Here is a 56,554-nt window from a genome sequence, read left to right as displayed (position 1 = left end):
CGAGGAGGCGCACCGCGAGTACACCGGCGTGCTCGCCGCCCGGGTGCGCGCGTCCGGGCCCGACGATCCCGACACCCTCCAGTGCCGGCACAACCTGGCCTACAACCTGGGGTGCCTCGGCCGCACCGAGGAGGCGCACGCGCTGGCCGCCGAGGTGGCCGAGGCGCGCACCCGGGTGCTCGGCGCGGACCACCCGCAGACGCTGACGACGCTCTTCGAGGTCGGCCACATGCTCGGCAGGGCCCGCCGCTGGCCCGAGGCGCTCGACGTCTACCGCGACGTCGCCGCCGCGCGCGCCCGCGTCCTCGGCCCCGACCACCCCGACACGCTCGCCGCCCGGTACGAGACCGGCATCTGCCTGGGCCGGCTCGGCCGCAGCGCGGAGGCCCTGGCCCTCTACGAATCCCTCGTCGAGGCCAGGGCCAGGACGGCCGGCACCACCGACCCCGAGACGCTGCGCGCCCGGCACGCGCTCGGCGTCAACCTCGGCCGGCTCGGCGACTGGGAGCGCGCGCTCGCCGAGGCGCGCGACGTGGCCGCCGTCCGCGCCCGCGTCCTCGGGCCCTTCCACCCCGACACGCTGGTCAGCAAGCGGGAGATCGCCGTCGCCCTCGGCTGGCTCGGCCGCTGGTCCAGTGCGCTCGCCGTCTACCACGAGGTGGCCGACGCCCGCGAGCACGTCCTCGGCGCCGGCCACCCCGACACCCTCGCCAGCCGCAGCGACGAGGCGCAGTGCCTGCGCCGCCTCGGCCGCACCGCGGAGGCGCAGGCCCTCTACGTACGCGTCGCCGCCCACCGCAACGTCCCACCGCCCGCCGGGAGCTGAGCCGCGCGGCGTGCCGAGCCCCCCGGCACCGGGCGGGAATTCGGCCGCCCGCCCGCCCGCTCCGCCGTCCGGCGCACGGGGCTCCCCGGGCCCGCGGGCGGTTGTGCCCGCGGCGAACGAGGCCGTCCCCGGCGCCGGGCCGGTACTAGGGTCCGGGCATGAACGCCATGCGCACCTTCCGCTCCGGCGGCGTCCGGCTGGCCTACGAGCAGGCGGGCCCCGCCGGCGGGTCCCCGCTGCTGCTCCTGCACGCCCTCGGCGAGAACCGGGGCTCCTGGGACGCGGTCGCCGACGCGCTCGCCGCGGACGGGTGGCGCACCACCGCGCTCGACCTGCGCGGGCACGGCGACAGCGACCACGCCGACGACTACACCTTCGAGACGATGCGGGACGACGTGTTCGCGCTGCTCGGCGAGCTGGGGCTCGACGAGGTCACCGTCGTCGCGCACTCCCTCGGCACGGTGGTGGCCTCGCTCGTCGCCATGGACCGGCCGTCCGCCGTCCGGCGGATGGTCCTGGAGGACGGGCCGCTGCCCTTCCCCGCCGACCCGCCCCGCCCTGTCCCGGCGGACCCGGGCCCCGGCCCCGGGCCCGCCGGTTACGACTGGCGGGTCGTCGCCGCGGTCGCCCGCCAGCGCAACGCACCGCCGGCGCGGCATCTGGAGGGGCTCGCGGAGATCACCGCGCCGACGCTCGTCATCGGGGGCGGCCCGCGCAGCCACATCCCGCAGGACCAGCTCGCGGAGGTCGCCGCCCGCATTCCCGGCGCCCGCCTCACCACGATCCCCGCGGGCCACATGATCCACGACGACCGCCTGCCGGATTTCCTCACGGCGACCCGGTCCTTCCTCTCCGAGCCCTGACCCGGGCGCCCATCCCGGCGCCTGGGCCGTCCCACGGCCGGCAGGCGAGGCCCGTGCGCGGCGCCGCGGAAGGCCGCCGGGGCGGCGGCCCGGACGCTAGCCGGGCCAGGGGGCGGAGAACGCCCGGGACGGGTTCGTGCGGAAGAGGGCGTCGGCCGCGGCGGGGCCGAGTTCGCGGACCAGCCGGGGGCGCAGGGTGCGGAGGAGGTAGGAGGCGCCGGGGCCCGCGCCGGGAGCGGTGGTGTCGGCTCCGAGGAGGAGCTGGGAGGCGTGGCCCGCCTCGGCGAGGGCGGCGAGGGAGCCGACCAGCCACGGATCGGTCGCGCTGTGCGCCCGGCTCGGCCCGTCGAAGGCCAGGTACGCCCCCGCGGCGGCGAGTTCGCGGTGCACCCCGGGGTCGGGGAAGCGGTTGAGGTGCCCGAGCAGCAGGCTGCCCGGGGGCACCCCGAGCTCCCCGTGGAGCAGCCCGAGGACGTCCACCGCGGCGGTGCCCGACTCGTGGTGGATGCCGATGGGCGCGCCGGTGGCGTGGTGGGCCCGGGCGGCCGCGGTCATGACCCACCGGGTGTGGTCGTCGAGGGCGTGGAACATCCCGGCGACCTTGATCATCCCGGCCCGCGGGCCGGTCCGCGCCCCGTCCGGGTCGTCGCCCGCGACCGTGCCCTCGGTGAGTTCGGCGACGAAGAGCTCGGCGAGAGTGTCGCCGCGGCGCAGCCGCCCCAGCAGCTCGGGGTCGTAGTGGACGGCCTGGTGGAGGCCGGTCGCGGCGATCACGTGCACCCCCGTGGCACGTGAGAGCGCGGTCAGCCGTTCCGGTCGCCGGCCCATCGCGAAGGGCGTCCACTGGGCGAGGGCGCCGCCGCCGAGGTCGCGGAAGGCGCGCAGGGTGTCCAGCGCGGCGTCCTCGTCGTCGAGGGGGGCGGGCAGCACGGGGCTGCGCAGGAAGAGGTGGTCGTGCGCGTCGACGGCGCCGAGCGCCGCGGGCTCGACGTCACCCAGCACCGTACGGACCGTGCGGGGGCCGCTCACCGTGCCTCCGTCCGCTCGGTCCCGCGCAGCACCGCCGCGGCGACGCGCAGGCCCGCGAGGGCCTTGGGCACCCCGACGTAGGGCGCCAGGTGCACCATCACCTCGACGATCTCCCGCGGCTCGACCCCGATCCGCAGGCTGTTGCGGACGTGGTCGTCGAGCTGCGGCTCCACCCCGCCGAGCGCGGTGAGCGCCGCCAGCGTGGCGATCTGCCGGTCGCGCAGCTCCAGGCCCTCGCGCTGGTACGTCCCGCCGAAGAGGCTGGTGACGATCCAGTCGGCGAAGCCCGGGGCGAGCGCCTCCAGGCCGTTCAGGGTGCCCTCGACGGTCCCGGGCCCGGCGAGCTCGCCGAGCAGCCGGTAGCCGGCCTCGCGGTCGAACACGGCCTCGCGCATCACCACGTCCTCCCCTCGGGCAGCTTGCCGAGTTCCGGGCGGGACAGGTGCAGCACCTGGTAGCGCTCCTCACCGGGAGCCTCGGGCGCGGTGTCCTCCCAGAGGGTGAAGTGGAGCAGCTCCCAGCGCCGCGGGTCGACGGCCACCGCGGTGGAGTGCACGCCGGGCCGTTCCGCGGTGCGTGCCATCTCCTCCAGGGCGTGTGCGACGGCGGTGGCCGGGGCCGTGCCGGGGGAGAGCCGCAGGGCGCGGCGGGCGGCGGCGCGCGGCACGGTGTCGCGGGCCGGGCCGCGGGCGAAGCCGAGCCCGGTCCAGTGCTCGACGTCGGGGCGGCCGAAGTCGTCGCACAGGGCCTGGAACCCGGCGCCCCACAGGAAGCTGTGCATGCCCTCGGGGGTGTTCCACAGGTAGAAGGGCGCGTACTCGTTGACGGGCGAGCCGTCGACGCCCCGCTCCCGTATCAGGTACGCCTTCTGGCCGAGGCCGGGGAAGTCGTCGAGCAGACGGCCTTTCGCGGCCACCCGGCGGCGGATGATCCGCATGTCGTAGTCGGCGGGCAGGGTGATCCGGTAGTTCATCGCGTGCACGGGCACGTTCTCCTCGGGTGGCGGTCGCTCCGGTCGGGCGTACGGCTGTGGTTCAGGGGCCGGTGGCGGGTACGGCCTGGGCCGCGAGGAGGGCGACCGCCCCGCGGACGGCGGCGTCGAAGGGCTCCTGCGAGCCGGCGGCGCGGGCCAGCACGTAGCCGCCCTGGACGACGGCGACGATCGCCGCGGCCGTGTCGTGCGGGTCGAGGCCCGGGCGCAGCTCGCCGGCCTCGACGCCCTCGGCGACGACTCCGGCGAGGTGGCCGGTCAGCCACGCGAACGTCTCCTGCACGGGGGCGCGCAGTTCGGCGCTCGCGATCACGTCGGGATCCATCGCCATCCGCCCGACGCGGCAGCCGCGCAGCGCGTCACGCTCCCGGACGAGGTAGGCGGTGGCCCGCTCGAGCGCGGTGCCGCCGCCGGCGATCTGCTCCTCGGCCTGCGCCCGCAGTTGCGCGGCGCTGCGGCGCATCGCCGTGACGGCGAGGTCGGGCTTGCCGCGGAAGTGGTGGTACATGCTGCCCTGTCCGGCGCCCGCGCGTTCCTGGATGGCCTTGGGGCTGGTGCCGACGTACCCCCGTTCCCACAGCAGTGCCTGCGCGCTCTCGATGAGTCGTTCCGACGTCTCCATGACCGCACTGTACATACTAGTAGGTACAGAAAACAAGCCGTCCAAGACCGCGCGGGCCGGAAGGCCGGGGCGCCCCCGCCCCGTTCGGGGGCGCCCCGGCCGCGGTGGTGCGGGTCAGGCCCGCAGTCCGGCCGTCGACAGACCGGCCTCGGCCGCCCCCGGCGCCCCCTGGAGGACGGTGCCGCCCTCACCGGGGTGCACGCTCACACCGCCCGGCGGCGGCGGGCACCCGGCGCCGGTGCCGACGTGCACCGAACCCGCGGGCGCGGGCTTGCCGTTGACGTAGACCGTGACCTTGCCGTGCACGACCTTCACCTCGATCCTCTCCGCCGTGCCCTTGCCGGGCAGCCCGGGCAGCGGCGGCAGCGTGACCGGACCGCCCTTCCCGCCCGCGGGCCCGCCGACCCGGACGACGCAGACGATCCGCTTGCCGCCCCGGGCCTTGCCCTTCCCCGCGCCCTTGGCGGCGGTCTGCGCGTGCGCCGCGTGGTGGGCCGCCGGCGGTGTCGCGGCGCCGCTGACGGGCGCCGCCGCGACGCTCGCCAGGCCCACCCCGGCCACGAGGGCGAAGCCCGCGGCAATCCTCTTGTCGATCATCGTGTGGAGTCTCCCGTTCGAGATCGCCGGACCGGCCGGTCCAGCGATCAGCAGGCTCGCCCGGGACGGCTGAAGCGGGGCTGAAGCCCCGGCAGATGATCTTCATGTTCGCCTTAGGTGGCGGGCCGCACGCTGTGCGGGTGCGCATACTCGTGGTGGAAGACGAACGCAGGCTGGCCGAACTCCTCGGCGACGGGCTGAGCCGGGAGGGCTTCGCCGTCGACCTCGCCCACGACGGGCGCGAGGGGCTCTGGATGGCCACCGAGCACCAGTACGACGCCATCGTGCTCGACGTGATGCTCCCCGAGCTGGACGGCTACGGCGTGTGCCGCGCGCTGCGGGAGGCCGGCGTGTGGACGCCGATCCTCATGCTCACGGCCATGGACGGCGAGTACGACGAGGCGGAAGGCCTCGACACCGGCGCCGACGACTACCTGACCAAGCCCTTCTCCTACGTCGTGCTGCTCGCCCGGCTGCGCGCCCTCGTGCGGCGCGGGCTGCGCGAGCGCCCGGCGGTGCTGGCGGTGGGCGACCTGCGGGTCGACCCGGCCGGACTGCGGGCGAGCCGCGGCGACGTGCTGATCCCGCTGACGCCCAAGGAGTTCGCGATCCTGCACTGCCTGGCCCGGCGCGCCGGCGAGGTGGTGCCCAAGTCCGAACTGCTGGCCCGCGCCTGGGACTTCGCCTACGACGGCGACTCCAACGTGGTCGAGGTCTACATCAGCGCGCTGCGCCGCAAGATCGACAGGCCCTTCGGCCGCAGCACGCTGCGTACCGTCCGCGGCGCCGGCTACCGGCTGGAGGCCTGAGATGAGCGTCCGGCTGCGCACCACCCTCGCCGCGACCGCCGTGGTGGCCGCGGCCCTCGGGCTCGCCGCCGCCGCGCTCTTCCTGTCGCTGCACGCGAGCCTGACCCGCTCCGCGCGGGAGCTGGCCGCCCAGGACGCGGGGCGGAAGGCCGCGGTGGTCCTGGAGCAGCACGGCCAAGGGGGCGGCACCACGGCCGCCCACGGCACCGGCGGCCCGCTCCCGGACCCCGTGCCGCCCCTGCCGCCGGGGGAGGGCGGCGGCACGGTGGTGGTCTCCATGGACGTGGACACCGGCGCGGGCCCGGTCACCGTCGAGGGCACCGCGTCCCTCGCGCCGGTCCGCGCCGCGATGCGCACCCTGGTGCGGGTGCTGGTCCCCGGCGTCCCCGCCCTGCTCGCGCTGGTCGCCCTGCTGTGCTGGCACACCACCGGGCGGGCGCTGCGCCCGGTGTCCGCGATCCGCGCGAAGGTCGCCGAGATCACCGCCCGGGATCTGCACGAGCGCGTCCCCGTGACGGACGCCCGCGACGAGGTCGCGGCCCTGGCCCGTACCGTCAACGCCACCCTCGACCGGCTGCAGACGGCGGTCGGGGCGCACCGGCAGTTCGTCGCCGACGCGGCGCACGAGCTGCGCAGCCCGATGGCCGTGCTGCGCACCCGGCTGGAGCTGGCCGCGCCGGCGGAGCAGGATCTCGCCCGCGAGGCGCTCGCCGACGTGCAGCGCCTCCAGACCCTCACCGCCGACCTGCTGCTGCTCTCCCGGCTCGACGCCCGCGAGCCGATCCGCGCCCGCGAGACGGACCTGGCGCAGATCGTCGCCGAGGAGGCGGCCAGGGCCAGGCCGCGCACCGATGTCGCGGTACGCATGCGGCTCACCCCCGACGTGCTGGTCGACGGCTCGCCGGACCACCTGCGGCGGATGGTCGCCAACCTCGTCGACAACGCGGTACGGCACGCGTCGGGGGCGGTGACCGTCGAGCTGACCCGCGACGGCCCGGCCGGCCGGGCGCGGCTCGACGTCGCCGACGACGGGCCCGGCATCCCGCCCGAGCACCACGCCACCGTCTTCGACCGCTTCACCCGGCTCGACCACGCGCGCGCCCGGGACACCGGCGGATCGGGACTCGGCCTGCCGATCGCCCGCGACATCGCGCTCGCCCACCGCGGCTGGCTGCACGTCGTGCCGGGCGGCGGGCCGGGGGCGACACTGCGCGCGACCTTCCCGCCGCGGGCGCCGGCCGCCCGCTGAGCCGTCCCTGCCCCGGCCGGCGGCTCAGGGCGCGGCGAAGCCGATCTGCGCCGCGCTCACCACGGTGCCGAAGCGCGGGAAGTCCAGCGTGACGGCCGCCTCGTGCTCGGCGGCGGTCAGCGCCGCCATCGCGTCCGCCGCGAAGACCAGCCGGTAGTCCAGGTCGGCTGCGGCGCGGGCGGTGGATTCCACGCCCAGGTTGGTCGCGATCCCGGCGAGCACCAGGGTGTCCACGCCGCGCTCGCGCAGGAGTTCGTGCAGGCCGGTGTCCAGGAAGCCCCCGATGGTGTGCTTGACGACGACGAGGTCGCCGTCCTGCACCACGCCCGCCGCCAGGTCGCTCCCGGGCGGCTGCTCGGCGACACCCGGCCGCTGCGTGCGGACGGCCACCACCGTGGCGCCCGCCGCCCGGAAGGTGCCCGCCAGCCCCAGCGAGGCGGCGAGCACCGCGGGGCCGTTCAGCGGGGCGAGGGGTAAGGCGACGATGCGGTCCATGAGGTCGATCGTGACCAGCGCGCTGCGCGCAGGGTCGAGGCCGGGGTCGAGCGGGGAGCCGCCGCGGCGTCCGTGATCATGTGCGGTCATGTGCGGTCACCCTACCGGCAGCCTCCACCCGGACGCCCGGTGATCGCAAAGGACCGTTCCGCGGTCGCGGAAGGCGCCCGCAGCGGCCTTCCCGTGATCGGAACCCGCCCTGCCGCGGGCGGCTTTCGCCATCTCGTGTCCGTGTGTGCCACGGCCGCTAGGGTGGTGGGCACGCAACGCAGCGGGAGGAGCACGACGTGGCGGAGAGCACCACGGGAGAGCCGTCGGCCGACGGGAAGAAGCCGCAGCTCGACCTGACGGACGCCGAGTGGCTGTCGAGCAAGGAGGGCAACGGCGACGTGCAGATCGCCTTCGTCGAGGGCTACATCGCGATGCGCGACGGCCGCAACCCCGACGGCCCGGCGCTGATCTTCACCCCCGCCGAGTGGCGGGCCTTCGTACTCGGCGCGCGCGACGGCGAGTTCGACCTCACCTGACCGCCGCGCGGCCGGCCGGGGCGCGCGCCCGACGCGAACCCCGGCCCCCGCATGTCAGCGCGCGTCAGGCCCGCGTACCGGCCGTCACGGCCAGGTGCCCAGCTCCGGCAGCGGGTCGCCCGCGAGTTCCCCTTCCGGGGTGCGCCCGGCGAACCACGCCGCGAGGTCGGTGAGCCGGCCCTCGACCGCGACCCGCGCCCCGCGGCCGAACGTCCACACCCCGCCGGTGTCCACCGCGGTCACCGTCAGCCCGATTCCGCCCGGCACCCGCACCGACAGGAAGTCGAGCAGGTGGGTACACAGCTCCGGCGACCAGCCGGACGGGCTCGCGCCCAGCCGCGCGTCCACCGTGTGGATCTCCAGCTCGCGCCACCACGCCAGCCCCACCGTGCGCAGGGTGCCGTCTCGGTACGCCACCGGGCGCCCCCAGTCGTCCGGGCCGACCGCCGCCCAGGACGCCTCCGCCTCGTCCAGCGCGTCGGCCAGCGCCGCGGCCAGCTGGGCGGCGGGGCGCCCGTGCCCGGCCTCGATCGCGGCGTCCCGCGCGGGCCTGCCGCCGTCGTAGACCTCGATCGTCCTGCCCCGCAGCGCGTAGCGCGCCTGCCGTGCGAGGGCCAGCCCGACGCCCTCGATGTGCGTGAGCACATGGCCGCGGGTCCAGCCGGGCAGCGCGCTCGGGGCGCGCAGCGCCTCGTCGGTCAGCCCTCCGGTGAGCCCGCGCAGTCTGGCCACGCCCGCCGTGAAGGCCGCCTGGAGACCGGTGTGCGGCTCCTCCGCCGTGCCCTCGCCGTCCGTTCCGCCCGGCGTCCGCTCCGTCACGGCCACAGCAGTCCCCTTTCCCAGCCCTCGGCGGTCCGTGTGTAGACGACCCTGGTGTGCCGCCGCTCCCGGTCGCCCTGCCAGAACTCGACGGTGTCGGCGTGCAGCGCGTACCTGGTCCATCCCGGTGCGACCAGTCCGGGCTCGGCCTCGATACGGGCGGCGGCCTCGCGTACCGCGGCGTCCCGGACGGCGAGGTCGTCCAGCGGGGTGGACTGCCGGCCGAGCAGCGCCTCGGCGCGCGCGCCGGGCGAGCGGGCCAGGAAGTCGGCGGCGCCCTCGTCCGGTCCGCCGGGCCGGACCCGGCCGCGGATCCTGACCTGCCGGGCGAGCGGCGACCAGTAGAAGGTGAGCGCGGCCGCCGGCCGCGCCGCCAGTTCCCGGCCCTTGCGGCCGCCCGCGTCGGCGGCGAAGTGCCAGCCGTCGGGGGAGACGTCCTTGAGGATCAGGACGCGGGCGGCCGGGTCGCCGTCCTCGCCCGTGGTGGACAGGGTCATCGCATGCGGTTCGCGCACCCCGGCCCGTACGGCCGCGAGCAGCCATTCCACGAACAGCTCGCGCGGTTCCGACGGCAGCCCGCCGACGTCGACGTCCGGCAGCTCTCCGGCGAACACGTCGAGTCCGCGCAGCACTTCACGCAGGTCGGACACAGACACACCCCCTCCGTGTTAATGGTTTTCGCTCACGATACCATTAGGCCATGGCCGCTGATCATCTCGCGCTGGACCTCGCCGTCACCATCCGCCACGACGGGCAGGGCGGCGTCGCCGACGACCTCGCCGAGCCGGCCGGGCTGACGCGCTGGGTACGCGCGCACGGCGAGGCGCTGCGTGCCGACCTCGCCGCGGGCGGCGGCGCCACCGCCCCGTTCACCGCCGAGGACTTCACCGCCGACGCCGACACGCTCGCCGCCGCCGTCGAGGTGCGCACCGCACTGCGGGCGCTCTTCGCCCGAGCGGTGCGGCCCGGCCCGCCCAGCTCCGCGGACGCCGGGCGGCTGCCCTCCGCGGACCGGGCGCTGGAGCGGCTCAACGCGGCCGCCGCCCGGGTCCCGTTCGCGCCCCGTCTGGAGTGGCCCGCCGGCGGACCCGCGGCGGCCGTGCGCGCGGCCGCCCGCACCCCCTCGGCCGCCGACCTCCTCGCGGCCGCGCTCGCCCGGCACGCCATCGCCTTCCTCGCCGGCCCCGACCGCGAGCGGCTGCGGGCCTGCCCGGCGCCGCGCTGCGTGCGCTACTTCGTCAAGGAGCACGCCCGCCAGCAGTGGTGCAAGCCGTCCTGCGGCAACCGCGCCCGCGTCGCCCGGCACGCGGCCCGCCGGCGCACCGCGGACGGCGCCTGACGCGGACGCGACGCGCTCGTACACCCCTGACACGGCGTCACTCGTCCGGGTGATGATGCTCCGGAAGGGCTACGCGCGGTAACGGGGCGCACCGGGGGCGCACGGAGGAACGGCCCCGGTGCGTGTCCCGCGATCGCCGGCCCGCCCGCGTCCGGCGTGGCAGGCTCCACCGTGGCCGCCGGGGCGGCAGCGCTCCGCGTACGCCCCCGCCGCCCCACGCGCCGTGCCCGGTCGTGCCCCCTGCCAGTGGCCGGCCGGGCACGGCTGTTCCCGCTTACACACCGCACCTGACGGCGTACGCTGTGAGGCCGTACGAGGTCGACAGGCGGGGCGCGAGTGCGGCGCGGCCGCCTGAGCCCCACCGGCCGCGAGGGGGTGCCCCATGCCGCAGCGTCACACCCGGCTCAGGCCTGCGCTGCTCGAACGCGACGCCCATCTCCTCGCCGTGGAAGAGGCCCTGGACGAGCTGACCGGACGGCGCGCCGACGGAGCCGGGTACGAGGACGCGGCGCTCACCGGCGGCCTGCTCGCCTTCTCCGGACCGGCGGGCCTGGGCAAGACCGCACTGCTCGCCGAGGTGCGCCGGCAGGCCGCCGGCCGCGGCTGCACCGTGCTGTCCGCGCGCGGCGGCGAGCACCAGCAGCACGTCGCCTTCCACGTCGCCCGGCAGCTGCTCCAGCCGCAGTTCGCCGCGGCCGGCGAGGCCGAGGCCCGGGCCGCGCTGGGCAGCTGGTACGGCGTCGTCGGTCCCGCGCTCGGCCTGTGCACCGCGGAGGGCGACGCCTCCGACGCCCAGGCGCTGCGCGACGGCCTCGACTGGGTGCTCACCCACCTCGCGGTGAAACGCGCGCCCGTCGTGCTGGTCCTCGACGACGCCCACTGGGCCGACCCGCAGTCGCTCAACTGGCTGGCCGCCTTCGCGCCGCGCACCGACGACCTGGCCCTGCTCGTCGTCATCGGCTACCGGCCCGACGAACTCCCGCCGGACGCCGAGGCGTTCCGCGGGCTGCCCGGCAGGTCCGGGCACCGCCCGATCGGGCTGCCGCCGCTCACCGAGGCCGCCGTCGCCCGTGTCGTGCGCGACGCCGTGGGGGCCCACGCGGACGACGCCTTCTGCCGCGAGTGCTTCGAGGTCACCTCCGGCAACCCCTTCGAGGCCGTCGAGCTGGCCGCCAAGGTCGCCGAGCAGGGCCTCGCCCCGGACGCCACCGCGCTGCACCAGCTGCGCGACCTCGCCGCCGCCGTCAAGGGCCCGGGCCTGGCCCGGCGGCTGGACCGGCTCGGGCCGTCCACCGTGCGGTTCGCCTGGGCCGCGGCCGTCCTCGGCACCGCCGGCACGCCCGAGCTGGCCGCCGACGTCGCGGGGCTCGGCCACGAGGAGGCCGTCGACTGCGCCGAGCGGCTGCGCTCGGCCCGTATCCTCGCGGGCGGCGAGACGCTGGACTTCGCCCACCCGCTCATCGCCACCGCCGTCTACCGCGCCATCCCCGACACCGTCCGGACCGGCCTGCACGCCCAGGCCGCCTGGTCCGTCGTGGACGCCGGGCTCGGGCCCAGCGCCGCCGCCCGCCACCTGCTGGAGACGCGGCCCGCGGGCGACCCGTGGGTCGTCGCCCAGCTGCGGGCCGCCGCCCGCGACACCCTGCGCGCCGGAGCGCGCGAGGCCGCCCGCAGCTACCTGCGCCGGGCGCTGCGCGAACCGCCGCAGGAGGACGACCGGGCCGCGGTGCTCTACGAGCTGGCCTGCGCCTCGCAACTGCTCGAACCGTCCGTCACCGTCGGCCACCTGAAGGCGGCGCTGGAGGAGCCCACGGGCGATCCGGCGCTGCGCGACGGCATCGTCTTCCGGCTCTCGCAGTCGCTCGCGCACAGCGACCAGCTCGGTGAGGCCGCCGAGATCGTGGCCCGTGCCGCGCGCAGCGCCACCACCTCCCGCGGGCGGCTGCGCATGCAGGCCGAGCAGTTCATGTGGGATGCCTTCCGCACCGACGAGCCCGACTCGCAGGGCCGCTCCAAACGGCTGGCCCTGCTCGCCGACCGGCTCACCGGACGCGACGCCACCGAGCGCTACATCATCGGCCTGCGCGCGTGGGACGCGACGCTGCGCGGCGAGCCGGTCGGCGAGGCCCTGCGGCACAGCGAACGCGCCCTGGCCGGCGGTATGCCCTGGGCCGACGAGACCCGCGGCTTCGAGGTGCCGGTGCTCGTCGCCATGACCTACGCCTACGCCGACCGGCCCGAGCGCACCGAGGAACTGTTCGCCACCGGCATCGCCGCATTCGAGCGCTTCGGCTTCCACGGCGCCCATCTCGCCTTCGGGCAGGTGCTGCTGGGCCACGTCCGCTACCGCCAGGGCCTGCTCGCCGACGCCGAACAGGCCGCCCGCGGCGGGCTCCGGCTCGCCGAACGCGTCGGGCGCGGCACCCCCGTGCACTGGTACGCCGTGGCCGGCCTGGTCGCCGTCCTGCTGGCCCGCGGGAAGGTGGCGGACGCCGCCGAGGTCGCGGGCGACCACGACTTCCACGCGCCCTTCCCGTCCGCCGTCACCTTCCCCGACGCCCAGGCGGTCCACGGCGAGCTGCTGCTCGCCCAGGGCCTGCACGCCGAGGCTGCCGCGGCGCTGACCGAGGCGGGCGGCCGGCTGGACCGGCGCGGCTGGCGCAACCCCGCGTGGTGCCCCTGGCAGATCCACCTGGCCCTCGCCCAGCGGCACGTGGCACCGGACAGCGCGCTGACCACCGCGCTGGACGCGGTGAGCCGGGCCCGGCACTACGGCGCCGGCGCCGCGATCGGGCAGGCGCTGCGGGCGGCGGGCCTGGTCTCCACCGGCGCCGAGCGGCTGCGGCTGCTGGAGGAGGCGGTGGCGTGCCTGGACGCGTCGCCCGCGGTGCACGACCTGGCCGGAGCGCTCGTCGACCACGGGAGCGCACTGCGGGCGGCGGGCAGCGACGAGGAGGCAGCCGAGCGGCTGCGCGCGGGCCTGGCCGCCGCGGAGCGGTGCGCCGCGGACGGCACGGCGGAGCGCGCCCGGGCCGAGCTGGCGGCGATCACCGCAGCGCAGGGCGCCGCGGGCTGAGCGCCGCCCAGTACCATGGCGGCATGTCCTTCCTCCGCCGCCGCCCCGCCACGCCCACCGGGCCGGACTTCGACGTTCTCGCGATGGACCCGGGGGACTGGCCCGGTGACCTCGGCGCCGGCCTGCTGCCCGGCCCCGACGGGCGCTGCGAGGGCATCTACCTGCGCTACGACCTCTTCGGGGGGCGCGGTCCCGCGATGCTCATCGGCAACCTCCCGGAGGGCTCGCCCGCGCGCCAGCTGGAGGAGGGGCAGGTGCCCTTCGAAGTGGCGCAGCTGCTGGCCGCGCTCGGCAACGACGAGCCCGCGGTGGTCACCGAGACGGAGGACACCCCGGTCTGGCAGGGCGACGGGCTGCTGATCGTACGCCGCATCAAGATCTCCGAGTCGCGTGTCGCCTGCGCCCAGTTCGACCGCAGCGACGGCGTCCAGGTGACCATCGCCACCTGGGACCGGCCGATCACCGACGACCTCTACCAGCTGCTCAAGCCGCTGCCCGCGGAGATGTTCCAGGCCGGCTGAGCCCCCGCGCTCAGCCCGACCCGCTCAGCGGGTGCCGACCGCCGCACGTACGGCCCTGCGGGCCAGCCCGCAGTCGTCGTGCAGCCGGCGCAGCAGCAGCCGCTGCTCCTCGCCCGTCTCGGCGGCACCCGGCGCCACCGGGGCCGTGGAGCGCATGGTGCGCTGGACGGCCGTCTCGTAGGTGCGGATCTCCCGCGTCAGCACGAGCATCAGGTTCACCAGGAAGGCGTCCCGCGCGGCCGGGCCCGCCGCCTGCGCCTGCTGGCTGATCTGGCGGCGCGCGGCCTCGTCGTCGCCGAGCACCGACCACAGCACCGCCAGGTCGTAGCCCGGCAGGTACCAGCCCGCGTGCTCCCAGTCGACCAGCGACGGGCCGGCGGGCGACAGCAGCACGTTGGACAGCAGCGCGTCGCCGTGGCAGAACTGCCCCTGCGTGTGCGCCAGGCCGTGCAGCAGCTTCTGCAGGTCGCCCATGTCCCGGTCGGTCAGCAGGCCCAGCTCGTGGTAACGGCCCAGGCGCGCCGCGTAGTCGATCGGCGCGTCGAAGGAACCGGGCGGCGGGCGCCATGTGTTGATGCGCGCGTACGCCGACAGGGCCGCCCGCACGTCACCACGGGCCGGGGCGTGCGAGGGGTGGCGCTGCGGCGAGACCACCCGGCCCGGCATCCGCTCCATCACCAGCACGCAGCTCTCCGGGTCGGCGGCGATGAGCCGCGGCACCCGCACCGGAGGACGGTGCCGGACGAAGGTGCGGTAGGCCGCTATCTCGTGGCGGAAACGATCCGCCCACGCGGGGGAGTGGTCCAGCAGGCACTTCGCCACGGCCGGGGCGCGTCCCGAGGTGCCGACCAGCAGCGCCGTACGGCCGCCGCGGCGCAGCAGCTGAACGGGTGTGAACTCGGGGCAGATCCGCTGCACCGCGGCGACCGCGGTACGCAGCTGGGCTCCCTGCGGGCCGGTCAAGTCGAGTCTCCCGCTGAGGGGATGGGTCCCGCCGAGCGCCGCGCGCCGCAGGCCGGCCGCCGGCCGCGGTCTGAGCGCCGGTTCGGGCACCGCGGGAAAGCCCTGGCGGGCGGGAGCCGGCCGGGACTGAACGGGGCGGGGCGGGGCGGACACGGAGGACGATGCCGAATACATGGGAGAAAGCAGATCCCTTCGTGTGCCAGCAGGTGGGGAAACGCCTCCCCGTCCCGGCACCGCACCCTGGGGAATGCGGCGCCTGGACGGGGTGGCGCTTTCCTACCTGACACCCGGCCCGCCGTGGCAGACCATCTGGCGGACCCTGGCGAACCCTGGCGAATAGTCACGGGGCCCATGTCGGGGGGATGTCGGGGGGAATAGTGTCAACAGCGCCGAGGAACCTGGGGGCTTGACGTGGGCAATGTGGCCAACACCCGACTCGCGGACCTGTTCGCACTCACCGGCTGGTCCAAGGGCGAGCTCGCGCGGCTGGTCAACCGGCAGGCGGCGGCCATGGGCCACCCGCAGCTGGCGACCGACACGTCGCGCGTCCGCCGCTGGATCGACACCGGCGAGTCGCCGCGCGATCCCGTGCCGAAGGTGCTGTCCGTACTGTTCACCGAGCGTCTCGGCCGTGTCGTGACCATCGAGGATCTCGGGTTCGACCGGCGTCGGCAGACGAACCGGAAGAAGGCCGGCGACGGCCTTCGGTGGGCGCCGGACAGAACGGCCGCGGTCCTCACCGAATTCACGGGAATGGACCTCATGCTCAACCGACGCGGTCTGGTGGGCGCGGGCGCCGCGCTCGCCTCCAGCACCGTCATCAGCAACGCCCTGTACGACTGGCTGCACTCCGACCCGGCCCTCGCGGCCGACGGCCCGGTCCTCGACAACCCGCTGCACGCCGACCCGGCCGACTACGACCGCTACGAGGCGGCCCCGGTCGGCTCGCAGGAGGTCGACTCGCTGGAGGCCTCGGTGCAGGTCTTCCGCGCCTGGGACGCCTCCCGAGGCGGCGGGCTCCAGCGCAAGGCCGTCGTCGGCCAGCTCAACGAGGTCGGCGGCATGCTCTCCTACCACCACCCGGCGCACCTCCAGCGCAGGCTGTGGGGCGTGGCCGCCAACCTGGCGGTCCTGGCCGGCTGGATGTCCCACGACATCGGCCTCGAACCCACCGCGCAGAAGTACTTCCTGATCGCCGCGCACGCCGCGCGCGAGGGCGGCGACCGCCCGCGCGCCGGCGAGGCGCTCTCCCGCGCCGCCCGGCAGATGGTGCACCTCGGCAAGCCCGAGCAGGCGCTGGACCTGATGAAGCTCGCGCAGTCCGGCGCGGGCGAGCAGGCCCTGCCGCGCACCCGCGCCATGCTGCACACCATCGAGGCCTGGGCGCAGGCGTCGATGGGCCGCGGCCAGGCGATGCGCCGCACGCTCGGCGAGGCCGAGGAGCTCTTCGTGTCGGACCGGGCGGACGGCCCCCCGCCCGACTGGATGCAGAATTTCGACGAGGCCGACCTGCACGGCATGCAGGCCCTCGCCTACCGCACGCTCGCCGAGCACGAGCCCGCGGCCGCCGTGCAGGCCCAGCACCACGCCAAGCAGGCGCTCGGCCTGCGCCCGGAGGGCCACGAGCGGTCGACCATCTTCGACTACCTGTCGCTCGCCTCGGCCTGCTTCATCGCCGACGACCCCGACCAGGCCGACCGCTACGCCCGCATGGCGCTGCTCACCATCGGCCAGACCTCCTCGCACCGCACCTGGGACCGGCTGCGCGAGATGTACCGCCTCACCGGCCGCTACTCCGACTACAGCCGGGTGCAGGAGCTGCGGCGGGAGATCGAGTCGCAACTGCCGCGGCAGAAAAGGGGAGGCGCCGGCGGGGTCCGCTACCGCGAGGCCTGACCGCCTCACCGGGTACCGGTACTGCGCACGTGCGCACCCTCCGCTCCCGGATGTCGTTCCGGCTGTCCGCTGCCGCTGACACGGCACCGTACGGCCGTCTCACGGCGTGCGCCCCGCTGCCGCCGCTCAGCCGATCCTGGCGATCAGCACGCACGCGTCGTCCTCGCGGTCCGGCGTGCCGAACTCCTCCGCCACCAGCCGTACGCAGTCCTGTGCGCTCCTGGCGGCGATGAGCCGCGGCGCCATCGCCAGCAGCCGGTGCCCGCCCCCGTCGGCCTCCGGGGTGCCCCGGCCGTCGGTCGCGGCACGGCGCGGGACGAGCCCGTCCGTGTGCAGCACCAGCAGGTCACCGGGCTGGAGCTGCTCGCTGGCCTGGGCGTACTGCGCACCTGAGGTCGCGCCGAGCAGCACGCCGTCCGGTGCGTCCAGCGGCCGCCCTGCCCCGTCGCGGAAGAGCAGCGGGGCGGGGTGGCCGGCCTGCGCCCAGTGCAGCACGCGGGTCTTCGGGTCGTAGCGGCAGCACAGCGCGCTGCCCAGGGCGGGCTGCGGGGAGGTGTCGAGCAGTTCGTTGAGCCAGCCCATCAGCGGACCGGGCTGGAGGCCCGCGACGGCCATCCCGCGCAGCGCGCCGACCAGCATCGCCATTCCGGAGGTGGCGGCCACGCCGTGGCCGGTGAGATCCCCCACGGTCAGTAACGACGAGCCGTCCGGCAACTGCATCGCGTCGTACCAGTCGCCGCCGATCAGCGCGCTGGTCGCGGACGGCAGGTAGTGCGCCGCCAGATCCATCGTGGCCGGCCCCCCGTCCTGAGGAAAGCGCTGGGCGCCGCGCCACGGGGGCAGCACGGCTTCCTGCAGCTCGACCGCCATCCGCCGCTCGGTCTGTGCGATCTGCCGCTGCCGCTGCAGCGACTCCCTCGTCTCACGCAGCGTGCGCTGGCTGCGGCGCAGGTCGCTGACGTCCCGCAGCACCGCCCACATCGACTCCGTGCCGCCGTCGGCGCCCAGTACCGGCTCGCCCACCATGTGCACGGTGCGGACCGAGCCGTCGCCGCGCACGATGCGGAACTCCCCGTCGATCGGCCGGCCGTCCACCAGGCAGCCGGTCACCATGCCCGTCAGCAGCGCCTGGTCCTCGGCGAACAGCCACGACGGGAGCTCGTCCAGGGTGAGCGGCCCGTCCTCGCTGGAGCGGCCGAAGATCCGGTAGAGCTCGTCGGACCAGTGCGCGGTGTCGGTGAGCAGGTCCCACTGGGCGCTGCCCGCCCGGCCCAGCGCGCCCACGGCGGCCGCGTCGGGCCCGCCGTCGCGCAGCGGCACGTCCGGCAGCAGCGGGCGGCCGTCCGCCGGGCCGGTGTCGCCGAGGCCGTCCCTCAGCTGCCCGAGGTGGGCGCCGAGGTCGTCCAGCTGGTGCACCGCGAGGTCGCACAGCGCGCGCCGCCAGCGCACCTGGGGGTCCCCGGCGCTGTCGCCGCCGTGCAGCATCGCGTCGACCCGGGCCCGCAGCCGGCGCGCCTCGGTGATGAGCGCGTCCACCGCATCGGGGTCGGGCAGCTGTGCGGCGGTGTGATCCGCATGCGTGGGGGACGGCATGACGCACTCCGAACGTGTCTGCTGGCAGGCGCTCTCGGCCGTGGCGGACGGAAGGGGCCGGTAACGACTGTTGCACAGGGAGCGATGGCCCGTAAGGGTTTCCGCGATACCCGATCTGGTGGTGCTTCTGGCATATGCCGGGTGCGTAGGGTGTTTCCGGCCACCCGATGGCCGTCCGGCGGTCTTCCGGCGGACACGCGCCCGTCCCGCCGGGGCCATCCTGCTCCTGGTCGCAGGGGTGCCGGAAGCGACACGGCGGCCCGGAGTCGGTAGGCTGCGGCCGCCCGTCCCCGTCGTGGTCCGCCCCCGCCGCCAGGCACGAAATGCCCGGTGGCAGGGAAGGACGCCGGGCATCAGCAGCGGAAATCCCGTTGCCATGGAACCCTCCGCACCGGATGCTGACCTCATGTTCGACCCAGACATAGCGCCCAGTGGCACTCTTCTCGGCCTCCTCCAGCGGGGGCGCGGAGACGGTCCCCTGCACGCCCTCGCGGCGCCGCGGGCCGAGGCACTCGCCGCCCTGGAGCACTGCGTGCTGCGCGACCCCCGCCTGGACTGGCGGGTCGAGTCGCGCTCCCTCTATTACGCGCGCCTGTACTCCGACCTGGAGGGCCCGCTCGACGGGATCGAACAGCACCTCTTCCACCCCGACGACCTGATCTCCCCCGACGAGCACCGCTGCGGTCTGGCCCTGTCCGTCCTCGGCCACCTCGCCGGCTACGGCCGCAGGGACGCGCTGCGCCTGCTGCGCCGCTACGCCGCGACCGGCGGCTGCTGGGAATGGGCCCTCGACGAGCTGGCCGTCCGCGACGGGGAGGCCGGACTGCGCGCCCTCGGCCCCGCCGTCGTCGCCCGCTTCCCGCGGACCCCGGAGGGCGACGCCGACCTCGCCCGTGCCGTCCGCGAGTCCTACGAACCCAGGCCCTGGCAGCTGTGGGCCGAGGACGCCGCACACCCCGAGACCGCCGAACGCGTCCGCCGGGCCGGTGAGCAGGTCAGCTTCGACCGCTGGCAACGCCAGCTGCGGTCGGCGGGCCCGACCCCCGGCTGGGGCGTCGCCGCCGTCCTCGACTGGGCCCAGCAGGGACTCGACGCCCACCCCGCCGCCGAACGGGACCAGCCCGCCGCCCGCTGCCTCGCCGCCGTCGCCGGACCCGAGGACCGCCCCGCCCTGCTGGCCGCCGCCGAACGCGGCCCGTCCGCCGCCCGCGCCGCCGCCCTGCGGCACCTGTCCGACCGCCGCGACCCGCGCTGCCTCGACCTGATCGGCGCCGCGGCCGAATCCGCCGACGAGCGTGTGCTGCGGGCCGCGGTCGAATCCTTCGAGCGCATGCACGACGCCCCTGCGCTGGAACGCGCCCGCGCCTGGGCGCCCCGCACCGACGCGCTCGGCGCCGCTGCCGCCCGCACCCTCGCCCGGCACGGCGGCCCCGCCGACAGCACGCTCGTCCTCGCCGCGCTGCGCCGCGCCGTCCAGGACGACGGCGCCGACGCCGAGGGCATCGAGCCGCTCGTCGAAGGCGCCGGGCGGCTCGGCATCAGCCACGCCGCGCCGCTGCTGCGGCACATCTACCGCGAGACGTCCTGCTCACAGCTGCGCGGCACCGCCGCCCGCGCCCTGGCGGACGTGGACCCAGGATTCGCCGCGGGCTTCGCGGTGGAGTGCCTGTGGGACTGCGAGGAGGCCACCCGGGAACTGGCCGCGCACCGCGCCGCCTCCGGCGACGTCCGGGTCCTGGCCCAGCTGCGCCGCCTCGCCGCGGATCCGGCCGAGGAGGCTGAGGTGCAGACCGCCGTGCGCGGCCGGCTCAGCTCGGGCGGCACCGCACGCTGAGGGGCGGTACGGGCCCGCAGCGCCGGACCGGCTCGATGTGATGCTGGGGGACACCGCCGCGGGGCGCGCGGGGCGCCCTCTACGGGCCCGCAGGCCGCCGGTACGCGGCCCGGGGCCGGTACGGGGGGCGCCGGGAGGGCGGCGCGCTCCGCCGGGTGCCCGCCGAACGCCCGTCGCCGCATCCCCCGGGCGCCGGAAGGCGGCCTCGGCCCGGGCGTCCCGGCGCGACGGGTGAGGCGCGGGCCAACGCTCACGGGGCGTTCCCCTTCGGGAAAGATCCTCGTGGCCGTGACAACGTCCCGTCCGGCGACAACCTCCGTATGAGAGTCGCCATCGTCACGGAGTCCTTCCCGCCCGACGTCAACGGTGTCGCCCACTGCGCCCTGCGCACCGCCGAACACCTCGCCAGGACCGGCCACGACCCGCTGGTCATCGCCCCCGCGGGACCGGGCGGCCGGCAGGCCGGCGACCCGTACCCGGTCGTCCGCGTCCCCTCCCTCCCGCTGCCCGGATACCCCCAGGTGCGCGTCGCGCTGCCCGGCCGCCGCACCGCCGCCGCCATCGCCGCGCACCGCGCCGACATCGTCCACCTGGCCAGCCCCTTCGTCCTCGGGGTCCGCGGCCAGGCCGCCGCGACCCGGCTGCGCATCCCCGCCGTCGCCGTCTACCAGACCGACCTGGCCGGCTACGCCAGGACGTACCTGAACGCCGGCGAGGCCGCCGCCTGGCGCCGCATCCGCGCCGTCCACTCCGCCGCCGCCCGCACACTCGCGCCCTCCAGCGCCTCCGTCGCCGCGCTCACCGAACACGGCGTCCCGCGCGTGCACCTGTGGCCGCGCGGCGTCGACGCCGTCCGCTTCCACCCCCGCCGCCGCGACGAGGCGCTGCGCCGCGAACTCGCCCCGCGCGGCGAGCTGATCGTCGGATACGTCGGCCGGCTCGCCGCCGAGAAGCACGTCGAACTCCTCGCCGGGACCTGCGAGCTGCCCGGTGTGCGGGTCGTCGTGGTCGGCGACGGACCCAGCGCGCCGGGACTGCGCCAGGCCATGCCGCAGGCGGTCTTCCTCGGCCGCAGGACCGGTGACGACCTCGCCCGGATCTTCGCCTCCCTCGACGTCTTCTGCCACACCGGGCCCTTCGAGACCTTCTGCCAGACCGTCCAGGAGGCCATGGCGAGCGGTGTGCCGGTCGTCGCGCCCGCCGCCGGCGGCCCCCTCGACCTCGTCGGCCACGGCCGCACCGGGCTGCTCGTGCCGCCCGGCGACGAGCTCGCGGTCCGCACCGCCGTCCGCCTGCTGCACGCCGATCCGCGGCTGCGTGTCCGCTTCGGCGCCGCAGGCCGCCGCAGTGTCGCCGCGCGCAGCTGGGAGGCCGTCGGCGACCTGCTCCTCTCCCACTACGCGCAGGTGCTCGGCGAACGCGCGACGGTCGCCGCATGAAGACCGCCGGCCTGCGCATCGTCCGCGTCGCGAACTTCGTCACCCCGGTCTCCGGCGGCCTGCGCACCGCGCTGCGCCACCTCGGCGAGGGCTACGCGGCGGCGGGGCACGAACCCGTCCTGGTCGTCCCCGGCCCCGAGGCCTCCGACGAAACCACCCCGCAGGGACGCGTCATCACCCTGCCCGGCCCCGAGATCCCCGGCAGCGGCGGCTACCGGGTCCTCGCCCGCAGGGCACCCGTCGCCGCCGTCCTGGAGTCCCTCGCCCCCGACCGGCTGGAGGTCTCCGACCGCACCACCCTGCGCTGGACCGGCGCATGGGCCCGGCGGCGCAGGGTGCCCGCCGTCATGGTGTCCCACGAGAGCGCGGACGGCGTCCTCGGCACCTGGGGCGTCCCCGCGGCCGCGGCACGCCGCACCGCCGACGCGCTCAACCGGCGCACCGCCCACTCCTACACCCGCGTCGTGTGCACCACCGCATGGGCCGAGGCGGAATTCCGCCGGATCGGCGCCCGCAACGTCGTCCGCGCCCCGCTCGGCGTGGACCTCGACGGCCTGCACCCGGGCCGCCACGACCCCGCACTGCGCGAGCGGTACGCGTACGGCGCCGCCGTCGTGCTCGTGCTCTGCTCCCGGCTCAGCCCGGAGAAGCGGCCCGACGACGCGCTGCGCGTCCTCGCCGAACTGCGCCGCGGCGGCCTCGACGCAGCCCTCGTCGTCGCGGGCGACGGGCCGCTGCGCAACCGCCTCACCGCCCACGCCAGGGCGGAACGGCTGCCCGTGACCTTCCTCGGCCACGTCCCCCGGCGCGACGACCTCGCGGCGGTCCTCGCGACCGCGGACATCGCGCTAGCTCCCGGCCCGGTCGAGACCTTCGGACTCGCCGCCCTCGAAGCGCTGGCCTGCGGCACGCCCGTGGTGGCCAGCGCGCGCTCCGCCCTCCCCGGCATCATCGGCCCCGCGGGGGGCTCCGGTACGACCCCCGCGGAACTCGCCGCGGCCGTCCGCACCCTCCTCGCCGTCCCCGCCGGCACCCGCCGCCGGCGCGCCCGCGCCCGCGCCGGGCTCTTCACCTGGCCGGCCGCCGTCACCGCCTTCCTCACCGCCCACGCCGCCCTCCCCGCGGACCTCCCCCGATGACCCCCGCCCGGCGGTGCCGCCGCCCGGAAGGCGACCGCCCGGGCACGCCGGGCGTCGAGGAGGCGGCGCCGTCTCACACCGCGGGCCGGGCCGAACGCAGCAGGACGAAACGGACTTTGCTGCCCGGCGCCGACTGGGCCGCGGCGGGCAGCGACGTCTCGGGCACCACACCGATCACCGGATAACCGCCGGTCGTCGGATGGTCGGCGAGGAAGACCACGGGCAGCCCGTCCGGCGGCACCTGGACGGCGCCGGGCACCATGGGCTCGCTCGGCAGCTCCCCGTCCCGCCCGGCCGCCCGCTCCAGCGCGGGACCGGTGGTGCGCAGGCCGATCCGGTTGGAAGCGGGGGAGACCGCGTAGTCGCCCGCGACCAGGCGGGTCAGCGCGCCGGGCGCGAACCAGTCGTCCCGCGGCCCGGGCACGAGCGGCAGGACCAGCTCACCCCCCACGGGCCCGTACGGCAGGGCGTCGGCCGCGGCACGGAGGGCACCCCGCCCGGGGCCGACCGGCACCGCGGCGCCGTCGGTGAGCGGCGCGGGCCCGAGGCCGGAGAGCAGGTCGGCGGAGCGGCTGCCCAGCACCGGCTCGGCCGCGACACCGCCGGCCACGGCCACGTACGAGCGCAGACCGGCCGTCGCCGCGCCCACGTCCAGCACCGCGCCGCCCGGCACCCGCACCGGCGCGCCCCATGCGGCGGGACGGCCGTCGACCCGTACCGGGCAGGGGGCCCCGGTCACCGCGACGAGCAGCGGCCGCTCCGCCCGCAGCGCGCACCCGTTCACGGTCGTCTCCAGCCCGGCGGCCCCCTCGTCGTTGCCGACCAGCCGGTTGGCGAGCCGGTACGCCGGCACGTCCAGCGCTCCGGACCTCGGCACCCCCAGATGCGCGTACCCCGCGCGCCCGAGGTCCTGAACGGTCGTCAGCGCGCCGGCCCGGACCACGACGAAGCCCGCACCGCTCACCGCGCACCTCCGGCCGGTCCCCGCCGCCCGCGGGCGCCGCCGGTCACCGCGACCGCCCCGTCCGCGACCGGCTCCCGGCACGCGGCGGCCGGAAGCACGCACGACGGCTCCGGGCCCGTCCCGCGCAGCCCGCGCGCGGCGGACGGCGAACCCTCGCCCCGGTGCGCGAGCGGCGCGGGAACGCGGCGACCGCCGCCCGCCGCCGCGCGGTACGCGTCCCGCCGTCCGCCCACCGGCGGGGAGGCGCCGCGGTCCCGCCGCCCCCGCCGAGCGGCGCGGCCGGCGCGGGCGTGGGTCGCCGCGGCCGGCCGGTGAGCCCGGCGGAGGGCGGTCACGCCGTCACCTCCACGAAACGGACCTCCGTGCCCGGCGACAGCAGCGCTGCCGGGTCGCGGGACGGCTCCCACAGCGGAGCGTCCGTCGTGCCGATGAGCTGCCAGCCGCCGGGGGAGGAGCGGGGGTAGGCGCCGGCGTAGGGGCCGGCCAGGGCGACGGAGCCCGCGGGGACGGCCGTGCGCGGCGTCGGCCGGCGCGGGACGTGCAACTCGGGCGGCAGGCCGGTCAGATACGCGAAGCCGGGCGCGAAGCCGCAGAAGGCCACGCGGAAGGGCGTCGCCGTGACGATGCCCGGCAGCTCCTCGGGGGCGACCGACCACAGCGCGGCGACCTCCGCCACGTCGGGCCCGTCGAAGCGCACCGCGAGCTCCCGCGGCTCGCCGCTGCCCGGCCCCACGGGTGGCACCTGCCAGCCGCTCACGGCGGCGGCGAAGCCCGCGGGATCGGCGAGCCCCGCGACCAGCACCGTCCGTGCGGCGGGCACGATCTCCCGCACCTCCGCGAACTCCCCGGCGGCGCGCCGCCGCAGCAGCTCGGCGTGCAGCGCCTGCGCGCGCTCGCCGTCCTCCGTCTCGACCAGCACCGCGTCGGGCCCCATCGGCAGCACCCGGCACCTCACCACCGCGTCACCCCGTCACCTGTCCCTCATGCGAACGCCGCCACCCGCAGCCCGGCCCCTTCCAGTGCCTGCCTGACCCGCGCGGCAAGCTGCGCGGCGCCGGGCGTGTCGCCGTGGACGCACAGCGAGCGCGCGGCGACCTGCACCGGCCGGCCGTCGACCGCGACCACGCCCGCCCCGGAGGCGATGCGCACCGCCCGCTCCACCACCGCGTCCGGCTCGCCGACCACCGCACCGGGCTCGCGGCGCGGCACCAGTGTGCCCTGCGGGGTGTACGCGCGGTCGGCGAACGCCTCGGCCACCGCGGGCAGTTCGGCCGCCGCCGCGGCGGCGAGCAGCTGCGAGCCGGGCAGACCCAGGACGGGCAGCCGCCCCGCGAGCAGCACCCCGTCGACGATCGCGGCGGCCTGCCCGGCGTCGTGCACCGCCCGGTTGTAGAGCGCCCCGTGCGGCTTCACGTACGCCACCTCCGCGCCCGCCGCCCGCGCGAAGACCTCCAGCGCCCCGATCTGGTAGGCCACTTCCGCCGCCAGCTCCTCGGGCGGCACCTCCATCGCCCGCCGGCCGAAGCCGGCGAGATCCCGGTAGGACACCTGCGCGCCGATCCGCACCCCGCCGGCGGCGGCCCGCTCGCACACCCTCCGCATCGTCGCCGGATCGCCCGCGTGGAAGCCGCACGCGACGTTGGCGCTCGTGACGACCTCCAGCAGCGCGTCGTCGTCCGTGAGGTGCCAGCGCCCGAAGCCCTCGCCGAGGTCGGCGTTCAGATCGACCACCACCCCGGCCGTACCGCCGCTGCCGGGGCCCGCGGCCGGGCCGCCGCCCGCCGTGTCCGCCATGCCCGTCCCGCCGTCCTCTCCGCCGCTCCCGCCGTTCGGCAGGCCCCCGTTGCCTGCCGTACGATGCCGGTGGACCGATCATGGCATCCCGCACCGACAACGGGCGCCCGCCCCGTGCCGATCCGTGCCGTTTCGTGCGATGTCGGTGGCACCGCCTAGTGTGTGGGGCGTGACCACGACCGTCCCGTATCCGCTGCCGGGTGCCCCCCGGCCGGCGCCGGGCCCCGCCGCGGACGAGGGCCTGGCGCGCCGCCTCAAGGCGCTCGCCTGCACCGCCCCGCTGCACGACCTGGACGCCCGCAAGGCCAATCTGGCGGGCGAGTACTCGGTGTACGCGATGGCGGAGGTCGCGCTCGCCGCGATCGACCTGGTCACCCTCCACATGGACTTCGACACCGGCGCGGACCACGACCAGATAGTGGCCAGGCTGATGCCCCGGGTCGCCGCCCAGACGCCGGCCCGCACCCACGCCGAGCACGAGCGGGTCGCCCGCTGGGTGCTGGAGAGCCTGATCAACGTCGGCAGCGCCGACCGCGGATTCCGCGCCGTCTACGGCACGTTCGGCCCCGACGGGGAGTACGTCCGCAGGGACTACGACTTCAAGCTCATCGAGGAGGTGCCCGGCCCCGGCGGCGGTGTCTACCTGCGGGCCACCGACGAGGCCGTCAACGTCCTGGTGGGCGCCCTGGACACCGACGTCACCAGCGCCCAGATCGCCGCCGAGGTCAAGCTGGAGGTGCTGATCAGCCGCGGCCGGCTGGCCGACGCCCAGCTCGCCGCCGAGCAGGCCCGCTACCGCACGGTGCAGTACGCGGAGACGCTGCGCCGCACCCTGGAGGCGACCCGGCGCAACGTCCGGGCGGTGGACTGGCTGCGGCGCGTCCCCGACCTCATCACCGAGGCCCTCGACCACGTCGCCGACCGCTACCGGCACGAGAACGCGATCCTGACCAACATCCGCAAGGCGCGCGACGAGGCCGAGGACCCCGAGCACAAGCGGCGCGCCGCCGAACTGGTCGACATCGTCAAGGACTGCATCCGGCGGCACACCCAGCTGCAGTCCCGGCTCCTGGAGGCGGGCCCGCTCTTCCGTGCCGAGCAGGACCGGCAGGCCTTCGCCGCGCCCCCCGCCCGCGCGGGTCTCGACCTGTACGGGCAGCTCGTCGCCCCGCTGCTGCCGCTGCCGGTCGAGCAGGCCTCCCGGGTCACCGACGCCTTCTTCGCGCGCGGCACGGGCCTGCGCACCCCCGCCGCCGTCCGTGTCACCGACCTGGTCGAGCTGCTGCTGACGCCGCCGCTGGAACGCGACCACCTCGGCGCCGAGATGCCCGAGCCGGACCTCGTCGCCACCCCGGACGACAGCCGCTTCTCCGACGAGCAGCTCGAAGCCGCCCTGGATCTGCTGGACCTGCCGCACGACGCCCCGCGCCGGCTGTCCGGCCTGCTCGCCGAGGCCCGCGCCCTCGACCCCGAACTGCCCTACCTCGTCGCGCTGCTGGCACTGCACGCGGCGTCGCCGCCGGTGGGCACGGCCGTACGGCAGGGCGAGCCGCGGCTGCTCTTCGCGGTGGACGACGGCACCGAGCTGGACGACCCGGAGTTCGGCGGCGCCGACCTCGTCCTCGGCACCGCCCGCCTCGCCGCGGAGCCCCAGGAGAAGAAGGAGAGGACGCCGTGACCGACGACCGCGAGGAGCGCACCGGACGCGAGAGCGCTGCGGCGCCCGCGCCCGCCGCGTACGACGCCCGGGACGCCTACGACCCGCCCCGCGAGGCCCCGCGCGAGCGGGACACGCTGCGCGGCCGGGAGGGCGGGGCGCTGACCGCCGGTGACGTCGCCGACGCCGCGCGGCTGGTCGGCCTCGGCCTCCAGCCCAAGCTGCTGCCCGCCCGCGACGCCGAATACGCCGAGCTGATCCGCCGCCACCGCGAGGACCCGGGCTTCGCACGCACCGCGGACGCCGTCGCCGCAGGACTCGGCCTGGTGGTCCTGGAGGTCTCGCCGCGCGCCGGGATGGCCGTCGCCGCCGCCGAGGACTCCGTCTTCGCCGTCCGCATGGGGGATTACGCCCGGCGTGCCGCCTCCGACGCCGGTGACCGCTTCCTGCACGGCCTGGCCCATCTCGCCGCCGCCGCGCTCGCCTTCCCCCGCCCCGAGGACCTCGCGGACGACGGCTACATCGGCCGGATCAGCGTCAACGGGGTGGACGCCTTCGTCCGCCAGGCCTGCCGCCGGCTGGAGGAGCGGGCCGGCGAGAGCGGTGAGATCACCGACCCGGCGAGCGACGCCCCCGGGCTCGAAGCCGCCTGGCGGGTCTACAGCAGGCGCAGCGCGACCGGCGCGACCAAGGACGCCCGGCGGCTCGCCGGTTCCACCACCGGCATCATCGCCAAGGCCGTCGCCTTCCTGATCGACTCCGGCTTCCTCCAGCGCACCGGCGACGAGGCGGGCGGCACGTACCGCACCACCGCCCGCTACCAGCTCCAGGTCCGCGACATGGCGGGCAGCGCGGCCATGGCCGAACTGCTGGAACTGGGCGTCGTCCCCGTCACCGACGGCACCGCGAGCCTGCTGCCGGCCGCCTCCGACGACGGCGCGGACCTGGTCGCCGACGCGGGGCTGCCCTTCCACACCCCGGCCTGACCGCCCGCCACCACCCCACCGTCCGCCACCGACCCACCCAGCCACGAGAGTCCGCCGCATGTACGAGCTTTCCCGACTCCGCCTCTACTCCATCGGGCCCGCCGGCGCGCGCTACGCCGACACCGTGCTCGATCTGCGGGGCGTCGGTGAACCCGTGCCGCAGCCCGCCCCGGCCCAGGGCGACTTCTTCGCCGACGAGCCGGCCGGCCCGCCGCGCCGTCCCGCCCCCGCGGGCGTGCTCTTCCTGGAGAACGGCGGCGGCAAGTCCGTCCTGCTCAAGCTGATCTTCTCGGTCATGCTGCCCGGCCACCGCAACACCCTGGGCGGCGCCAGCTCGGGCGTGCTGCGCAAGTTCCTGCTCGCCGACGACTGCGGGCACGTCGCCCTGGAGTGGCAGCACACCCTCACCGGGGAGCTCGTCGTCGTCGGCAAGGTCAGCGAGTGGCGCGGGCGCCAGGTCTCCACCGACCCGCGCAAGTTCGCCGAGGCCTGGTACTCCTTCCGCCCCGGCCCCGGAATGAGCCTGGACTCGCTGCCCGTCGCCGAATCCACCGCCGTGCGCCCGCCCGTCGAGGGCGCCTCAGGGGCCCGCGGCCGGCGACGCACGATGAAGGGCTTCCGGGACGCCCTCACCGAGGCCGGCAAGGCCTATCCGCACCTGGACGTGGTGTGGGAGGAGATCCACGACCGCTGGAACGAGCACCTCGGCCAGCTCGGCCTCGACCCCGAACTCTTCCGCTACCAGCGTGAGATGAACGCCGACGAGGGCGAGGCCGCGGGCCTCTTCGCGGTCAAGAAGGACTCCGACTTCACCGACCTGCTGCTGCGCGCCGTCACCGACACCCGGGACACCGACGGACTCGCCGACCTCGTCCACGGCTTCGCCGGCAAGCTCGGCCGCCGCGCCGAGCTGACTGCCGAACGCGACTTCACCGCCGGCTCCCTCGACCTCCTCCAGCGCATCGCCGACAGCGCCGAGGCCCGCGAGCAGGCCCGCGCCGTCCACGCCCAGTCCGAGCACCGCACCCGGCTGCTGGTCCGCCGGCTCAGCGCCCGCGCCCGCCGGGAACGCGACCGCACGGCCGACATCGCCCAGGACATGGCACAGGCCGCGCACGCCGTCACCGACGCCGGGCAGGCCCGCGCGAGCAGCGCCCTCACCGCGGCGGAGATCGCCTACCGGCACGCGTCGCTCGCGCTGGCCGCCGCCGACAAGGGCGCCGCCGCACTGCGCCGCGAGCTGGGCGACGCCCGCACCCTGCACGCCGCCTGGCAGGCCGCAGAGACCGTGCTGCGGCAGCGCGCCGCCGAGGACCGGCTGCACCGCGTCGGCACGGCGATCCGTGAGGCCGAACGGGACGCCGCCCCCGCACTCGCCGCCCGCACCGCCGCCGCGGCCGACCTGGTGCGCGCCCTGCACGCCGCCGCCGCGCGCGCCGAGGCGCAGGCCGACGCCGAGGAGGAGCGCTCGGCGCAGCTCCAGGCGCAGTCCGAGACCGCGCACCGCGACGCGACCGCCGCCGCCACCGAGGCGCAGCGCGCCCGCAGCGAGGCGGGGCACCTGGCGCAGCGGCTCGCGGAGGTCGAGCAGGAGACCGCGCAGGCCGTACGGTCCGGCTGGCTCGACGACTCCGCGCCGGACGCGGACCCGGCCCGTGCCGCCCTCGCCGCGGCCGACGCCGAGGAGACCGCTGCCGGCCTGGCCCGCGCAGCGGCCGAGACCGCGCGTGCCGCCGCCGCACGGGCCCGGGAGGCCGCCGGCGCCGAATCCCGCGCCGAACTGGCCGCGGCCCGTGCCGCCGACGCGCTGTCCACCGCCGAATCCGCCCTCGCCGCGGCCACCGTCGCCGCCACCGCCCTGACCTCAGAGCCCCGCATGACGGCGCTGCTCAGCCTCCCCGCCCCGCGCGCGGCCGAGGCCGGCACCCCTGCCGGGGACCCGGCCACCGTGCCGGGTGCCCGGGCGGCGGAGGCGTACCCCGGGCCGGACGCCCCGGGTACGGCCGCGGCCCCCGGTCCGCAGCCCGCGGGCGACACCGGTCCCGTGCCGGGGGCTTCGACCCCCGCCGCGGCCGCCGGCGGTACCGGCTCCGCCCCGGGCCAGGGCTCCGGCGTCCCCGGTCCCGGCCGGACCGCGGCGGCCTCCGGCGCGCGGACCCAGGCGCTCCTCGGCGACCTCGCCGGAGGCGACGGCCTCACCCCCGCCGTGCTCGACGCTTTCGCCGAGCCGCTGCGCGAGCTCCTCGACGGCGCCGTCGCGTCCGCCGAACGCCAGCTGTTCGACCTGCGCACCGCCGCCGCCGACGACGCCCGCATCCTCGCCGCGCTCGGCGACGGCGGCCTGCTGCCGCCCGGCCCCGACGTGCTGGCCACCGTGGAGTTCCTCGGGGAGCACGGCATCCCCGCGCTGCCGGGCTGGCGCTATCTCGCCCAGGCCGTCGACCCGGCCGACCACGCCCTGGTCCTCGCGTCCCGCCCCGAGCTGGTCGACGGCGTCGTGGTCACGGACCCCGACTCGTACCGCCGGGCCCGCGAGGTGCTGGAGCAGGCCGCGCTGCTGCCGAGGTCCGCGGTCGCCGTGGGCACCGCCGCCGCACTGCTCGCCCCGCCGCCCGCGACCGGTTCCGCCCCCGACGTCTTCCTCGTACCGCCGAATCCGGCGATGCACGACGAGTTCGCCGCGGACGGTGAGCGGCAGGCGCTGCGCGCCCGGGCCACCGCGCGGGAGGAGGACATCCGGACGCTGGCCGCCCGGCTCGCGTTCGACCGCACGCTCGCCGCCCGGCTCGCCTCCTGGCGCGCGGCCTGCCCGCAGGGGCGGCTGGCCGAGCTGGCCGACGAGGTCGCCGCGGCGCGCGAGACCGTACGCCGTACGCGCGCGGAGCTGGCCGACGCCCGGACCGACCGCGCCGGGGCCGAGGCGGCGGCGGCCGACGCCGCTCAGGAGAGCGACGTGCGCCGGGCCGCCGCCGAGCAGGCCCGGCGCGCCGCCGACGCGCTCTCCGGCCTCGCCCACCGGCTCCGTGAGCGTGCCACCTGGCAGCGCCGGGCGCGCGAGCTGGCCGCGGACGCCGCCGAGGCGGAGGCCCGCGCGGAGGCCTGCCTCGCCCGGGCCCGGGCCGCCGACGAGGACCGCCGGGCCGCCCAGCGCGCCTCCGACGACGCCCGCCGCACCGCCCGTGTGCTGCGCGCCGAGCGCGCCGAGATCGCCGGAGCCCCGGACGACGGGGGTGCCGCGGGGGCCGACGCGGCCCCGCCGGCCGCCTCGCTCCCTGCACTGCGCGAGGCGTACCGCGCGGCCTCGGAGGTCTACGAGAAGGTGGGCGTCGGCGCCGACCTGCGGGCCGAACAGGCCCGCGCGGAGAGCACGGAGGCTGCCGCGCTCGTCGAACTGGACCGGCTCACCAACAAGGTGCGCAGCCGCGCCGCCCAGCTGCTGGAGGGCCCTGACGGCGCGGACGGCCCCTCCCGGCAGGCCGCCGCCGCCCGTGCCGAGGAACTGGTGCAGACACTGGAGTCCCGGGCGTCGGCGGCCAGCGAGCAGCTCGGCCGGCTGCGCGGCGAGGCCGAGCGGCTGGCCCCGGCCGACGGCGAGCCGCACCACACGGAGCTGCCCGAGGCACTGGTCCCGCGCGACGCCGAGCACGCCCAGGAGCTGCTGCGCGCGGCCACCGCCGAGGTCGCGGCCCGTACCGAGGCGCTGGAGCAGGCCACCGACGCGCACACCGGCCTGGTCGCGGCGCACCGCGCGGCAGAGGACGCGGCGAGCGGCTTCGACGAGACGGCCGCGCTGCTGCGCGACCTGCTGCGGGACGGCCCCGGCCCGCAGCAGCCGGAGGAGGACGAGCCCGAGCCGTACCCGGGCAGCCAGGAGGCCGCCCGGCAGGCGGCGGCCGAGGCCCGGCGCAGCCTGCGCGGCTGCGCCGCCGACCTGTCGGCCGCCGAGACACGCCTGCGCGAGGCCGCGGACGTCCTGGTCCGGCACGCCAACGCCGTCCGCTTCGAACAGGTCAGGACACCCGCCCGGCAGCAGATCCGGGAGCTGCCGGCGGCCGCGCTGCCCGAGCACGCGGCCGCGTGGGCGGCGGCGTTCGCCCCCCGGCTGCGGGTCCTCACCGACGAGCTGGAGCAGCTGGAGCGCAACCGGGAGATCATCGTCGACCGGCTGCGCGGGCTGGTCGAGTCGGCGCTCGCGACCCTGCGCTCGGCGCAGCGGCTCTCGCGGCTGCCGGAGGGCCTGGGGGAGTGGTCGGGGCAGGAGTTCCTGCGGATCCGCTTCGAGGACCCCGACCAGGCGGAGCTGACCGAGCGGCTCGGCGAGGTCATCGACGAGGCGACCCGGTCCGCGCTGCGCAAGAACGCCGACCTGCGGCGCGACGGCATGTCGCTGCTGCTGCGCGCGGTCGCCGCCGCGCTCCAGCCGCGCGGTGTCGCGGTGGAGATCCTCAAGCCGGACGCGGTGCTGCGCGCCGAGCGCGTGCCGGTCGGGCAGATGGGCGACGTCTTCTCCGGGGGCCAGCTGCTCACCGCCGCGATCGCGCTTTACTGCACCATGGCCGCGCTGCGCAGCAACGACCGCGGCCGGGACCGGCAGCGGCACGCGGGGACGCTCTTCCTCGACAACCCGATCGGCCGCGCCAACGCCACCTACCTGCTGGAGCTCCAGCGGGCCGTGGCCGACGCGCTGGGCGTGCAGCTGCTCTACACGACGGGGCTGTTCGACACGACCGCGCTCGCCGAGTTCCCGCTCGTCGTGCGGCTGCGCAACGACGCGGACCTGCGCGCGGGCCTGAAGTACATCAGCGTCGAGGAGCACCTGCGGCCGGGTCTGCCCGCCCAGGACGCGCAGGGCCCCCAGGGCGAGCAGATCCACGGCGAGATCACCGCGACCCGGATGTTCCGCCGCCCGCCGGAGGCCGCGCGGGCCCCCGGGCAGGCCGGGCCGCAGGTGCCGGGGCCCGAGCCGGACAGGGAGGCCGGGGGCGACTCCTGACCGGCCTCCCGCGTCACACCCCGAGATGCCGGGGTATGTGCGGGCGCTGCCGCCCTCTCGCGCCCGCCGCCGCGGCCGCGCGCGCCTCCCGGCGGATCCTGCGCCGCTCGGCGCGCGCCGCGCGGGCGGCGCTGCTCGGGCTGGACAGCACGCCGTCCCGCTGGTTCCACACCTGCCGGGTCACCCACACGTCCAGCACCGCCCACGAGGCGACCACCGACGTCAGCACCGTGGTCAGCAGCAACGGCGCGGACAGCCAGGAGCGCCCGAGGGTGAGCAGCACCTCCACGATGCCCTGCACCAGCGCGACGGCACTGATCAGCCCCGCCCGCACCGCCGCGGCCCGCACGGGTTCGGGCATCCGCGGCCGGGCGGCGGGTTCCTCGGTCCAGACGTTCTGCTCTTGCACGTCCATGATGTGCGGCTGCCCCGAAACCTCCCGGTGCATTCCGGGGAACGTTTCACCGCAGATCTGCCCAACTCACATACATACTTTCGAGTTACGTCTGAGGCGGTAGTAGGCTCACGCCGTTTGGACGCGCGAGACGCGTGAACCGCCCCCACACGGGGGAGACCGTTGGGGAGGCCATGAGCTTTCGCGGTACGACGATCCGGCGGAAGATCGTGGCGCTGCTGCTGATCCCGCTGGCGTCGCTGACCGTCATCTGGGCGTTCGCCGCCGTGGTGACGGGCACGGAGCTGCTCGACCGGCCCGACGTCAGGCGGGTCGCCGACGACATCGGCTATCCCGGCATCGCCGCGACCCAGAGCCTCCAGCAGGAGCGCCGGGCGGCGATGATCTACGCGGCCAACCCGCGGGACTCGCAGGCCAGGATCGGCTACACCAAGCAGCAGCAGGTGACCGACGGCTCGATCGCCAAGATGCGCACCCGCATCAGCACCAGCGGGGTGCGCGGCGACCTGACCGCCGAGTCGCGGCACCGGCTGGACGCCTTCCTGACCAACGTCGAGAGCCTCACCTCGCTGCGGCAGCGCGCGGACGACGGCAAGATCAGCCGCAACGACGTCTACACGGCGTACAACGACATGATCACGCCGGCCTTCCAGCTCTTCCAGTCGCTCAACCCCTACAACGACTTCCGGCGTGACGAGCAGCACCACGCGGCCATCCAGCTGAGCACTGCCCGCGACCAGATCAGCCGTGAGGACGCGCTCATGGCCGCGGCCATCAGCGCCGGGCACATGAGCGCCGCCGAGCTGAAGTCCTTCACCTTCGCCGTCGCCGGCCAGCGCGACGACTACGAGTCGAGCCTGTGGCTGCTGGGCGACGACCAGCGCGCCGGATACGACGCCTACTGGCGCGACGGCAACGGCAAGACGCTGCGCGCCGCCGAGGACGCGATCATCGCCGCGGGCGTGGACAACGCCCCGATCGTGGCGGCCCACCAGTCCTGGCCGTCGGTCGCCGCGACCACCATGGACGACCTGAACCGGCTGGACGACGCCGTGCAGAGCCGGTTCGGCGACACCGACCCGCCGGTCGCGACGACCACCATCATCGAGGCCGTCTTCGTCGGCGGCATCGGCCTGATCGCCGTGATCGCCACCCTGTTCGTGTCGGTGCGTATCGGCCGCGGCCTCATCCGCGACCTCACCGGGCTGCGCCGCGACGCCCAGGAGGTCTCCGGCACCCGGCTCCCGCAGGTCATGCGGCGGCTGGCGGCCGGGGAGCAGATCGACGTCGAGACCGAGGTCCCGCGGCTGGAGTACCCGGACGACGAGATCGGGCAGGTCGGCAAGGCGCTCAACACCCTCCAGCGGGCGGTCGTGGAGGCCACCGTGCGCCAGAACAACCTGCGCAACGGGGTCTCCGAGGTCTTCGTCAACCTCGCGCGCCGCAGCCAGGTCCTGCTGCACCGCCAGCTGACGCTGCTGGACGCCATGGAGCGCCGCACCGAGGACAGCGAGGAACTCGCGGACCTCTTCCGGCTGGACCACATGACCACCCGCATGCGCCGGCACGCCGAGGGCCTGGTCATCCTCTCGGGCGCGGCGCCCTCCCGGCAGTGGCGCAAGCCGGTGCAGCTCATGGACGTCGTGCGCGCGGCCATCGCCGAGGTCGAGGACTACGAGCGGATCGAGATGCGCCGGCTGCCCCGGCTGGCCGTCGCGGGCGCCGCCGTCGCCGACCTCACCCACCTGCTCGCCGAACTCATCGAGAACGCCGCCGTCTTCTCGCCGCCGAACACCGTGGTCAAGCTGCACGGGGAGCCCGCCGCCAACGGCTTCGTGCTGGAGATCGACGACCGGGGCCTCGGCCTGACGCCCGACGCGCTGCTGGAGGCGAATCTGCGGCTCGCCGAGACCCCCGAGTTCGAGCTGTCCGACACCGACCGGCTCGGCCTGTTCGTGGTCAGCCGGCTCGCCCAGCGGCACGGCGTGCGCGTCTCGCTGCGGCAGTCCCCGTACGGCGGGACGACGGCCGTGGTGATGATCCCCGACACGCTGCTCAGCGACACCGCCGAGGACACCGGGTCCACCCCCGTGCCCGGTGCGTCCCGGCCCGCCGGACCCGACCCGGCCGGGGACACCGAGCACACCTTCCGCCAGTGGGGCCTGGAAGGCGTCGACGACATCGGCGGCGAGCACCGCAAGGAGCACGGCGACCACCCGGACGAGCCGTTCTCCGCGGCCTTCGCCCGCGGCCTGGACGCCCTCGACGACCCCGCCGCGCTGCCCGCCGGCGGCGCCGGTGAGCCCCCCGCGCCGCTGCCCCTGCCCCGGCGCCGCCCGCGCGGCAGCGGCACCCCGGTGCTGATCTCCGACCGTGCCCGCCGCCCGCTCGGGAAGTCCCCCGACGACCCGGCCGAGGGGGACGGCGCGGAGGACACCGCCGCGGCCGGGTCCGCCGAGCCGCCCGCCGCCGGTCACCCGGACGAGGATCCCGGCACGCCCCAGCCCCGCCCCGTCGCGGCCGTGCCGCCGCCCGCCGCCCCGCCCGCCACGGAGCAGGGGGAGCCGGAAGCGGCCGCCGACGGCGCCGGCAGCGTCCTGCCGCGCAGGGTCCGGCAGGCCAGCCTCGCCCCCCAGCTGCGCGGCGGCGCGCCCCGCCCCGGGGGAGGCGACACCGGGCGCGAGGACACCCCGGAGCGCTCCGCGGAGGAGGTCCGCTCCCGTATGGCGTCCATCCAGGCCGGCTGGCAGCGCGGCCGCAGGGCCGCGGAGGCCGCCCCCGCCGAAGGGCCGGCCCCCGCCCCCGGCACCGCCCCCGAGGCGGGCGCGGCTCCCGGCGACGGCGGCGCGGCCGCGCAGGACGCGGCGGACGCACCGGCTCAAGTGACGAGAACCACCGGAACGACACCTGAGGGGAACGGTCGATGACCGCACCATCGAGCCCGACACGTGAGCTGAGCTGGCTGCTGGACGACCTGGTGACACGGGTCTCCAGCGTCCGCAAGGCGCTGGTCCTCTCCGGCGACGGCCTCGCCACCGGCGCCTCCGACGGCCTGACCCGCGAGGACTCCGAGCACCTCGCGGCCGTCGCGTCCGGCTTCCACAGCCTGGCCAAGGGCGTCGGGCGGCACTTCGCCGCGGGGCAGGTCCGGCAGACCATCGTCGAGCTCGACGAGGCCTTCCTCTTCGTCACCGCCGCCGGCGACGGCAGCTGCCTGGCGGTGCTCGCCGACGCCGACTCCGACGTCGGCCAGGTGGCGTACGAGATGGCGCTGCTGGTCAAGCGGGTCGGCGTGCACCTGGGCTCAGCCCCGCGGCAGCACGGCGGCGCGGCCGGCTGAGCGGCCGCGGCGCGGGGCGCGGGCACGGACGGGCAGGCGGAAGGACCGGGGAGAAGCGACCAGCGGGAAGGGCGGGTGACACGGTGACATGACGGCTGAATCGGACCGCTGGTACGACGACGCGGCAGGGCCGGTGGTGCGGCCCTACGCGATGACCCGCGGGCGCACGAGCCACGCGGCCGAGGCGAAGCTGGACCTGATCGCCCTGGTGGTCGCGGCCCCCGGCGGCGCGGCCGACGGCGGCACCGGTCCGGACGGTCCCGAGGACGACGGCTCGCTGTCGCCCGAGCAGGTGGAGATCGTGCAGCTCTGCCACCGGCAGCCGGCCTCGGTCGCGGAGATCGCCGCCGAGGTCGACCTGCCCGTCGGCGTCGTCCGCGTGCTCGTCGGCGACCTGCTGGACGCCGGCCACGTGACGGTGCGTCCGCCGGTACCTCCCGCCGAGCTGCCGGACGAGAGCATCCTGCGCGACGTCATCAACGGCCTGCGGGCTCTGTAGTCCCCTCCTCCGTCCCCTCTGGTCCCGTCCCTCACAGACCGTCCCAACCCGCCCCGCGGCAGGCGGGTTTCCGCTACCGTTTCCGTCCCCGGTCCCCAGCGGCGACCCCCACCGCCGTGTCCCCGCCGGTCCGCCGTCTCCCCCTCCGCAGAAACCGCCGTTCCCCCCGCAGGAAGAAGCAGACGAGATCCATGGCCATCGTCCACGCCGAGCGCCGCCGGCCGTCCGCCCCGGACCCGGTCGTCCTCAAACTGCTCGTCGCCGGCGGCTTCGGCGCCGGGAAGACCACGCTGATCGGCGCGGTCAGCGAGATCAGGCCGTTGCGGACCGAGGAGCTGCTGACCGAGGCGGGCCGCCCGGTCGACGACCTCACCGGCGTGGAGGCCAAGCGCACCACCACCGTCGCGATGGACTTCGGCCGCATCACGCTGCGCGACGACCTGGTGCTGTACCTCTTCGGCACGCCCGGGCAGGACCGCTTCTGGTTCCTGTGGGACGAGCTGGCGCAGGGCGCGCTGGGGGCGATCGTGCTCGCCGACACCCGCCGGCTGCCGGACTGCTTCGCCGCCGTCGACTACTTCGAGACCCGCGACATCCCCTTCACCGTCGCCGTGAACTGCTTCGACGGCGTGCGGCTGCACACCTCCGAGGACGTGGTCGACGCGCTGGACCTCGGGCCCGGCGTGCCGGTGGTGCTGTGCGACGCCCGCGACCGCGAGTCGGTCAAGCGGGTGCTCGTCAGCGTCGTGGAGCGGGCCGCCGCCCACGCCTCCGCCCGCCGCGCGCCCGCCGCCCCCTGACGCCTCCCGCGACGGGTCCTCAGCCGACCCGCGGGCGGCGCGGCCGCGCCTGCGGCTCGTCGCCGTCCAGCCAGTCCATGCTGCGCCGGACGGCCTTCCGCCAGCGCGCGTACTCCCGCGCCCGCTCCGGCTCGGCCATCGCGGGCTCCCACCGGGCGTCCTCGCGCCAGTGCGCCCGCAGCTCGTCCAGGCCGTTCCACACGCCCGTCGCCAGGCCCGCGGCGTAGGCGGCACCGAGGCTGGTGGTCTCGGCGACCACCGGGCGGATGACCGGTACGCCCAGCACGTCCGCCTGGTGCTGCATCAGCAGGCCGTTGCCGGTCATCCCGCCGTCCGCGCGCAGCGCGGCGATCCGCACCCCGCTGTCGCGCTGCATGGCGTCGACCACCTCGCGGGTCTGCCAGCTGGTGGCCTCCAGCACCGCCCGCGCCAGATGGGCCCGGGTGACGTACGCCGTCAGACCGGTGATGACGCCGCGCGCGTCGGAGCGCCAGTAGGGCGCGAAGAGGCCCGAGAAGGCGGGGACGACGTACGCGCCGCCGTTGTCCGGGACGCTCGCGGCGAGCGGCTCGATCTCGTCGACCGAGCGGATCAGCCCGAGCCGGTCGCGCAGCCACTCCACGAGCGCGCCGGTGATCGCGATGGAGCCCTCCAGGCAGTACACCGGGCGCTCGCCGCCCAGTTGGTGGGCGACGGTGGTGAGCAGCCCGCTCGCCGACGGCACGGGGCGGGCGCCGGTGTTGAGCAGCAGGAAGCTGCCGGGTCCGTACGTGTTCTTGGCCTCGCCGAGGTCGAAGCAGGTCTGCCCGAAGAGCGCGGCCTGCTGGTCGCCGAGCGCGGCGGCCACCGGCACCCCGGCGAGCCGCCCGGTGGCGGTGCCGTAGACCTCGGCGGAGGGGCGGATCCGCGGCAGGACGGCCTCCGGGATGTCCATGGCGGCCAGGATCGCCGGGTCCCAGTCGAGGGTGCGCAGGTCCATCAGCAGGGTGCGGGCGGCGTTGGTGACGTCGGTGACGTGCACCCCGCCGTCGATACCGCCGGTGAGGTTCCAGACGAGCCAGGAGTCGATGGTGCCGAAGGCGATCTCTCCGTTCTCCGCGCGGTGCCGCAGGCCCGGCACCCGTTCCAGCAGCCAGGCGATCTTGGGACCGGAGAAGTAGGGGGCGAGCGGCAGGCCGGTGGTCTCCCGGAAGCGGTCCTGCCCGTGGACTCCGCCGATCTCCTCGCACAGTGCGGCGGTGCGGGTGTCCTGCCAGACCAGCGCGTTGTGCACGGGGCGCCCGGTGCGGCGGTCCCACAGCACGACGGTCTCGCGCTGGTTGGCGATCCCGAGCGCGGTGAGCTGGTCGGGGCGCAGCCCTGCCCTGGCGAGCGCGCCCGTGGCGACGGCCTGCACCTTCGCCCAGATCTCGGTGGCGTCGTGCTCGATCCAGCCGGGCCGCGGCAGGATCTGCCGGTGCTCGCGCCGGTCGGCGGCCACCACCTGGCCCGCGGCGTCGAAGACCAGGCAGCGGGTGGAGGTGGTGCCCTGGTCGACCGCGGCGACGTAGGCCTCTGCACGGTTTCCGCGGCGGTGCGGGCGGCCGGCCGGGAACACGGCCGGCGGGGTGGCTGCCTGGGTGGGGACGGTGCCGCTCATGTCGCTCCCTTGCCCGGTGGGTGCCGGTCCGGCCGTCGGTGGGCGCGCGGATCCGCGGCGTGCGCGCACCTCCCGCACGCCGTCCGGGGTCGCACTGCCGGAAGTGTTGCCCGGCGGTGACGGAGCGTCAAGCGGGTGTACGGCGCGGAAATCCGGGGCGCGGATCCGGTGGACGGTGCCGACAGCGGGTGCTATGTTCTTCTCGAATCGAGAAAGACTCAGTCTGAGAACAACGCCGCGCGCGGCGGAAGGGGGTGGCGGCCATGACGGAACCGGACGGCACGCGGTCCGAGCACGGCTTCCTCGCCGCGTACGACCCGCGCGCCTTCGACCCGATCGCGGTCACGGTGGACGTGGTCGCCCTGACCCTGCGCGAGGGCCGCCTCCAGGTGCTCGCCGTGCAGCGCGGGGAGCCGCCCTTCGCGGGGCGGTGGGCGCTGCCGGGCGGCTTCGTCCGGGCGGGCCGCGAGTCGCTGGACGAGGCGGCGGCCCGCGAACTGGCGGAGGAGACCGGCCTGGACGCCGCCGCGCTCGGCCGGGTCCACCTCGAACAGCTCGGGTCGTACGGCAGCCCGGCGCGCGACCCGCGGATGCACGTCGTCTCGGTCGCCTACCTCGCCTTCGCCCCGGACCTGCCCGACGCGCGGCCCGGCGGCGACGCGGCGGGGGCGGGCTGGCTGCCGGTCGAGGCGATCGCACGGGCAATTGCCGCCCCGGAGCAACCGGAACCGGTGGGGGCGCGTCCCTTCGAGCAGGGTCGGCGGGCCGGAACCTACGGGGGTGGTACCGGCCGCCGGCCCGTCCCGGCCGGAGAGCCGCCCGCCCACGGGGGAGGGCTCGCCTTCGACCACGCGACGATCCTCGCGGACGGTCTGGAGCGCGCCCGGGCGAAGATCGAGTACACCCCGCTGGCGACCGCCTTCCTCGGCGAGACGTTCACCGTCTCCGAACTGCGCGCGGTCTACGAGACGGTGTGGGGCGCCCCGCTGCACGCCGGCAACTTCCACCGCAAGGTCCTGTCCGTGCCCGGCTTCGTCGAGCCCACCGGCGAGACCGCCGCCCGCCCCGGCAGCCGCGGCGGCCCCCGGGCCCGGCTCTACCGCGCCGGGGACGCCCGGCTGCTGCACCCGGCACTGCTGCGCCCCGGCGCCGACAGCGCGGGTGCCCCGTGACGGGCCCGGACGCCGCCTCGGGCGCCGACTTCGAAGCCGCCCCCGCCGCCCCCGGCCCGGCACCCCCGGTGCCCGGCCGCGCCCCGCGGCACGCGTACGTCCCCGGCGCGCTGCTCGCCGAGGGCGACCTCGCCACCGTGCGCACCGCCCGCTACGAGGACGGCGGAGAGCACCGCACCGCCGTCCTGAAGACCGCCCGGCACCCCCGCGACAACGATCTCCTGGAGCACGAGGCCGACGTGCTGACCCGGCTGGGCAGGGTCGGCGAGGAGCGCCACCGGGCCTACGCCCCCGCCCTGGTCGAGAGTTTCGAGCAGCCCGGCGAGGACGGCAGGCCGCGCCGGGTCAACGCCCTCGAACCGCTCGACGGCTTCCGCACCCTCGCCGAGGTCGCGGCCGCGCATCCCGCGGGGCTCGATGCCAGGGACGCCGCGTGGATGTGGCGGCGGCTGCTGGCCGGGCTCGGCTGGGCGCACCGCGCCGGGCTGGTGCACGGCGCCGTCTTCCCCGAACACGTCATGGTCCACCCCGCCCTGCACGGCGTGGTGCTCGTCGACTGGTGCTACGCCACCGCGGCCGGCACCGACCTGCCCGTCCTGGTCTTCCGGCACGCCGCCGGCTACCCGCCCGAAGTCCCGGCCCACCGGCCCGCGACCGCCGCCACCGACCTCCACCTCGCATCCGCCTGCGTCGCCGGCCTCATGGGCGACCGGGCCCCCGCACCGCTGCGCGCCTTCCTGCGCGGCTGCACCCTCCCCGAGCAGCACCGCCGCCCGCAGGACGCCTGGGCGCTGCTCGCCGAGCTCGACGACCTGCTGGAACGCCTCTACGGCCCGCGCACCTTCCGCGCGTTCACGATGCCGGCCGCACCGGCCGGCTGACCGTACGCCGCACCGCGCGGGCACCCCGCCCTCCCGACCACCGGGAGGGCGGCCACCGCACACCACACCACACTCAGGGGGAAACCATGGGCAGCGGACGCTGGTCCACCGATGTCTACGACGCCGCCGAGCGCTACCGTGCCGCCTCCGGCACCGGCGCCTTCGCCTACAGCGACTCCGTGCGGCGCCGTTCGCCGCGCGACACCTGGCGCGCCCACCAGTCGCTCGACCCGCACGGCCTGACCGTCCGGGAGAGCCGTGACTCCGACGAGCACCCCGCCTCGCTCGCCATCGCCGTCCTCTTCGACGTCACCGGCTCGATGGGCGGCGTGCCGCGCACCCTGCAGACCAAGCTCCCCGACCTGTTCGGGCTGCTGCTGCGCAAGGGCTACACCCCCGACCCGCAGATCCTCTTCGGCGCCGTCGGCGACGCCACCTGCGACCGGGTGCCGCTCCAGATCGGCCAGTTCGAGTCCGACAACCGGATGGACGACGACCTCGGCAACATCCTGCTGGAGGGCGGGGGCGGCGGCCAGATGACGGAGTCCTACGAACTGGCCCTCTACGCCATGGCCCGGCACACCTCACTGGACTGCCACGAGAAGCGCGGCCGCCGCGGCTACCTCTTCCTCATCGGCGACGAGATGCCCTACGGCAAGGTCAAGGCCCGCGAGGTCGAGGCGGTGCTCGGCGAGACCCTCCCGCAGGACATCCCCGTCCAGGACGTGCTGGCCGAGCTCAGGCGGAAGTTCCACGTCTTCTACATCCTGCCCGCGGGCGCCGCGCACGCCGGAGACACCGACGTGCTGACGCTGTGGCGCCGCCTGCTGGGCCAGAACGTCATCGAGCTGGACGACCTGGACGCGGTGTGCGAGACCATCGCCCTGACCGTGGGCCTCGGTGAGGAGGCCATCGACCTGGCCACCGGGCTCGCCGACCTCGCCGAGCTGGGCTCGGACGCCGTCGGCCCGGTCGCCCGCGCGCTGGCGGACCGGCGGTGACCGCCGCCCGCGTCCCCGGCGGACGCCCCCACACCCTCGTGGTGGACCTCGGCTTCGGGGACGCGGGCAAGGGCGCCACCGTCGACCGGCTCTGCCGCGGCGGCGGCGTCGCCGCCGTGGTCCGGTTCAACGGCGGGGCGCAGGCGGCCCACAACGTCGTCGCGCCCGACGGCCGCCACCACACCTTCGCCCAGTTCGGCTCGGGCGCCCTGCACGGGGTGCCCACCCACCTGTCCCGCTTCACCGCGGTCGACCCGCTCGCGCTCGCCGCCGAGGCCGACCACCTGCGCGCCCTCGGTCTGCCCGATCCGTACGCGCTGCTCTCCGTCGACCGCGCCGCGCCGCTCGCCACGCCCTACCACGCGGCCGCGAACCGGCTGCGTGAGCAGGCCAGGGGCACGGCCCGGCACGGCTCGTGCGGCATGGGGGTGGGGGAGACCGCGCGCTACGCCCTCGACCACCCCGGCGACGCCCCGACCGCGGGCGACTGCGCCTCCCGCCCCCGGCTGCTGCGCCGGCTGCGGCTGCTGCGCGACCGGCTCGCCGACGAGCTGGGCCCCCTGCCCGCCCCGCCGGTCGAGGCCTGCGCCGAGGCGTACGCGGCCTTCGCACGGGCCGTCACGCTCACCGGCGAGGGCGCGCTGCGGGACCTGGCGCGGCGCGGACCGCTCGTCTTCGAGGGCGCCCAGGGCGTCCTGCTCGACGAGTGGCACGGCTTCCACCCGTACACCACCTGGTCGACGACCACCTTCGGCAACGCCGAGACGCTGCTGGCCGAGGCCGGCGCCGCGGGGGAGGGGCTGCGGCTCGGCGTGGTGCGCAGCTACACCACCCGGCACGGCCCGGGCCCGCTGGTCACCGAGGACCCGGAGCTCGCCGCGCTGCTGCCCGAGCCGCACAACGGCGACGGCCGCTGGCAGGGCCCCTTCCGCACGGGGCACTTCGACGCCGTCGCGCTCCGGTACGCGGTCGAGGTCTGCGGGGGAGCGGACGCGCTCGCCGTGACCCACCTGGACGCCCCGGGCCGCTGCCCCGGCCTGCGGATCTGCCGTGGCTACCGTGTCGACGGCGGGCTGGTCGAGCGCCTGCCCGCCGGGCCTCCCGGCGACCTCGGGCGGCAGGCGGCGCTGACGGCGCGGCTGCTGCGTGCCGCGCCCGCGCTGTGGGACGCCCCGGGCGGCGACCCGCGCCTGTGGAGCGAGGCGATCGGGTCGCTGCTCGGGGCCCCCGTGGTGCTGGAGTCCTTCGGACCCGGGCGTCAGGACGTCAGGGACCTGCGGTCGACGGGGAAGTCGAAATACGTGTCCGGGAAGGGCTCGGAGCTGAGTGTGTAGTGCCACCACTCCTCGGGCAGGTTGGTGAAGCCCTGCGCCTGCATCGCGTCCATCAGCAGCATCCGGTTGGCGTGCTGCACGCCCGTCACCCGCGGGTCCAGGGTGTGGGCGAGGGTGTCGAAGCAGTCGAAGCCGGTGCCCATGTCCAGTGAGTTGTCGGGGAAGCGCTCCGCCTGCGGCCCGTAGCAGGGTGTCAGCTCCTCACCGGGCCGGTAGGGGCGGGTGGGCAGCGCGGGCAGCGGCACCACGGTCAGGTCCATGGTGCTGCCGCGGCTGTGCCCGGATTTCTCGGCGATGTAACCGTCCGCGAACAGCCGGGTCTTGTCGACCCGCGGGTAGAACTCCGCCTTCATCTGCGTCGCGTCCAGGTCCGCGGCCCACGCGACGAAGTCGTCCACCGCGCGCTGCGGGCGGTAGCAGTCGTAGACCTTGAGCGAGTACCCGCGCCGCAGCAGCCCCTGCTGGACGCGGTGCAGGCCCTCGGCGGCGGGCCGGGTGAGGATGCACATCGGCTTGCGGTAGCCGTCGACGGGGGCGCCGGTGAAGTTGTGCGGCGTGATGTACCGCATCTCCTGGATGATCGTCGGGTCCACGTCCCGCAGCGCCACGAACTGCGCGGGCGCCTTGGGCTCCGGGCGCGCCTGGACCGGGCCGGCGGAGGTGACGGTGAGCGTGGCCAGTGCGGCGAGGGGCAGGACGAGAGCCCGCAGTAAAGTCGTGAGTTTCGGCATCCCCCTGGGATATCAGGGATGGCACCCCCCGCGACAGATGATCGGATACAGTCCCGGCGTGTCCGCGACCCCGCCCGCGCCCCCGGTGAAGAACTCCCACTGCTCCGCGTGCGGGTCGCGCTACCCCGCCGGCGCCCCCTGGCCGCGGCACTGCCCGGCGTGCGGCACGGTCGCCTACCGCAACCCGCTGCCGGTCGCCGTCGCCCTGCTGCCCGTACGCGACAGCCTCGGCACCGCCCTCGTCGTCATCCGCCGCACCATCGAGCCGCGCCGCGGCGAACTGGCCCTGCCCGGCGGCTTCGTCGACCACGGCGAGAGCTGGCAGCGCGCCGTCACCCGGGAACTGGCCGAGGAGACCGGCATCGCCGCCGACCCCGCCGACGTCGCCCTCGCCGACGCCCTCACCGACGAGCCGGGCGGCTACCTGCTGCTCTTCGGGCTGCTGCCGGAACGCCCCGCCGCCGACCTGCCGCCGTCCGCGCCCACCGACGAGACCGACGGCCACCAGCTGCTGCGCGCCCCGCAGGAGCTGGGCTTCCCGCTGCACACCCTGGCCGCCCGCCGCTGGTTCGCCGGCGGCTACGACCCGGCGCCGCGCACCCGCACCGGGTAGCCGGGCTCCTGGCCGCCGTCCCGCTCCACCACCACGGCCCCCTCCGCCCAGCGCGACACGAAGCGCTCCACCCGGGGCCTGCGCCAGCCCTCCGGGTCGCCCGTGAAGACCACCCCGCCGCCGGTGCGGTCCCGGCGCGGCGCCCACACCTCCAGCTCCACGGCCCCGCCGTCCCCCGCGACGGGCAGCACCGCCCCGGCGCGGGCCAGCACCGGGATCCGGCCCGGCGGCGCCGCGAGCCGCACCCGGGTCCGCCCGCGGTGCGCCTCGCCGGTCGCGGTGTCGTACCACAGGCCGCGCGGCAGCCGTACCGAACGCATCGTCACCCCCGGTTCCAGCACCGGCGCGACCAGCAGGGAGTCGCCCAGCAGGAAGGCGTCGCCGCAGTCCCGCAGCGCGCGGTCGCCCGGCGAGTTCCACCACAGCGGGCGCACGTACGGGGCACCGGTGCGGTGCGCGACGTGCGCGAGGGTGTCCAGGTACGGCAGCAGCCTCGCCCGCTCCGCCAGTGCGGCCCTGGCGTGCCCCAGCACCTCGGGCCCGAACTCCCACGGCTCGCGGCGCCCCGCGTCGATCGCCGAGTGGGTGCGGAAGAACGGCAGGAAGGCGCCCAGCTGGAACCACCGCAGATACAGCTCCGGCGACGGCGACCCGGTGAAGCCCCCCACGTCGGGACCCGAGTAGGGCACCCCGCACAGTCCCAGCCCCAGCACCAGCGCGAGCGAGGCGCGCAGGCCCTCCCAGCCGGTCGCGACGTCCCCCGACCAGGTGCCGCCGTAGCGCTGCATGCCCGCCCAGCCGGACCGCGAGAAGAGGAAGGGCCGCTGCTCCGGGCGCAGTTCGCACAGGCCGCGGTAGCCGGCCGCGGCCATCGCCAGGCCGTACACGTTGTGCGCCTGGCGGTGGTCGCCGCCCGCGCCCTCCAGCGCGTGCCGGGCCGAGCGCGGCAGCGTGGGGTCGCCGAAGGCGGCGAAGGACACCGGCTCGTTCATGTCGTGCCAGACGCCGGAGAAGCCCTGGGCGAGCCGCTCGGCGTACAGCCCGCCCCACCACGTGCGCACCGCCGGGTCGGTGAAGTCGGGGAAGACCGCCTCGCCCGGCCACACCACGCCGCGCACCTCGCGGCCGCGGCCGTCGCGCACGAACGCGTCCGCCGCGCGCCCGGCGTCGTACACCGCGAGCCCCGGCTCGCGCTTGACCGCCGGGTCGACGATCGACACCAGCCGCACCCCCTGCTCGCCCAGCTCCCGTGCCAGGCCCGGCAGGTCGGGGAAGCGGTCGCGGTCCACGGTGAAGACCCGGTGGCCGTCGAGGTGGTCGATGTCCAGGTGCAGCGCCGACAGCGGCAGCCCGTGCTCGCGGTAGCCCGCCGCGACCCGGCGCACCTCCTGCGCGCTGCCGAAGCCCCACCGGGCGTGCTGGTGGCCCAGCGCCCAGCGCGGCGGCACCGCCGGCCGCCCGGTCAGCGCCGTCCAGCCGGCCAGGACCCGCGACGGCGTACCGGCGACGACCCAGTAGCGCAGCGGGCCGCCGTCCATCCGCAGCTCGCAGCCGCCGTACCGGTCGTGCCCGGAGCCCGCGCCCTCCTCGCCGTCCCGCAGCGTGACCCGGCCGTCCCACGTGTTGTCGTGGAAGACGAGGTGGCAGCCGGAGTCTGAGACCACCAGCTGCACGGGCATGGTGATGTACAGGGGGTCGTCGCCGGGCTCGAAGGAGCCGCCGGGGTCGGTGTTCCACAGCCGGTAGGTGCCCGCCGCGAGCCGCGGGCCCGCGGCCCGGCCGCCCAGCCCGTACACCCGCGCGTCGGCCGGGGTCTCCGAGCGCTGCACCCAGCGCGTCCCGTGGCCGCCGTCCGTGCCCGCCGGGTCCCACCAGCGCGGCGGAAGCTCCCGGCGCAGCAGCCGGCCGCCGGGGGTGCGGAACTCCACCGCACCGTGCGCGGACACCCGCACCGTCATCCGCTCCGACACCACCCGCCAGCCGTCCTGGTCGGGTTCGAGCAGCGCCCGCGCGTCGGCCTCGGGGCAGCCGCCCTCCGCCGGGCCGGGCGCCGGACCCCACTTCGGGCCTGCCGCCAGCGCGTACGACGGCTCGGGCGCCGCGCCGTCCCAGCCGCAGAAGACCGCGCCGCCGGCCGCGACCCGCACCCGCAGCACGGAACGCGCGAAGTGCACGGTGCCGCCGCCCGGCATCGGCTCGGCCCGCACCACCGCCCCGGGCACCCGCGCCCGTCCGGCGCCGTACCGCGGCAGGTCCCTGGCGTCCGCGCGCTCGCGCCGCCACGCCGCCGCCACCGTGCGCCGCCCCTGGGCGGAGCCCGCCATCCGTACCGACCGCAGCAGGGCCCGTGCATCCATGGCCCCAGCCTTTCACTGCTGTCGCACGGCACGCCGCCCGTTCAGCCGGTGTTCACCTTCCGGGGGCGGTGGCGGACGACACACCGGTGACGCGCGCGGCGGCGGGCGCCGCCCTGGCGATCCGGTCGCGGGCATGGCATCGTCCTGACCAGCCGTGCTGTGGACCGTCTGGAGCCGCCCATGACCAGCCCCGCCGAAGCCGACCGCGCCCCCGAGGCCCTCTGGACACCCGGTCCCGAGCGCGTCGCCCGCGCGCAGGTGACCCGTTTCCAGAACTGGGCCCACGAGCGGCACGGCGCCCCCGCCGTACGCCCCGAGGACCCGCAGGGCGGCTACGCGGCCCTGCACGAGTGGTCGGTGCGCGAGAGCCGGACCTTCTGGCAGGCCCTCACGGAGTGGTTCGACGTACGCTTCGCAGCCCCCTACGAGCAGGTGCTCGCCGACGACTCCATGCCCGGCGCCCGCTGGTTCCCCGGCGCGACGGTCAACTACGCCGAGCACGCGCTGCGCCCCGCCCTCGACACCGCGCGCCGCGACCTGCCCGCCGTCCTGCACGTCGACGAGCGCATGGAGACCGGCGTCATCAGCTGGGCCGAGCTGTCCCGGCAGGTCGCCTCGCTCGCCGCGGCCCTGCGCCGGCTCGGCGTCCGCCCCGGCGAACGGGTCAGCGGCTACCTGCCGAACACCCCCCAGGCGGCCGTCGCCCTGCTGGCCACCGCCGCGGTCGGCGGCGTGTGGACCTCGTGCGCCCCCGACTTCGGCGCCCGCAGCGTCCTGGACCGCTTCCAGCAGGTCGAGCCGGTCGTGCTGTTCGCCGTCGACGGCTACCGCTACGGCGGCAAGGAGCACGACCGCACCGCCGTCGTCGCCGAGGCCAGGGCGGGCCTGCCCACGCTGCGCGCGACCGTGCACATCCCGCTGCTCGACACCCCGGCGCCCGAAGGCGCCCTGGAATGGCGGGACCTGGTCGCCGACGATCCCGAACCCGTCTACGAGCAGGTGCCCTTCGAGCACCCGCTGTGGGTGCTCTACAGCTCCGGCACCACCGGGCTGCCCAAGGCGATCGTGCAGTCCCAGGGCGGCATCCTGCTCGAACACCTCAAGCAGACCGGGCTGCACCTCGACCTCGGTCCCGACGACCGCTTCTTCTGGTACACCTCCACCGGCTGGATGATGTGGAACTTCCTGGTGTCGGGCCTGCTGGTCGGCGCCACGGTCGTCCTCTACGACGGCAGCCCCGGCCACCCCTCGATCGAGGCGCAGTGGCGCATCGCCGAGCAGACCGGCACCACCGTCTTCGGCACCTCCGCCGCCTACGTCGTCGCCTGCCGCAAGGCCGACGTGCACCCCGGGCGCGACTTCGACCTGTCCCGGGTGAGCTGCGTGGCCACCACCGGCTCCCCGCTGCCGCCCGACGGCTTCCGCTGGCTGCACGACGAGGTCGGCGAGGACCTGTGGATCGCCTCCGTCAGCGGCGGCACGGACGTCTGCAGCTGCTTCGCCGGCGGCGTGCCGACCCTGCCCGTCCACGCCGGCGAGTTGCAGGCCCCGTGCCTGGCCACCGGCCTGGAGGCGTGGGACGCGAACGGCCGGCCGGTCGTCGACGAGGTCGGCGAGCTCGTCGTCACCCACCCGCTGCCGTCCATGCCGGTCCGCTTCTGGAACGACCCCGACGGCAGCCGCTACCACGACAGCTACTTCGCGGTGTACCCCGGTGTGTGGCGGCACGGCGACTGGATCACCCGTACCTCGCGCGGCACCGTCGTCATCCACGGCCGCTCCGACTCCACGCTCAACCGGCAGGGCGTGCGCATGGGTTCGGCCGACATCTACGAGGTCGTCGAACGGCTCCCGGAGATCCGCGAGTCCCTGGTCATCGGCATCGAGGAGCCGGACGGCGGCTACTGGATGCCGCTGTTCGTCCGGCTCGCCGACGGGGTGCAGCTGGACGACGCGCTGCGCGACAGGATCGCCGGCGCCCTGCGTTCCCAGCTCTCCCCGCGGCACGTGCCGGACGAGATCATCGAGGTGCCCGGTGTGCCGCACACCCTGACCGGCAAGCGCATCGAGGTGCCGGTCAAGCGGCTGCTCCAGGGCACCCCGCTGGACCGCGCCGTCAACCCCGGCTCGGTCGACGACCTGACGGTGCTGCGCTTCTACGAGCGGCTCGGCGCCGAACGCGCCGCCGCGCGGGGGGAGTAGGCGCCCCCTCGCGTGCCGCGGCACCGTCAGTCCCCGTACGTGCCCGGGGCGTCGGTGAGCGCCGCCGCGAAGTCGGCGGCCAGCCGGGGCGCCTCCTCCGCCGCCAGGTCCGCCGTGGTGATCCGCACGCCGGGGCCCGCGTCGATCCGGAAGCGGGCGCCGGCCGCCACCCACCAGCCGCGCGACCGCAGCCCGTTGACCACCGCCGACTCGTCGCGCACGGGCACCCAGACGTTGAGCCCGCTGCGCCCGTGCGCCTCGACGCCCTGCGCGGCCAGCGCCCCGGTCAGCGCCCCGCGGCGCTCGTCGTACGCCGCCGTCGCCGCGGCCACCAGCGCGTCCGTGGCCGGATCCGCCAGCAGCCGCAGCACCGTCTCCTGGAGGACATGGCTGATCCAGCCGGACGTCACCAGCAGCCGTGCGTCGTGCCGCGCGAGGGTGGTGGCGTCGCAGGCCATCGCCGTCCACCGCAGGTCGGGGCCCAGCGCCTTGGAGACGGTCCGCACCTGCGCCCACCGCGCCGGGCCTCCGTCGCGCGCCGTCGTCAGCGACCACAGCGGGCCGCCGTCCACCAGCGACGTCCCGTCGTCCTCGACGACCAGCACCTCGGGGGCGCCGGCGAGCGCCGCCAGCAGCTCCTGGCGGCGCGCCTGCGACACCCGCGATCCGTAGGGGATCTGCGCGCGCGGGAAGATCACCACCGCGCGCGCCCCACGGCGCAGCGCGGCCCGCAGCCCCTCCGGCCGCATCCCCTCGTCGTCGACGGGCACCGCGAGGGTCCGCAGCCCCAGCGTCTGGATCAGGTCCAGCAGGTGGTGGAAGCCCGGGTCCTCCACCGCCACCGCGTCACCCGGCCGCAGCTCCACCGACAGCAGCCGCGCGATGGCGTCGAGGGAGCCGTGCGCGAAGGTCACGTGCTCGTCCGGCACCCCGTCCCGGCGGAACCAGGCGCGGGCCAGTTCCTCCAGCTCCGGCATCCGGGGCGAGCGGCGGTGCGACTGGGCGTAGGGCGTGAGCCGGCTCGGCGGCACCAGCTCCGGCAGGAACGCCGGGTCGGGATGCCCGCCGGCGAGGTTGCGCAGGCCCTCCGGCACCCGCGGCGGGCGCCGCGAGGGCGCGGCCGCCGCGGGCGCGACCACCGTGCCGGCGCGCCCCCTGGTGACCACGACGCCGCGGCCGCGCAGCTCCTTGTACGCCGTCGCCACCGTGCCGGGGCTCACGCCGAGCGCCCCGGCCAGTGCCCGTACCGGAGGCAGCGTCTCGCCGGGGCGCAGCCTGCCCTCGGCGACGGCCCGTTCGGCGGACGCGGCGATCTCCCTGGCCGTACCGCCCTCGATCGCATATTGTGTTGCCACAAGCCAAAGTATGTATCAATACAAAAGAGTTGGCAAGGGCCGTGAACCGGCCGGCGCCGACGACGAGGGACGTGACGCCGTGCAGGGGGCACCGATCGTGCAGCGAGCCGCGAAGATCCTGAAGATCCCGGACATACCCGGCGGCCCGGACGGGCGCCGGATGCTGTGGATCAACCTCGTCGACAAGGTCGGCTCCGGCCTCTGGTACTCCGTCACCGCGCTCTACTTCGTCGTCGTCGCGGGCCTCGACACCTCACGCACCGGCCTGCTGCTCGGCCTCGGCGGCATCGCGGGCCTCGCCGGGGCCCCGCTCGCCGGACGCCTCGCCGACCGGCTGCCGCTCACCCGCGTCCTGCTCGCCGTCCAGCTGCTGCGCGCCGCCTCCGGGCTGCTCATGCTGCTCGCCCACGGCTTCTGGCAGCTGCTGCCGCTCGTCGCGCTCGGCAGCTTCGGCGAACGCTCCGCCTCCGTCCTCACCAAGCTCTTCGCCGCCCGCGTCGCCGGCCGGGACCGCGCCCGCTACCAGGCCGTCCAGCGCACCGTCGTCAACGTCGGCTACACCGTCGGCGGTCTGGCCGCCTCGGCCGCCCTGGCCGCCGGCACCACCAGCGTCTACCGCCTGCTGCTCCTCGGCGACGGCCTCTCCTTCGTCGTCGTCGCCCTGCTCGTCGCCCGCTGCGCCGAACCGCCCTCCGCCACCCGCACGGTCACCTCGCACGCGGACGCCGCCACCGCCGTGCCGCCGGCCGCCCGCAGCCCCTGGCGGGACGCCGGCTACCTCGGCTACGCGGTCCTGGACGCCGCGATGTTCCTGCACGGCGTGGCGCTCACCGTCGGCCTGCCGCTGTGGATCCTCACCCGCACCGACGCCCCGCACGGTCTGGCCGCGAGCGTCTTCGTCCTCAACACCGTCATCGTCGTCCTCCTCCAGGTACGGCTGTCCCGCTTCGGCGCCACCGCCCGCGTCGCCGCGGACGCGCTGCGCCCGGTCGCCGCCTGGCTGCTGCTGTCCGGCCTGGTCACCGCGGCCGCCGTGGTCCACGACCGGTGGGCCGCGACCGCCGCCGTCCTCGTGTCCGCCGTCGCCTTCACCGTCGTGGAGATGGTCCAGTCCGCCGTCGGCTGGGAGCTGTCGGTCTGCCTCGCCCCGGACGACGCCCAGGGCGCCTACCTCGGCGTGTACGGCCTCGCGCAGTCCGCCGCCCGCTGCGTCGGACCGCTGCTGGTCACCTCCGTCGTCATCGCCGGCGGACCAGCGGGCTGGATCGGCTTCGGCGCCGTCCTCGCCGCCGCCGCACTCCTCCAGCGGCGCCTGGTCCTGCGCCGCCTCGCCCACCCGCCGCTGACACCGGAAGCGGAGGCGTTGTCAGTGGCTCCCCTTACCGTCAGTGAGCAGTAGGGAACACACCGATCCACTTCGCAGGGGGAGCCGTGCAGAACACCGGCCGTACGCACCAGAAGACCCGGACCGCCGCCGCCGGCGGCGGCAGGAGCCGCACCCGCGACCGCTCCCGCGCCCGCAAAGCCACCCTGACCAGGGCCCGCCGCCGCGCACCGGGACGCTCCGCGCACCGCAGGGCACTGCGCCGCGAAGCCCCCACCGTGGTCGGGCTGCTTCTCGACGAGCACGACTTCACCACCATGGCGGGCTACCGCACCTTCCCCTTCACCGACTACGGAACGTACCTGCGGCACCTCGACGCCATGCTCCGCTCCCTGCACGCCCAGGGCACCAGCATCGCCGTCACCCTCTTCGACCCCGACCGGTTCGCCACCCACTGCGCCGACAGCCGCCGGCCACCCGACACCCCCGAAGCCCGCGCCCGCTACACCGCCGAGGCGAGCACCACCGGGCCCGCCGTCCCCTATACCCGCCAGCCCCTGCGCCTGCTGCGCGCCGGGCTCGCCCGCGCGGCCGACCTGCGGGTCACCCGCGACCGCGCCGCCGGCCTCCTCGCCACCGCCGGCCGGTGCACCGACTGCGGCGAGCTCTTCACCCACTGCGCCTTCGACCTCGCCGCCCACACCCTGCTGCGCCTCCTGGCCGTGGCCGGCCCCGGCACCCACCACGTCGTGGCCAGCCTGACCACGCAGGACGGCCCGCCCGTGCTCGCCGCCGCCCGGCTCACCACCGCGGCCGACGGCAGTTTCGACCTCGACGACGCCGAGACCACCACGCTGTGCACGGTCATGGCCGCCGCCCGGCTCACCACCCGTCCCGGCGGGCTCGTCCTGCGCACCACCGACGCCCGCGGCACCGACACCGTCCGCGGCTGGTCCCTGCACCACGACGGGCCCCACCCCCTCACCGAGGCCGAGGTCTTCGACGCCTACTGCACCGACCCCGGCACCGGCGACGTCCTCCCGCCCGAGCCCGGAGTCCGCTACCGCGCGGGCTTCGACCTCCCACCACCGCACCCCGGCACCGGACCCTGAAACCGGCACCGGACCGCACGACGCCCGACGGGCCGTCCGCGCACCGCGGCCGCCCACGCGGAAGGGCGCCCCACCCGCGGGTGAAGCGCCCTTCCCGGCGACCGGCGCCGCTCCGGCCCGTCCGGCTACTCGCCGGACAGCACCGCCTGCACCGCCCGGCGCGCCTCGTCGGCACTGTCGGTGGCCCGCGCGGCAGCAGCCGCACGCTCGCACTGCGCCAGCGTGTACTTCGCCAGCGTCGCCCGTACGTACGGAATGGACGCCGCGCCCATCGAGAGGCTGGTGACACCCAGACCCGTCAGCACGCACGCCAGCAGCGGATCCGCCGCCGCCTCACCGCACACACCGCAGCTCTTGCCCTCGGCCTTGGCCGCATCGGCGGCCAGCGCCACCAGGTCCAGCAGCGCGGGCTGCCACGGGTCCTGCAGGCGCGCCACCGCACCGACCTGCCGGTCCGCGGCGAAGGTGTACTGCGCCAGGTCGTTCGTCCCCAGCGACAGGAACTCCACCTCCTGGAGCACCGACCTGGCCCGCAGCGCGGCCGACGGGATCTCCACCATCGCCCCGAACTTCGCCGTGAGACCCGCCTCCCGGCACGCGTCGGCGAAGGCCCTGGCGTCCTGACGGTCCGCGACCATCGGCGCCATGACCTCCAGGTACACCGGCAGCCCGGCCGCGGCCGCGGCCAGCGCCCGCAGCTGCCCGCGCAGCACCTCCGGGTGGTCGAGCAGCGCCCGCAGACCCCGCACGCCCAGCGCCGGGTTCGGCTCGTCCGCCGGCGTCAGGAAGTCCAGCGGCTTGTCGGCGCCCGCGTCCAGCACCCGCACGACGACCCGGCCGCCCGGGAACGCCTCCAGCACCTGCCGGTAGGCCTCGACCTGCTTCTCCTCGGACGGTGCCTGCGCCGAGTCGTCGAGGAAGAGGAACTCGGTACGGAAGAGCCCCACGCCCTCCGCGCCCGCGGCCACCGCCGCCGGCACGTCCGCGGGGCCGCCGACGTTCGCCAGCAGCGGCACCTTGTGCCCGTCCGACGTGGCACCCGGCCCGGACGCCGCCGCGAGCGCCGCCTTGCGCTCCTCCGCAGCGGCGGTCAGGGACGCCACCTTCTCCTCGCCCGGCTCGACGAACACCTCGCCCGTACTGCCGTCCACCGCGATGACCGTGCCCTCGGCCAGCTCGCACGCACCCGGCAGCGCCACGACCGCCGGCACCCCCAGGGCCCGCGCCAGGATCGCGCTGTGGCTCGTCGGCCCGCCCTCCTCGGTCACGAAGCCCAGCACGAGCGCCGGGTCCAGCAGCGCGGTGTCCGCCGGCGCCAGGTCCCGCGCGATGAGCACGTAGGGCTCGTCACTGTCCGGGACACCCGGCATCGGCACGCCCAGCAGCCGCGCCACGATGCGGTTCCGCACGTCGTCCAGGTCCGCGACCCGGCCCGCCAGGTACTCCCCGGCACTCGCCAGCAGCGCACGGTAGGAGGCGAAGGCGTCGTAGACGGCCCGCTCGGCGGTGCTCCCCACCGCGATCCGGCGATCCACGTCCGCGATCAGCTCCGGGTCCAGCGCCATGAGCGCCTGCGCCTCCAGCACCGCCTGTGCCTCACCGCCGGCCAGATTGCCCCGGGCCTTCAGATCCGCGGCCACCGCCTCGACGGCCTGCCGTGCCCGCCCCTGCTCGCGCGCGGTGTCCCCGGACGCGATCTGCTTGGCCGGCGGCTCCAGCACCGCGGTGCCCATGTGCCGCACCTCGCCGATCGCCACGCCGTGACTGACGCCGACACCCTGAAGCGTTGTCTCCATCGGTCGTGCCCCTACTTCCAGCTGAAAAGGGTGTCGCCGGCGGCCACGTCAGCGGCCTCCACCAGCTCGGCCAGCGCATCCGCGGTGGCCTCCAGCGCGACCACGGGGCAGACAGGGGACTTGCCCGCCGCCTCCACACCCGCCGGGTCCCAGCGCACCACCGCGTCCCCGCGCGAAACCGTGTCGCCCTTCGTCACGAGCACTTCAAAACCCTCGCCGTTGAGCTGCACGGTGTCGATACCGAGATGGGTCAGCACCCCGTGACCCTCGTCGTCCACCACGACGAAGGCGTGCGGGTGCAGGGAGACGATCACTCCGTCCACCGGAGCCACCGCCACTCCGGGCTCGCGCACCGGGTCGATCGCCGTACCGGGACCCACCATCGCCCCGGAGAACACGGGGTCCGGCACAGCCGCAAGCCCGATGGCCCGGCCGGCGAGGGGAGACGAAACGGTCGTCATGGGGAAGCCTCCTAGACGCGGAGTATCAAGAGCCGTCACTGCCTGTCACCGGACGGCCAGCCGCCCCAGCAGCCTAAGTCATGGCAAGTGGTGATTCCGCCCGAGGCGTACCGTCCGCACACCCGTCCGGATCCCTACCCCGGATTTGCTCCCCGCAGAGCCGTCCAGTAGGTTGGCACAACCGCTTCGACGAGAACCCGCGGAAACGTGTGTGCTCGGAAAACGGGGTGGAAATTCCGACGAAATTCTTCTGATAGAGTCGGAACACAACGAAGGGAAAGCCCGGAGGGGCCGGTGAAACGGTCTCGAAGGAAGCTTCCGTTCCTTGAGAACTCAACAGCGTGCCAAAAGTCAACGCCAGATATGTTGATAACCCCGTCTCGTACCCGTTGTGGGTGCGTGATGTGGTTCCTTTGAAGAAGAACACAGCGAGGACGCTGTGGACGGCCGGATTATTCCTCCGGTCCGTCCCGCTCTTTGGTGTTGTTTCCGGGATTACCC

General features: G+C 76.2%; 47 protein-coding genes (1 of these 47 cut by a window edge). 27 read left to right on the top strand and 20 right to left on the bottom strand.

The window, feature by feature from the left end; genetic code table 11:
- Positions 1–826 carry the 3' end of a tetratricopeptide repeat protein gene (locus tag ACH4SE_RS06620; RefSeq protein ID WP_398542200.1) on the top strand. The gene continues 1,418 nt to the left of window position 1, outside the view, so only the last 826 of its 2,244 coding nucleotides appear in the window; the start codon falls outside the window, past its left edge; its stop codon occupies positions 824–826.
- 158 nt (positions 827–984) lie between these two features.
- Positions 985–1,689 (top strand): alpha/beta fold hydrolase, encoded by a 705-nt coding sequence (locus tag ACH4SE_RS06615; protein ID WP_398542199.1) that lies wholly within the window; start codon positions 985–987, stop codon positions 1,687–1,689.
- 96 nt (positions 1,690–1,785) lie between these two features.
- Here the strand turns inward: ACH4SE_RS06615 and ACH4SE_RS06610 are convergent, their stop codons facing one another.
- The 5 genes from ACH4SE_RS06610 to ACH4SE_RS06590 form a co-directional block, all read right to left on the bottom strand.
- A complete protein-coding gene (locus tag ACH4SE_RS06610) occupies positions 1,786–2,718 on the bottom strand; it encodes a phosphotriesterase (protein ID WP_398542198.1) in 933 nt (310 codons plus the stop codon).
- Positions 2,715–3,113, bottom strand: a complete 399-nt coding sequence (locus tag ACH4SE_RS06605; RefSeq protein ID WP_398542197.1) for a carboxymuconolactone decarboxylase family protein — start codon at positions 3,111–3,113, stop codon at positions 2,715–2,717. Before ACH4SE_RS06605 ends, ACH4SE_RS06610 begins: the two co-directional genes overlap by 4 nt.
- Entirely contained in the window at positions 3,113–3,700 is a 588-nt protein-coding gene (locus ACH4SE_RS06600) for a DUF4865 family protein (protein ID WP_398542663.1), read from the bottom strand. The genes ACH4SE_RS06605 and ACH4SE_RS06600 overlap by 1 nt, the downstream gene beginning before the upstream one ends.
- A gap of 52 nt (positions 3,701–3,752) precedes the next feature.
- The gene (locus tag ACH4SE_RS06595) at positions 3,753–4,331 is read right to left on the bottom strand and encodes a TetR family transcriptional regulator C-terminal domain-containing protein (RefSeq protein ID WP_398542196.1); all 579 of its coding nucleotides are present in this window, start codon (positions 4,329–4,331) and stop codon (positions 3,753–3,755) included.
- A gap of 114 nt (positions 4,332–4,445) precedes the next feature.
- Positions 4,446–4,928 (bottom strand): hypothetical protein, encoded by a 483-nt coding sequence (locus tag ACH4SE_RS06590; protein WP_398542195.1) that lies wholly within the window; start codon positions 4,926–4,928, stop codon positions 4,446–4,448.
- A gap of 140 nt (positions 4,929–5,068) precedes the next feature.
- Between ACH4SE_RS06590 and ACH4SE_RS06585 the strand changes: the two genes are divergently transcribed.
- Both ACH4SE_RS06585 and ACH4SE_RS06580 read left to right on the top strand, forming a co-directional pair.
- Complete coding sequence (locus ACH4SE_RS06585) at positions 5,069–5,737, top strand: response regulator transcription factor (protein ID WP_398542194.1); 669 nt, start codon at positions 5,069–5,071, stop codon at positions 5,735–5,737.
- A 1-nt stretch (position 5,738) separates the two neighbouring features.
- Positions 5,739–6,986 (top strand): sensor histidine kinase, encoded by a 1,248-nt coding sequence (locus ACH4SE_RS06580; RefSeq protein WP_398542193.1) that lies wholly within the window; start codon positions 5,739–5,741, stop codon positions 6,984–6,986.
- A 24-nt stretch (positions 6,987–7,010) separates the two neighbouring features.
- On the opposite strand, the gene ACH4SE_RS06575 is transcribed toward ACH4SE_RS06580, so the two are convergent.
- Positions 7,011–7,571: an isochorismatase family protein gene (locus tag ACH4SE_RS06575; protein WP_398542192.1), complete on the bottom strand. Its 561-nt coding sequence runs from the start codon at positions 7,569–7,571 to the stop codon at positions 7,011–7,013.
- 197 nt (positions 7,572–7,768) lie between these two features.
- Between ACH4SE_RS06575 and ACH4SE_RS06570 the strand changes: the two genes are divergently transcribed.
- Positions 7,769–8,008 carry a DUF397 domain-containing protein gene (locus ACH4SE_RS06570; protein ID WP_398542191.1) on the top strand — a complete coding sequence of 80 codons (240 nt, stop codon included), beginning with the start codon at positions 7,769–7,771 and terminating at the stop codon, positions 8,006–8,008.
- Positions 8,009–8,092: 84 nt separating this feature from the next.
- Here the strand turns inward: ACH4SE_RS06570 and ACH4SE_RS06565 are convergent, their stop codons facing one another.
- Positions 8,093–8,833 (bottom strand): maleylpyruvate isomerase family mycothiol-dependent enzyme, encoded by a 741-nt coding sequence (locus ACH4SE_RS06565; RefSeq protein WP_398542190.1) that lies wholly within the window; start codon positions 8,831–8,833, stop codon positions 8,093–8,095.
- Positions 8,824–9,477, bottom strand: a complete 654-nt coding sequence (locus ACH4SE_RS06560) for a pyridoxal 5'-phosphate synthase (protein ID WP_398542662.1) — start codon at positions 9,475–9,477, stop codon at positions 8,824–8,826. The genes ACH4SE_RS06565 and ACH4SE_RS06560 overlap by 10 nt, the downstream gene beginning before the upstream one ends.
- A gap of 50 nt (positions 9,478–9,527) precedes the next feature.
- Between ACH4SE_RS06560 and ACH4SE_RS06555 the strand changes: the two genes are divergently transcribed.
- From ACH4SE_RS06555 to ACH4SE_RS06545, 3 genes are all read left to right on the top strand, one after another.
- On the top strand, positions 9,528–10,166 hold the full coding sequence (locus tag ACH4SE_RS06555) for an ABATE domain-containing protein (RefSeq protein ID WP_398542189.1): 639 nt from the start codon (positions 9,528–9,530) through the stop codon (positions 10,164–10,166).
- A gap of 382 nt (positions 10,167–10,548) precedes the next feature.
- A complete protein-coding gene (locus tag ACH4SE_RS06550; RefSeq protein WP_398542188.1) occupies positions 10,549–13,242 on the top strand; it encodes an ATP-binding protein in 2,694 nt (897 codons plus the stop codon).
- A gap of 23 nt (positions 13,243–13,265) precedes the next feature.
- Positions 13,266–13,763: a hypothetical protein gene (locus ACH4SE_RS06545; protein WP_031523462.1), complete on the top strand. Its 498-nt coding sequence runs from the start codon at positions 13,266–13,268 to the stop codon at positions 13,761–13,763.
- A 24-nt stretch (positions 13,764–13,787) separates the two neighbouring features.
- Here ACH4SE_RS06545 and ACH4SE_RS06540 read toward each other — a convergent pair whose 3' ends face one another.
- Positions 13,788–14,900 (bottom strand): aminoglycoside phosphotransferase family protein, encoded by a 1,113-nt coding sequence (locus ACH4SE_RS06540; protein WP_398542187.1) that lies wholly within the window; start codon positions 14,898–14,900, stop codon positions 13,788–13,790.
- Between the two features lie 237 nt (positions 14,901–15,137).
- Between ACH4SE_RS06540 and ACH4SE_RS06535 the strand changes: the two genes are divergently transcribed.
- The gene (locus tag ACH4SE_RS06535) at positions 15,138–16,622 is read left to right on the top strand and encodes a hypothetical protein (RefSeq protein WP_398542186.1); all 1,485 of its coding nucleotides are present in this window, start codon (positions 15,138–15,140) and stop codon (positions 16,620–16,622) included.
- Between the two features lie 126 nt (positions 16,623–16,748).
- On the opposite strand, the gene ACH4SE_RS06530 is transcribed toward ACH4SE_RS06535, so the two are convergent.
- Entirely contained in the window at positions 16,749–18,215 is a 1,467-nt protein-coding gene (locus tag ACH4SE_RS06530; protein ID WP_398542185.1) for a PP2C family protein-serine/threonine phosphatase, read from the bottom strand.
- 406 nt (positions 18,216–18,621) lie between these two features.
- On the opposite strand from ACH4SE_RS06530, the gene ACH4SE_RS06525 reads away from it, so the two are divergent.
- From ACH4SE_RS06525 to ACH4SE_RS06515, 3 genes are all read left to right on the top strand, one after another.
- On the top strand, positions 18,622–20,049 hold the full coding sequence (locus ACH4SE_RS06525; protein ID WP_398542184.1) for a HEAT repeat domain-containing protein: 1,428 nt from the start codon (positions 18,622–18,624) through the stop codon (positions 20,047–20,049).
- 320 nt (positions 20,050–20,369) lie between these two features.
- Positions 20,370–21,488, top strand: coding sequence for a glycosyltransferase family 4 protein (locus tag ACH4SE_RS06520; protein WP_398542183.1), 1,119 nt, complete (start codon positions 20,370–20,372; stop codon positions 21,486–21,488).
- Positions 21,485–22,627, top strand: coding sequence for a glycosyltransferase (locus tag ACH4SE_RS06515; protein WP_398542182.1), 1,143 nt, complete (start codon positions 21,485–21,487; stop codon positions 22,625–22,627). The genes ACH4SE_RS06520 and ACH4SE_RS06515 overlap by 4 nt, the downstream gene beginning before the upstream one ends.
- Positions 22,628–22,700: 73 nt before the next feature.
- Here ACH4SE_RS06515 and ACH4SE_RS06510 read toward each other — a convergent pair whose 3' ends face one another.
- The 3 genes from ACH4SE_RS06510 to ACH4SE_RS06500 form a co-directional block, all read right to left on the bottom strand.
- Positions 22,701–23,591: a biotin-dependent carboxyltransferase family protein gene (locus ACH4SE_RS06510; protein WP_398542181.1), complete on the bottom strand. Its 891-nt coding sequence runs from the start codon at positions 23,589–23,591 to the stop codon at positions 22,701–22,703.
- 331 nt (positions 23,592–23,922) lie between these two features.
- A complete protein-coding gene (locus ACH4SE_RS06505) occupies positions 23,923–24,525 on the bottom strand; it encodes an allophanate hydrolase subunit 1 (protein ID WP_398542661.1) in 603 nt (200 codons plus the stop codon).
- Between the two features lie 47 nt (positions 24,526–24,572).
- Positions 24,573–25,385: a LamB/YcsF family protein gene (locus ACH4SE_RS06500; protein WP_398542180.1), complete on the bottom strand. Its 813-nt coding sequence runs from the start codon at positions 25,383–25,385 to the stop codon at positions 24,573–24,575.
- 139 nt (positions 25,386–25,524) lie between these two features.
- On the opposite strand from ACH4SE_RS06500, the gene ACH4SE_RS06495 reads away from it, so the two are divergent.
- The 3 genes from ACH4SE_RS06495 to ACH4SE_RS06485 all read left to right on the top strand — a co-directional run bounded on the left by ACH4SE_RS06495 (position 25,525) and on the right by ACH4SE_RS06485 (position 33,021).
- Complete coding sequence (locus ACH4SE_RS06495; RefSeq protein ID WP_398542179.1) at positions 25,525–27,063, top strand: hypothetical protein; 1,539 nt, start codon at positions 25,525–25,527, stop codon at positions 27,061–27,063.
- Between the two features lie 116 nt (positions 27,064–27,179).
- A complete protein-coding gene (locus ACH4SE_RS06490; RefSeq protein WP_398542660.1) occupies positions 27,180–28,028 on the top strand; it encodes a hypothetical protein in 849 nt (282 codons plus the stop codon).
- A gap of 58 nt (positions 28,029–28,086) precedes the next feature.
- Positions 28,087–33,021, top strand: coding sequence for a hypothetical protein (locus ACH4SE_RS06485; protein WP_398542178.1), 4,935 nt, complete (start codon positions 28,087–28,089; stop codon positions 33,019–33,021).
- A gap of 13 nt (positions 33,022–33,034) precedes the next feature.
- On the opposite strand, the gene ACH4SE_RS06480 is transcribed toward ACH4SE_RS06485, so the two are convergent.
- Positions 33,035–33,436, bottom strand: coding sequence for a hypothetical protein (locus ACH4SE_RS06480; protein ID WP_398542177.1), 402 nt, complete (start codon positions 33,434–33,436; stop codon positions 33,035–33,037).
- Between the two features lie 173 nt (positions 33,437–33,609).
- Between ACH4SE_RS06480 and ACH4SE_RS06475 the strand changes: the two genes are divergently transcribed.
- The 4 genes from ACH4SE_RS06475 (at position 33,610) to ACH4SE_RS06460 (ending at position 38,075) form a co-directional block, all read left to right on the top strand.
- Positions 33,610–36,363: a nitrate- and nitrite sensing domain-containing protein gene (locus ACH4SE_RS06475; protein ID WP_398542176.1), complete on the top strand. Its 2,754-nt coding sequence runs from the start codon at positions 33,610–33,612 to the stop codon at positions 36,361–36,363.
- On the top strand, positions 36,360–36,776 hold the full coding sequence (locus tag ACH4SE_RS06470) for a roadblock/LC7 domain-containing protein (RefSeq protein WP_398542175.1): 417 nt from the start codon (positions 36,360–36,362) through the stop codon (positions 36,774–36,776). The genes ACH4SE_RS06475 and ACH4SE_RS06470 overlap by 4 nt, the downstream gene beginning before the upstream one ends.
- An 88-nt stretch (positions 36,777–36,864) precedes the next feature.
- Complete coding sequence (locus tag ACH4SE_RS06465) at positions 36,865–37,275, top strand: DUF742 domain-containing protein (RefSeq protein WP_398542174.1); 411 nt, start codon at positions 36,865–36,867, stop codon at positions 37,273–37,275.
- A gap of 191 nt (positions 37,276–37,466) precedes the next feature.
- On the top strand, positions 37,467–38,075 hold the full coding sequence (locus ACH4SE_RS06460; protein WP_398542173.1) for a GTP-binding protein: 609 nt from the start codon (positions 37,467–37,469) through the stop codon (positions 38,073–38,075).
- Positions 38,076–38,094: 19 nt separating this feature from the next.
- Here the strand turns inward: ACH4SE_RS06460 and glpK are convergent, their stop codons facing one another.
- On the bottom strand, positions 38,095–39,714 hold the full coding sequence (glpK, locus tag ACH4SE_RS06455; RefSeq protein WP_398542172.1) for a glycerol kinase GlpK: 1,620 nt from the start codon (positions 39,712–39,714) through the stop codon (positions 38,095–38,097).
- A 263-nt stretch (positions 39,715–39,977) separates the two neighbouring features.
- Between glpK and ACH4SE_RS06450 the strand changes: the two genes are divergently transcribed.
- The 4 genes from ACH4SE_RS06450 (at position 39,978) to ACH4SE_RS06435 (ending at position 44,102) form a co-directional block, all read left to right on the top strand.
- Positions 39,978–40,886 (top strand): NUDIX domain-containing protein, encoded by a 909-nt coding sequence (locus ACH4SE_RS06450; protein ID WP_398542171.1) that lies wholly within the window; start codon positions 39,978–39,980, stop codon positions 40,884–40,886.
- Positions 40,883–41,767: a molecular chaperone DnaJ gene (locus ACH4SE_RS06445; protein ID WP_398542170.1), complete on the top strand. Its 885-nt coding sequence runs from the start codon at positions 40,883–40,885 to the stop codon at positions 41,765–41,767. The genes ACH4SE_RS06450 and ACH4SE_RS06445 overlap by 4 nt, the downstream gene beginning before the upstream one ends.
- 86 nt (positions 41,768–41,853) lie before the next feature.
- Positions 41,854–42,768, top strand: coding sequence for a hypothetical protein (locus ACH4SE_RS06440; RefSeq protein WP_398542169.1), 915 nt, complete (start codon positions 41,854–41,856; stop codon positions 42,766–42,768).
- On the top strand, positions 42,765–44,102 hold the full coding sequence (locus tag ACH4SE_RS06435; RefSeq protein WP_398542168.1) for an adenylosuccinate synthetase: 1,338 nt from the start codon (positions 42,765–42,767) through the stop codon (positions 44,100–44,102). Before ACH4SE_RS06440 ends, ACH4SE_RS06435 begins: the two co-directional genes overlap by 4 nt.
- Here the strand turns inward: ACH4SE_RS06435 and ACH4SE_RS06430 are convergent.
- Entirely contained in the window at positions 44,027–44,833 is an 807-nt protein-coding gene (locus ACH4SE_RS06430) for a M15 family metallopeptidase (RefSeq protein ID WP_398542167.1), read from the bottom strand. The genes ACH4SE_RS06435 and ACH4SE_RS06430 overlap by 76 nt on opposite strands.
- Before the next feature lie 37 nt (positions 44,834–44,870).
- Between ACH4SE_RS06430 and ACH4SE_RS06425 the strand changes: the two genes are divergently transcribed.
- Positions 44,871–45,446, top strand: a complete 576-nt coding sequence (locus ACH4SE_RS06425) for an NUDIX domain-containing protein (protein ID WP_398542166.1) — start codon at positions 44,871–44,873, stop codon at positions 45,444–45,446.
- Here the strand turns inward: ACH4SE_RS06425 and ACH4SE_RS06420 are convergent.
- Positions 45,413–47,803 carry a glycoside hydrolase family 31 protein gene (locus ACH4SE_RS06420; RefSeq protein ID WP_398542165.1) on the bottom strand — a complete coding sequence of 797 codons (2,391 nt, stop codon included), beginning with the start codon at positions 47,801–47,803 and terminating at the stop codon, positions 45,413–45,415. The two genes, ACH4SE_RS06425 and ACH4SE_RS06420, sit on opposite strands and share 34 nt — an antisense overlap.
- A gap of 180 nt (positions 47,804–47,983) precedes the next feature.
- Between ACH4SE_RS06420 and ACH4SE_RS06415 the strand changes: the two genes are divergently transcribed.
- Positions 47,984–50,005, top strand: coding sequence for an acetoacetate--CoA ligase (locus ACH4SE_RS06415; RefSeq protein WP_398542164.1), 2,022 nt, complete (start codon positions 47,984–47,986; stop codon positions 50,003–50,005).
- 26 nt (positions 50,006–50,031) lie between these two features.
- Here ACH4SE_RS06415 and ACH4SE_RS06410 read toward each other — a convergent pair whose 3' ends face one another.
- Entirely contained in the window at positions 50,032–51,360 is a 1,329-nt protein-coding gene (locus tag ACH4SE_RS06410) for an aminotransferase class I/II-fold pyridoxal phosphate-dependent enzyme (protein ID WP_398542163.1), read from the bottom strand.
- Between the two features lie 79 nt (positions 51,361–51,439).
- Between ACH4SE_RS06410 and ACH4SE_RS06405 the strand changes: the two genes are divergently transcribed.
- Together ACH4SE_RS06405 and ACH4SE_RS06400 are read left to right on the top strand one after the other, a co-directional pair.
- Positions 51,440–52,759, top strand: a complete 1,320-nt coding sequence (locus ACH4SE_RS06405) for an MFS transporter (protein WP_398542162.1) — start codon at positions 51,440–51,442, stop codon at positions 52,757–52,759.
- 32 nt (positions 52,760–52,791) lie between these two features.
- Complete coding sequence (locus ACH4SE_RS06400; RefSeq protein WP_398542161.1) at positions 52,792–53,796, top strand: hypothetical protein; 1,005 nt, start codon at positions 52,792–52,794, stop codon at positions 53,794–53,796.
- 125 nt (positions 53,797–53,921) lie between these two features.
- Here the strand turns inward: ACH4SE_RS06400 and ptsP are convergent, their stop codons facing one another.
- The gene (gene ptsP / locus ACH4SE_RS06395; protein ID WP_398542160.1) at positions 53,922–55,592 is read right to left on the bottom strand and encodes a phosphoenolpyruvate--protein phosphotransferase; all 1,671 of its coding nucleotides are present in this window, start codon (positions 55,590–55,592) and stop codon (positions 53,922–53,924) included.
- A gap of 11 nt (positions 55,593–55,603) precedes the next feature.
- Positions 55,604–56,053: a PTS glucose transporter subunit IIA gene (locus ACH4SE_RS06390; RefSeq protein ID WP_398542159.1), complete on the bottom strand. Its 450-nt coding sequence runs from the start codon at positions 56,051–56,053 to the stop codon at positions 55,604–55,606.
- Positions 56,054–56,554 lie beyond the last annotated feature (501 nt).

Source organism: Streptomyces sp. NPDC020983, from assembly GCF_044333485.1.
GTDB lineage: Bacteria > Actinomycetota > Actinomycetes > Streptomycetales > Streptomycetaceae > Actinacidiphila.
This window is presented reverse-complemented; position numbering and strand designations above follow the sequence as displayed.

Bases quoted from the DNA above. Each gene is read 5' to 3' on its own strand.
- ACH4SE_RS06615 (WP_398542199.1), top strand. From the start codon at position 985: ATGAACGCCATGCGCACCTTCCGCTCCGGCGGCGTCCGGCTGGCCTAC.
- ACH4SE_RS06605 (WP_398542197.1), bottom strand. From the start codon at position 3,113: ATGCGCGAGGCCGTGTTCGACCGCGAGGCCGGCTACCGGCTGCTCGGC.
- ACH4SE_RS06595 (WP_398542196.1), bottom strand. From the start codon at position 4,331: ATGGAGACGTCGGAACGACTCATCGAGAGCGCGCAGGCACTGCTGTGG.
- ACH4SE_RS06590 (WP_398542195.1), bottom strand. From the start codon at position 4,928: ATGATCGACAAGAGGATTGCCGCGGGCTTCGCCCTCGTGGCCGGGGTG.
- ACH4SE_RS06580 (WP_398542193.1), top strand. From the start codon at position 5,739: ATGAGCGTCCGGCTGCGCACCACCCTCGCCGCGACCGCCGTGGTGGCC.
- ACH4SE_RS06575 (WP_398542192.1), bottom strand. From the start codon at position 7,571: ATGACCGCACATGATCACGGACGCCGCGGCGGCTCCCCGCTCGACCCC.
- ACH4SE_RS06555 (WP_398542189.1), top strand. From the start codon at position 9,528: ATGGCCGCTGATCATCTCGCGCTGGACCTCGCCGTCACCATCCGCCAC.
- ACH4SE_RS06550 (WP_398542188.1), top strand. From the start codon at position 10,549: ATGCCGCAGCGTCACACCCGGCTCAGGCCTGCGCTGCTCGAACGCGAC.
- ACH4SE_RS06545 (WP_031523462.1), top strand. From the start codon at position 13,266: ATGTCCTTCCTCCGCCGCCGCCCCGCCACGCCCACCGGGCCGGACTTC.
- ACH4SE_RS06540 (WP_398542187.1), bottom strand. From the start codon at position 14,900: ATGTATTCGGCATCGTCCTCCGTGTCCGCCCCGCCCCGCCCCGTTCAG.
- ACH4SE_RS06530 (WP_398542185.1), bottom strand. From the start codon at position 18,215: ATGCCGTCCCCCACGCATGCGGATCACACCGCCGCACAGCTGCCCGAC.
- ACH4SE_RS06525 (WP_398542184.1), top strand. From the start codon at position 18,622: ATGTTCGACCCAGACATAGCGCCCAGTGGCACTCTTCTCGGCCTCCTC.
- ACH4SE_RS06520 (WP_398542183.1), top strand. From the start codon at position 20,370: ATGAGAGTCGCCATCGTCACGGAGTCCTTCCCGCCCGACGTCAACGGT.
- ACH4SE_RS06515 (WP_398542182.1), top strand. From the start codon at position 21,485: ATGAAGACCGCCGGCCTGCGCATCGTCCGCGTCGCGAACTTCGTCACC.
- ACH4SE_RS06505 (WP_398542661.1), bottom strand. From the start codon at position 24,525: ATGGGGCCCGACGCGGTGCTGGTCGAGACGGAGGACGGCGAGCGCGCG.
- ACH4SE_RS06500 (WP_398542180.1), bottom strand. From the start codon at position 25,385: ATGGCGGACACGGCGGGCGGCGGCCCGGCCGCGGGCCCCGGCAGCGGC.
- ACH4SE_RS06495 (WP_398542179.1), top strand. From the start codon at position 25,525: ATGTCGGTGGCACCGCCTAGTGTGTGGGGCGTGACCACGACCGTCCCG.
- ACH4SE_RS06485 (WP_398542178.1), top strand. From the start codon at position 28,087: ATGTACGAGCTTTCCCGACTCCGCCTCTACTCCATCGGGCCCGCCGGC.
- ACH4SE_RS06480 (WP_398542177.1), bottom strand. From the start codon at position 33,436: ATGGACGTGCAAGAGCAGAACGTCTGGACCGAGGAACCCGCCGCCCGG.
- ACH4SE_RS06475 (WP_398542176.1), top strand. From the start codon at position 33,610: ATGAGCTTTCGCGGTACGACGATCCGGCGGAAGATCGTGGCGCTGCTG.
- ACH4SE_RS06470 (WP_398542175.1), top strand. From the start codon at position 36,360: ATGACCGCACCATCGAGCCCGACACGTGAGCTGAGCTGGCTGCTGGAC.
- ACH4SE_RS06465 (WP_398542174.1), top strand. From the start codon at position 36,865: ATGACGGCTGAATCGGACCGCTGGTACGACGACGCGGCAGGGCCGGTG.
- ACH4SE_RS06460 (WP_398542173.1), top strand. From the start codon at position 37,467: ATGGCCATCGTCCACGCCGAGCGCCGCCGGCCGTCCGCCCCGGACCCG.
- glpK (WP_398542172.1), bottom strand. From the start codon at position 39,714: ATGAGCGGCACCGTCCCCACCCAGGCAGCCACCCCGCCGGCCGTGTTC.
- ACH4SE_RS06450 (WP_398542171.1), top strand. From the start codon at position 39,978: ATGACGGAACCGGACGGCACGCGGTCCGAGCACGGCTTCCTCGCCGCG.
- ACH4SE_RS06440 (WP_398542169.1), top strand. From the start codon at position 41,854: ATGGGCAGCGGACGCTGGTCCACCGATGTCTACGACGCCGCCGAGCGC.
- ACH4SE_RS06430 (WP_398542167.1), bottom strand. From the start codon at position 44,833: ATGCCGAAACTCACGACTTTACTGCGGGCTCTCGTCCTGCCCCTCGCC.
- ACH4SE_RS06425 (WP_398542166.1), top strand. From the start codon at position 44,871: ATGATCGGATACAGTCCCGGCGTGTCCGCGACCCCGCCCGCGCCCCCG.
- ACH4SE_RS06420 (WP_398542165.1), bottom strand. From the start codon at position 47,803: ATGGATGCACGGGCCCTGCTGCGGTCGGTACGGATGGCGGGCTCCGCC.
- ACH4SE_RS06415 (WP_398542164.1), top strand. From the start codon at position 47,984: ATGACCAGCCCCGCCGAAGCCGACCGCGCCCCCGAGGCCCTCTGGACA.
- ptsP (WP_398542160.1), bottom strand. From the start codon at position 55,592: ATGGAGACAACGCTTCAGGGTGTCGGCGTCAGTCACGGCGTGGCGATC.
- ACH4SE_RS06390 (WP_398542159.1), bottom strand. From the start codon at position 56,053: ATGACGACCGTTTCGTCTCCCCTCGCCGGCCGGGCCATCGGGCTTGCG.